The sequence below is a fragment of the Marinobacter litoralis genome, assembly GCF_016427555.1.
GTDB classification, from domain to species: Bacteria; Pseudomonadota; Gammaproteobacteria; order Pseudomonadales; family Oleiphilaceae; genus Marinobacter; species Marinobacter litoralis_A.
The window spans coordinates 57,672-115,342 of record NZ_JAELVS010000007.1 but is presented as its reverse complement, the minus strand read 5'-3'; the positions used below and the strand labels follow the sequence as shown (position 1 = coordinate 115,342).

At 54.9% G+C, this 57,671-nt stretch carries 48 protein-coding genes and 1 tRNA gene (2 of these 49 cut by a window edge); 33 read left to right on the top strand and 16 right to left on the bottom strand.

The window, feature by feature from the left end; all coding sequences use genetic code 11:
• On the top strand, positions 1-1,501 hold the 3' portion of the coding sequence (gene mltF / locus JAO79_RS15365) for a membrane-bound lytic murein transglycosylase MltF (protein WP_199008104.1). It extends 29 nt beyond the left edge of the window; 1,501 of the gene's 1,530 nt are visible here — the last part of the coding sequence; the start codon falls outside the window, past its left edge; the stop codon is at positions 1,499-1,501.
• Here mltF and JAO79_RS15360 read toward each other — a convergent pair.
• Positions 1,498-1,995 carry a regulatory protein RecX gene (locus JAO79_RS15360; RefSeq protein WP_199008103.1) on the bottom strand — a complete coding sequence of 166 codons (498 nt, stop codon included), beginning with the start codon at positions 1,993-1,995 and terminating at the stop codon, positions 1,498-1,500. The two genes, mltF and JAO79_RS15360, sit on opposite strands and share 4 nt — an antisense overlap.
• A 142-nt stretch (positions 1,996-2,137) precedes the next feature.
• On the opposite strand from JAO79_RS15360, the gene JAO79_RS15355 reads away from it, so the two are divergent.
• From JAO79_RS15355 to JAO79_RS15335, 5 genes are all read left to right on the top strand, one after another.
• Positions 2,138-4,603: a DUF349 domain-containing protein gene (locus JAO79_RS15355; RefSeq protein WP_199008102.1), complete on the top strand. Its 2,466-nt coding sequence runs from the start codon at positions 2,138-2,140 to the stop codon at positions 4,601-4,603.
• A 192-nt stretch (positions 4,604-4,795) separates the two neighbouring features.
• Complete coding sequence (locus tag JAO79_RS15350; RefSeq protein WP_199008101.1) at positions 4,796-6,004, top strand: acetyl-CoA C-acetyltransferase; 1,209 nt, start codon at positions 4,796-4,798, stop codon at positions 6,002-6,004.
• A gap of 27 nt (positions 6,005-6,031) precedes the next feature.
• Positions 6,032-8,182, top strand: a complete 2,151-nt coding sequence (locus JAO79_RS15345) for a 3-hydroxyacyl-CoA dehydrogenase NAD-binding domain-containing protein (protein WP_199008100.1) — start codon at positions 6,032-6,034, stop codon at positions 8,180-8,182.
• Between the two features lie 241 nt (positions 8,183-8,423).
• On the top strand, positions 8,424-10,598 hold the full coding sequence (locus JAO79_RS15340) for a carboxy terminal-processing peptidase (RefSeq protein WP_199008099.1): 2,175 nt from the start codon (positions 8,424-8,426) through the stop codon (positions 10,596-10,598).
• Positions 10,599-10,602: 4 nt separating this feature from the next.
• Positions 10,603-11,367 (top strand): helix-turn-helix domain-containing protein, encoded by a 765-nt coding sequence (locus JAO79_RS15335; protein WP_199008098.1) that lies wholly within the window; start codon positions 10,603-10,605, stop codon positions 11,365-11,367.
• Here JAO79_RS15335 and mtnA read toward each other — a convergent pair.
• Positions 11,356-12,414 carry an S-methyl-5-thioribose-1-phosphate isomerase gene (gene mtnA / locus JAO79_RS15330; RefSeq protein WP_199008097.1) on the bottom strand — a complete coding sequence of 353 codons (1,059 nt, stop codon included), beginning with the start codon at positions 12,412-12,414 and terminating at the stop codon, positions 11,356-11,358. The genes JAO79_RS15335 and mtnA overlap by 12 nt on opposite strands.
• Positions 12,415-12,584: 170 nt before the next feature.
• On the opposite strand from mtnA, the gene JAO79_RS15325 reads away from it, so the two are divergent.
• From JAO79_RS15325 to rdgC, 8 genes are all read left to right on the top strand, one after another.
• Positions 12,585-13,913, top strand: a complete 1,329-nt coding sequence (locus tag JAO79_RS15325) for a TRZ/ATZ family hydrolase (protein ID WP_199008096.1) — start codon at positions 12,585-12,587, stop codon at positions 13,911-13,913.
• A gap of 18 nt (positions 13,914-13,931) precedes the next feature.
• Positions 13,932-14,648 (top strand): bifunctional 2-polyprenyl-6-hydroxyphenol methylase/3-demethylubiquinol 3-O-methyltransferase UbiG, encoded by a 717-nt coding sequence (gene ubiG, locus JAO79_RS15320; RefSeq protein ID WP_199008095.1) that lies wholly within the window; start codon positions 13,932-13,934, stop codon positions 14,646-14,648.
• Complete coding sequence (locus JAO79_RS15315) at positions 14,638-15,303, top strand: HAD family hydrolase (protein ID WP_199008094.1); 666 nt, start codon at positions 14,638-14,640, stop codon at positions 15,301-15,303. Before ubiG ends, JAO79_RS15315 begins: the two co-directional genes overlap by 11 nt.
• A gap of 65 nt (positions 15,304-15,368) precedes the next feature.
• A complete protein-coding gene (locus JAO79_RS15310; protein WP_199008093.1) occupies positions 15,369-16,121 on the top strand; it encodes a YciK family oxidoreductase in 753 nt (250 codons plus the stop codon).
• Positions 16,121-16,354: a glutaredoxin family protein gene (locus tag JAO79_RS15305; RefSeq protein ID WP_114333934.1), complete on the top strand. Its 234-nt coding sequence runs from the start codon at positions 16,121-16,123 to the stop codon at positions 16,352-16,354. Before JAO79_RS15310 ends, JAO79_RS15305 begins: the two co-directional genes overlap by 1 nt.
• Before the next feature lie 13 nt (positions 16,355-16,367).
• Complete coding sequence (yaaA, locus tag JAO79_RS15300) at positions 16,368-17,141, top strand: peroxide stress protein YaaA (protein WP_199008092.1); 774 nt, start codon at positions 16,368-16,370, stop codon at positions 17,139-17,141.
• A gap of 44 nt (positions 17,142-17,185) precedes the next feature.
• The gene (locus JAO79_RS15295; RefSeq protein WP_199008091.1) at positions 17,186-17,386 is read left to right on the top strand and encodes a DUF2788 domain-containing protein; all 201 of its coding nucleotides are present in this window, start codon (positions 17,186-17,188) and stop codon (positions 17,384-17,386) included.
• 99 nt (positions 17,387-17,485) lie between these two features.
• On the top strand, positions 17,486-18,412 hold the full coding sequence (gene rdgC / locus JAO79_RS15290) for a recombination-associated protein RdgC (RefSeq protein ID WP_199008090.1): 927 nt from the start codon (positions 17,486-17,488) through the stop codon (positions 18,410-18,412).
• 27 nt (positions 18,413-18,439) lie between these two features.
• Here the strand turns inward: rdgC and JAO79_RS15285 are convergent, their stop codons facing one another.
• Positions 18,440-21,184, bottom strand: coding sequence for a bifunctional acetate--CoA ligase family protein/GNAT family N-acetyltransferase (locus tag JAO79_RS15285; protein WP_199008089.1), 2,745 nt, complete (start codon positions 21,182-21,184; stop codon positions 18,440-18,442).
• 220 nt (positions 21,185-21,404) lie between these two features.
• On the opposite strand from JAO79_RS15285, the gene JAO79_RS15280 reads away from it, so the two are divergent.
• Positions 21,405-22,331 carry a histone deacetylase family protein gene (locus JAO79_RS15280; RefSeq protein ID WP_199008088.1) on the top strand — a complete coding sequence of 309 codons (927 nt, stop codon included), beginning with the start codon at positions 21,405-21,407 and terminating at the stop codon, positions 22,329-22,331.
• A 12-nt stretch (positions 22,332-22,343) separates the two neighbouring features.
• Here the strand turns inward: JAO79_RS15280 and JAO79_RS15275 are convergent, their stop codons facing one another.
• A complete protein-coding gene (locus tag JAO79_RS15275; protein WP_199008087.1) occupies positions 22,344-23,270 on the bottom strand; it encodes a flagellar protein MotY in 927 nt (308 codons plus the stop codon).
• A gap of 154 nt (positions 23,271-23,424) precedes the next feature.
• On the opposite strand from JAO79_RS15275, the gene pyrC reads away from it, so the two are divergent.
• Positions 23,425-24,456: a dihydroorotase gene (gene pyrC / locus JAO79_RS15270; protein WP_199008086.1), complete on the top strand. Its 1,032-nt coding sequence runs from the start codon at positions 23,425-23,427 to the stop codon at positions 24,454-24,456.
• Between the two features lie 36 nt (positions 24,457-24,492).
• Complete coding sequence (gene rnt / locus JAO79_RS15265) at positions 24,493-25,149, top strand: ribonuclease T (protein ID WP_199008085.1); 657 nt, start codon at positions 24,493-24,495, stop codon at positions 25,147-25,149.
• A 73-nt stretch (positions 25,150-25,222) separates the two neighbouring features.
• Here the strand turns inward: rnt and JAO79_RS15260 are convergent, their stop codons facing one another.
• Complete coding sequence (locus JAO79_RS15260; protein ID WP_199008084.1) at positions 25,223-27,208, bottom strand: SDR family oxidoreductase; 1,986 nt, start codon at positions 27,206-27,208, stop codon at positions 25,223-25,225.
• A 387-nt stretch (positions 27,209-27,595) separates the two neighbouring features.
• On the opposite strand from JAO79_RS15260, the gene JAO79_RS15255 reads away from it, so the two are divergent.
• From JAO79_RS15255 to JAO79_RS15210, 10 genes are all read left to right on the top strand, one after another.
• Positions 27,596-27,895, top strand: coding sequence for a hypothetical protein (locus JAO79_RS15255; protein WP_199008083.1), 300 nt, complete (start codon positions 27,596-27,598; stop codon positions 27,893-27,895).
• A 35-nt stretch (positions 27,896-27,930) separates the two neighbouring features.
• The gene (locus JAO79_RS15250; RefSeq protein ID WP_199008082.1) at positions 27,931-30,768 is read left to right on the top strand and encodes an insulinase family protein; all 2,838 of its coding nucleotides are present in this window, start codon (positions 27,931-27,933) and stop codon (positions 30,766-30,768) included.
• Between the two features lie 42 nt (positions 30,769-30,810).
• Positions 30,811-30,887 (top strand) — tRNA-Arg (locus tag JAO79_RS15245).
• A gap of 337 nt (positions 30,888-31,224) precedes the next feature.
• A complete protein-coding gene (locus tag JAO79_RS15240; RefSeq protein ID WP_199008081.1) occupies positions 31,225-32,199 on the top strand; it encodes a TRAP transporter substrate-binding protein in 975 nt (324 codons plus the stop codon).
• A 69-nt stretch (positions 32,200-32,268) separates the two neighbouring features.
• Complete coding sequence (locus JAO79_RS15235) at positions 32,269-32,814, top strand: TRAP transporter small permease (RefSeq protein ID WP_199008080.1); 546 nt, start codon at positions 32,269-32,271, stop codon at positions 32,812-32,814.
• Positions 32,811-34,070: a TRAP transporter large permease gene (locus JAO79_RS15230; protein ID WP_199008079.1), complete on the top strand. Its 1,260-nt coding sequence runs from the start codon at positions 32,811-32,813 to the stop codon at positions 34,068-34,070. Before JAO79_RS15235 ends, JAO79_RS15230 begins: the two co-directional genes overlap by 4 nt.
• A 10-nt stretch (positions 34,071-34,080) precedes the next feature.
• Positions 34,081-35,049 (top strand): asparaginase, encoded by a 969-nt coding sequence (locus JAO79_RS15225; RefSeq protein ID WP_199008078.1) that lies wholly within the window; start codon positions 34,081-34,083, stop codon positions 35,047-35,049.
• Between the two features lie 40 nt (positions 35,050-35,089).
• Positions 35,090-36,139, top strand: a complete 1,050-nt coding sequence (locus tag JAO79_RS15220) for a tartrate dehydrogenase (protein ID WP_199008077.1) — start codon at positions 35,090-35,092, stop codon at positions 36,137-36,139.
• A gap of 87 nt (positions 36,140-36,226) precedes the next feature.
• Complete coding sequence (locus tag JAO79_RS15215) at positions 36,227-36,892, top strand: FadR/GntR family transcriptional regulator (protein ID WP_199008076.1); 666 nt, start codon at positions 36,227-36,229, stop codon at positions 36,890-36,892.
• A gap of 81 nt (positions 36,893-36,973) precedes the next feature.
• Complete coding sequence (locus JAO79_RS15210; RefSeq protein ID WP_199008075.1) at positions 36,974-37,474, top strand: ureidoglycolate lyase; 501 nt, start codon at positions 36,974-36,976, stop codon at positions 37,472-37,474.
• Between the two features lie 9 nt (positions 37,475-37,483).
• Here JAO79_RS15210 and JAO79_RS15205 read toward each other — a convergent pair whose 3' ends face one another.
• The 6 genes from JAO79_RS15205 to JAO79_RS15180 all read right to left on the bottom strand — a co-directional run bounded on the left by JAO79_RS15205 (position 37,484) and on the right by JAO79_RS15180 (position 44,586).
• Positions 37,484-37,786: a monooxygenase gene (locus tag JAO79_RS15205; RefSeq protein WP_199008074.1), complete on the bottom strand. Its 303-nt coding sequence runs from the start codon at positions 37,784-37,786 to the stop codon at positions 37,484-37,486.
• A 76-nt stretch (positions 37,787-37,862) separates the two neighbouring features.
• On the bottom strand, positions 37,863-38,858 hold the full coding sequence (locus tag JAO79_RS15200; RefSeq protein WP_199008073.1) for a hypothetical protein: 996 nt from the start codon (positions 38,856-38,858) through the stop codon (positions 37,863-37,865).
• Positions 38,845-39,450, bottom strand: a complete 606-nt coding sequence (locus JAO79_RS15195; RefSeq protein ID WP_199008072.1) for a condensin complex protein MksE — start codon at positions 39,448-39,450, stop codon at positions 38,845-38,847. Before JAO79_RS15195 ends, JAO79_RS15200 begins: the two co-directional genes overlap by 14 nt.
• On the bottom strand, positions 39,443-40,879 hold the full coding sequence (locus JAO79_RS15190) for a hypothetical protein (RefSeq protein ID WP_199008071.1): 1,437 nt from the start codon (positions 40,877-40,879) through the stop codon (positions 39,443-39,445). The genes JAO79_RS15195 and JAO79_RS15190 overlap by 8 nt, the downstream gene beginning before the upstream one ends.
• Positions 40,872-43,811, bottom strand: coding sequence for a hypothetical protein (locus JAO79_RS15185; RefSeq protein WP_199008070.1), 2,940 nt, complete (start codon positions 43,809-43,811; stop codon positions 40,872-40,874). The genes JAO79_RS15190 and JAO79_RS15185 overlap by 8 nt, the downstream gene beginning before the upstream one ends.
• Positions 43,804-44,586: a hypothetical protein gene (locus JAO79_RS15180; RefSeq protein WP_199008069.1), complete on the bottom strand. Its 783-nt coding sequence runs from the start codon at positions 44,584-44,586 to the stop codon at positions 43,804-43,806. Before JAO79_RS15180 ends, JAO79_RS15185 begins: the two co-directional genes overlap by 8 nt.
• 108 nt (positions 44,587-44,694) lie before the next feature.
• On the opposite strand from JAO79_RS15180, the gene JAO79_RS15175 reads away from it, so the two are divergent.
• Together JAO79_RS15175 and JAO79_RS15170 are read left to right on the top strand one after the other, a co-directional pair.
• Positions 44,695-45,342, top strand: coding sequence for an MBL fold metallo-hydrolase (locus JAO79_RS15175; protein WP_320158970.1), 648 nt, complete (start codon positions 44,695-44,697; stop codon positions 45,340-45,342).
• A 121-nt stretch (positions 45,343-45,463) separates the two neighbouring features.
• Positions 45,464-46,126: a hypothetical protein gene (locus JAO79_RS15170; protein WP_199008068.1), complete on the top strand. Its 663-nt coding sequence runs from the start codon at positions 45,464-45,466 to the stop codon at positions 46,124-46,126.
• 34 nt (positions 46,127-46,160) lie between these two features.
• On the opposite strand, the gene JAO79_RS15165 is transcribed toward JAO79_RS15170, so the two are convergent.
• On the bottom strand, positions 46,161-46,784 hold the full coding sequence (locus JAO79_RS15165; RefSeq protein WP_199008067.1) for an L-threonylcarbamoyladenylate synthase: 624 nt from the start codon (positions 46,782-46,784) through the stop codon (positions 46,161-46,163).
• A complete protein-coding gene (locus JAO79_RS15160) occupies positions 46,781-47,137 on the bottom strand; it encodes a BolA family protein (protein ID WP_199008119.1) in 357 nt (118 codons plus the stop codon). Before JAO79_RS15160 ends, JAO79_RS15165 begins: the two co-directional genes overlap by 4 nt.
• 120 nt (positions 47,138-47,257) lie before the next feature.
• On the opposite strand from JAO79_RS15160, the gene JAO79_RS15155 reads away from it, so the two are divergent.
• From JAO79_RS15155 to JAO79_RS15140, 4 genes are all read left to right on the top strand, one after another.
• Positions 47,258-49,429, top strand: a complete 2,172-nt coding sequence (locus JAO79_RS15155) for a DNA topoisomerase 3 (RefSeq protein ID WP_199008066.1) — start codon at positions 47,258-47,260, stop codon at positions 49,427-49,429.
• A gap of 103 nt (positions 49,430-49,532) precedes the next feature.
• Positions 49,533-50,261 (top strand): response regulator transcription factor, encoded by a 729-nt coding sequence (locus tag JAO79_RS15150; protein ID WP_199008065.1) that lies wholly within the window; start codon positions 49,533-49,535, stop codon positions 50,259-50,261.
• A complete protein-coding gene (locus JAO79_RS15145) occupies positions 50,254-51,897 on the top strand; it encodes a FecR domain-containing protein (RefSeq protein WP_199008064.1) in 1,644 nt (547 codons plus the stop codon). Before JAO79_RS15150 ends, JAO79_RS15145 begins: the two co-directional genes overlap by 8 nt.
• Before the next feature lie 32 nt (positions 51,898-51,929).
• Positions 51,930-53,813, top strand: coding sequence for a PAS domain-containing sensor histidine kinase (locus JAO79_RS15140; RefSeq protein WP_199008063.1), 1,884 nt, complete (start codon positions 51,930-51,932; stop codon positions 53,811-53,813).
• 16 nt (positions 53,814-53,829) lie between these two features.
• On the opposite strand, the gene JAO79_RS16345 is transcribed toward JAO79_RS15140, so the two are convergent.
• The 3 genes from JAO79_RS16345 to JAO79_RS15125 all read right to left on the bottom strand — a co-directional run.
• On the bottom strand, positions 53,830-54,297 hold the full coding sequence (locus tag JAO79_RS16345; protein ID WP_227664715.1) for a hypothetical protein: 468 nt from the start codon (positions 54,295-54,297) through the stop codon (positions 53,830-53,832).
• 157 nt (positions 54,298-54,454) lie between these two features.
• On the bottom strand, positions 54,455-55,924 hold the full coding sequence (gene astD / locus JAO79_RS15130) for a succinylglutamate-semialdehyde dehydrogenase (protein WP_199008062.1): 1,470 nt from the start codon (positions 55,922-55,924) through the stop codon (positions 54,455-54,457).
• Between the two features lie 71 nt (positions 55,925-55,995).
• Positions 55,996-57,671 carry the 3' portion of an AAA family ATPase gene (locus JAO79_RS15125; RefSeq protein ID WP_199008061.1) on the bottom strand. Its footprint extends 952 nt past the window's final position, so 1,676 of the gene's 2,628 nt are visible here — the last part of the coding sequence; its start codon lies off the right edge, out of view; its stop codon occupies positions 55,996-55,998.

Genomic DNA, 57,671 nt, shown 5'->3' with positions numbered 1-57,671 from the left:
TCAAGGTAGTCGTGCTGTATTCGCGCTGGCGCTGGCCACTCTTCTGGTCACTGGCGGATGCACTCAACCCAGCACACTGCAAGAAGTAAAGAACGAAGGGGTGTTGCACGTAATTACCCGTACTGCCCCATCTGTCTATTACGAAGACGAGGGTGGCGCTACCGGCTACGACTACGAACTTGCCCGTCGATTCGCCGATGAGTTGGGCGTTGAACTGCGGGTTCGTGTCGCGAAAGACAATTCCGAAATCCTCTCCGTACTAAAGCGCAACTACGCCCATATCGGTTTGGCGGGTTTGGTGAATCGACCCGATTTCGCTGCGGAATTTCACCCGGTCCCGACGGGCATTAATGCACAGTCCATTGTTGTTTATCATCGGGATCACCCGGCACCCGACTCGATTGCAGATTTGTCTGGCCAGACCTTACATCTGCTAGCCGACAGCAATCATGAACACGTTATCGATGTCGCCGCCGGCGACCTGAGGCCGGAAACCCGCGTACATCCTGGCTTGGATGCCGAAGGATTGCTGGAAAAGGTCAATAAAGGTGAGTTGCCTTACGCCGTTATCGCTTCGAACGAACTCGACCTCAACCACGTATTCTTCCCGATGGTAAAAGAAGCCTTTGCTTTGAACGAGCCACAAGAACTCGTCTGGCTGTTCCCACCGCAACAAGATGAAACGCTCGCCAATGCAGCCCGCCTGTTTATGGAGCGGGCAAACGAAGATGGCTCGAAAGCTCAACTGGCAGAACGTTTTTACGGGCATCTGGATCGGCTGAATTACGTGGGCGCTCGCACCTTCATGCACCACCTGGAAAATCGACTGCCTCGATATCAAGCCTTGTTTGAACGCCACGCCAGACAAATCGGCATGGACTGGCGGCTGCTGGCTGCCATCGGTTATCAGGAATCCCACTGGCGACCCAACGCGGTGTCACCCACCGGGGTTCGCGGGCTGATGATGCTTACCAGAACGACGGCCAAATACATCGGCATCAACAATCGTCTCGATGCTGAAGAAAGTATCAAAGGGGGCGCTCGCTATTTCAGCATGGTGCATGACCGGATTCCGGACCGCATCCCCGAACCCGATCGCACCTGGTTCGCCCTGGCCTCCTACAACGTAGGCTACGGCCACTTGGAGGATGCACGAAGACTGACCGAATCTGCCGGCCGCAACCCCGATCGCTGGTTGGATGTAAAAGAATTCCTGCCTCTGCTCGCCAAGAAAGAGTGGTATTCGAAGACCCGTTTCGGCTATGCCCGAGGGCACGAGCCGGTCACTTACGTCCAAAATATCCGCCGTTACTACGACGTGCTGGCAAGGGTTCCGGCGCTCGACAGCGAAAAGCCTGCTCTGCCGGAGCAACCCCCGACGCTGGACAACACCAATCAAATCGCAAACGCCGTGGATTCCGAGTCGGCCTCGCCGAATGCCGGACAAGATCTCAGGGCAGCCCTTCCCCCTGAACTCAGCGTGATACCGCCTACGCTTTAGAGCTCATCACCACCCCAAAGCTGCTCGGCATCGTCGAGCTGTAGCGCTCGCTCCACCTGAGCGGACGAAAAACCGCGACGGGCCAGAAATCTTGCCTGCCGCAGTTTCTCATCCAGGTCGTCGCTTAACCGAGTAAGCCCGAAACGCTTTTCGCGCAACTCCGCCGCAGCCCTCACCCAATCCGCATCACTCTTTTCCTCAAGGCTCGCCGGGCGAAAATAAACGCCTCGTTGCTGCAGTTCTGCGGTAATGCGTACCGGGCCATAGCCAGCATCCATGCGCTGACGACTGTAAACATCCGCAAAGCGGTAGTCATCCAACCAACCTTCCTCTTCGTACTCATCAAGCACTTGGTCAATCAGTGGCTGTTCGATTTGCCTTTGCCGCAACTTCAACGAAAGCTCCTGACGACTGTGCTCCCGGCGCGCCAACAAGCGCAACGCTGCCGAGCGGGCTTTATATTCCGGATCGTCGTGTTTTGAATCTTTTCCCATACAGCCCCTTCCCGCATGCGCCAGCTAAACGCTAGACTAGCGCCCAATGTTTCAACTATCCGGCATCTTAATCATGCCGATGGCCGGTGGTGGGCACTCTGCCGCCACCGCAGACTGGTCTCAATCCCGAAGGATACCTTTTATGGCTGCATTTATTCAGAAACTGTTCAAGTCCCGCAAGACAAAAGCGACCGCCAGTTCCAACCCTCAAGTTAAGCCTGAAGCAAAACAGCCGGCCGAGGTAGACCAACGCAACGAACTTCGGGAAGCTCAGCAACACCAGCTTGCAAGCAGCCCTGAGCAATCGGTTTTGGCAACGCTGGCCATAGAGGGTGTTACCGCGTCCATCAGGCTTGAAGCAGCCAAAGGGCTGCAAGACGAAGCATTGCTTCAACAGGTTCAGAAAAACTCGAAAGGCCGGGATAAAAGCGTGTATCAGACCGTTCGGCAATCGCTGCAGGGTTTACGTGAACGGCAAGCTCAGGAAGCGGCGAAGCGCCAGCGACTCAATGACCTGGTAGCACAAGCCAGGGATCAGGCTAACAGTGAAAACACCAAACTGTTCAAAGCCCGCCTCGACGCTTTACAAGACCAATGGCGGGCGGTCAAAGACGATGCCAGCTCTGAGCAATCGCAACTCTTTCTGGAAGCCGTGCACGAGTGCCAGAAGCGCTTGCAGCAAATTGAACAGGCCCAGCAGGAAGAAGCTCGCCAGCAAGAACAGGCGCGCCAGCGTGCCGAAACGCTCGAATTGCTCCAGAACACCCTCGCGGGTATGAAGCAGCAAGACGCGCATGATCTACCTTCCCCGTCTTCTCTTGATGCTCTCCAGAAAACACAAGAGAACCGTTGGCTGGAAGCAACACGAGACACTGCCGTTGAGAAAAGCGAGCAGAAAACCTACGAACAACTGATGCAGGCGCTCCGCAGCTATCTGAACGCCGTTCGTTGGCTGGCACAAGAAAAGGACACTTTGACCACCCTGGCCCAAGCGGCTGAATCCGGCGAAGCTACAAACGAACACCGAACACAAGCAACCGAATTGCTCCAGCAAATGGAATGGCCGGCGGATCTTCCTCAGCCGGCTTCCCTGGTTCAGGTACGGAAGCTCACGGGCAAACGGCAAGCACCCAAGCAAAACGAGGGTCAGCGCGAAAAACAGCTGGAGATCGCGAGCAATCTGAAAGCCGCGTTGCCAGAATTGGAAGCCGCCCTTGAAGCTCGCCAATTCAAAGAATCCAAACAGCTGTTCAAAACTGCGCAAAATCTTTACCAACAGCTGGACCACACCCACCGGAAAAACCTTCAAGCACGCATGCAGTTGTTGACTGGCCAATTCCGGGAGCTGAGCGACTGGCAAGGTTTTGCAACCGAACCCAAGCAAATCGCCCTGTGCGAGCAAATGGAGTATCTTGCTGAACAGCCGATGGACCCGGAAGCCAAGGCTGAGCGTATCAAGGAGCTGCAAGGCGAATGGCGCAACCTGGGCGGCTCTTCTGACCGAACTCTTTGGACCCGTTTCAAAGCCGCGTCCGATCAGGCGTACGAACCCTGTAAGGCCTATTTTGAAGCCAAGTCCGACCTGAAGCAGGCCAATCTGGATAAACGCCAGGCGATTTGCGATGAGCTGTCCAATTTCCTGGAAAACGCGGATTGGACAGCTATTGACTGGAAAGCCATCGAACGCATCTACCAAACTGCAAGACAGGAGTGGAAAGAAGCCTGGCCGGTAGACTTCCGGAACAACCGGTCTGTGCAGAAGCAATTCGATGAATTACTCAAACGACTGGAACAGCCATTGGATGAGGAACGCAAAAAAAACGAGGCCCTGAAGCAGTCGATTGTAGAGCGGGCCCTAGCGCTAATTGATCATGAGCCTCTGCAAGAAGCCATGGATCAAGCAAAATCCTTGCAATCGGAATGGACCAGCATTGGCATTACACGGCACCGCGAAGACCGAAAGATGTGGCAAGCATTCCGCAAGGCCTGCGACCAAATTTTCGCCCGCCGTGAGGCCCAGCGTACTGAGCAACAACAGGCCAGCCAGCGGGCCGATCAAAACGCTCAGGCAGTTTTAAACAAGTTTGAGAGCATTGGTGCCGATGCGGATGAGGCGCTTGTGGATGAAGCCCGCCAAGCCATCCAGCCGCTGTCAGGTGAACCTTTGTCCCCAGCGGTTAAAGAGCAAGTTCAGCAGCTTAAACAAAAGATCAACCAGGCAGCGGAGCTCAAGAAATTCCAGAAGACTATCGCAGCCTGGCAAGCTCTCATCAGCGACAAAGTTCAGCAGAAGCTATCGCACGAAGCCGCACCCAAGCACTGGTTTGATCTGACTAAAGCCTCCGGCCCGATCAACGGCCGAGACCTTGCTATCCGGGCAGAAATCCTGACCGGGGCACCAACCCCTGATCAAGACCAAGCGCGCCGGATGGAGATTCAGGTTCAACGCCTGAGCGATGGCATGGGCAGCACCGACAACGCCTCTCCCACCCAAGAGCTGGAGAAGCTGGTGGCACTCTGGTGCCTGCATCCGGAAGTCGAAGACACTTCGCACGAGAACGCAGAGCGCCTGAGCCAGGCTCTAACCAGCCTGACACAAGCCAGCTGACCTCAACTTTCTAGCTCCCTTCTAAATCCCTGAACGGCAATCCGGTCAGGGATTTTTTGTTTCTACGGCAAGGCTTTTCCTGAGCAAAAAGGTCAATCGGATTGGCAGCCGCTGTCATTACTCCTCACACACTATTACGGCTATGGTTAGATGACTGACGTATTCCATACAACAACGAACAGAGGAACGAGCATGTCCACCGAGGCGTATATCTTTGATGCAGTCCGAACCCCACGCGGACGCGGCAAGAAAGACGGTTCACTGCACAGCGTCAAACCCATCACTCTACTAGGTTCTGTGCTTGAAGCCCTGCGGGAGCGTAATCACCTCGATACCGCGCAGGTTGATGACATTGTGATGGGCTGTGTGACCGCCGTCGGTGATCAGGGCGCCGATATCGCCAAGACCGCCGCGCTTGCCATTGGTTGGGATGAGAAAGTAGCGGGTGTCACGCTCAACCGCTTCTGCGCGTCTGGGTTGGAAGCGGTGAACCTCGCAGCCATGAAAGTGCGTTCGGGCTGGGAAGATCTTGTTGTTGCCGGAGGCGTCGAGGCCATGTCCCGCGTACCGATGGGCTCTGACGGCGGCGCGTGGGCCACTGACCCCGCCACCAACCTCGAAACCGGGTTCATGCCGCAGGGCATCGGCGCCGATCTGATCGCCACCCTCGAGGGATTCAGTCGCGCAGATGTTGATAACTTTGCGGTGCGCTCCCAACAGAAAGCCGCCAATGCATGGGAGAACGGCTATTTCACAAAATCAATCGTACCGGTGACCGACCAAAACGGCGTCACCATTCTGGATCACGACGAATTCATTCGCAGCAACACCACAGTGGAGTCCTTATCCGGCCTCAAACCGTCTTTCCAGATGATGGGCGAGATGGGCTTCGATAGCGTTGCCCGCGAAAAATACCACTACGTCGAGAAGATCAACCACGTACACCACGCCGGTAACTCGTCAGGCATTGTAGATGGCGCAACAGCCCTGCTGATCGGCAGCGAAACCAAAGGAAAAGAACTCGGCCTTAAGCCGCGAGCCCGCATTGTCGCCACGGCCGTGACCAGCACCGACCCCACCATCATGCTGACCGGCCCTGCACCCGCTGCTCGCAAGGCTCTGGAAAAAGCCGGGTTGTCCATCGACGACATCGACCTGTTTGAAGTAAACGAAGCCTTTGCCTCCGTTGTAATGCGCTTCCAAAAAGAATTGTCCGTTCCGGACGAGAAAGTGAACGTAAACGGCGGCGCCATCGCCATGGGCCACCCTCTGGGGGCAACCGGCGCCATGATTCTCGGCACCCTCCTCGATGAACTTGAGCGCCGGGAACTCCGCTACGGCCTGGCCACGCTGTGTGTCGGCGGCGGCATGGGCATTGCCACCATCATCGAACGCGTTTGAACCCACTTTCACAATAAGGAACAGACCATGACAGCTATCAAGTACGACCTGGGTTCAGACCAGATTCTCACCCTGACCATCGACATGCCAGGCCAGTCTGCCAACACCATGAACAGTGAGTTCCGGACCGCTCTGACCGTGACGGCCCAAAAGGTGCAGGCGGATCTGGACAACATCAAAGGCATCATCATCGCGTCCGCCAAGAAAACCTTCTTTGCCGGCGGTGATCTGAACGAAATCCACCAGGTCACCCGCGAACAAGCCAAAGAATTCGAAGACATGGTTGATGGCCTGAAGGCCAACATGCGAATTCTCGAAACCTGCGGAAAACCCGTGGTTGCCGCCATTAATGGCTCAGCTCTGGGTGGCGGTTTCGAAATCGCTCTGGCCTGTCATCACCGGGTTGTTCTGGACAACGACAGCATTCAGTTAGGCCTGCCCGAAGTCAGCCTCGGCCTGCTTCCCGGCGGTGGCGGCACCCAGCGCCTGCCGCGAATGATCGGTTTGGAAGCCTCTTTCCCGCTGCTCATGGAAGGCAAAAAATTGGCTCCAAAGGCAGCTCTGAAGGCCGGCATTATTGATGACTTGGCGGCCTCGCACGAGGAACTGCTCAGCAAAGCACGAGCCTTTATCGAAGCCAACCCCAAGTGCGAGCAGCCGTGGGATAAAAAAGGCTTCAAAATGCCTGGCGGGGCGCCGAGCCACCCGGCAATGGCGCAGAAGCTGTCCATCGCGCCGGCGATGCTGCGTGAGAAAACCAAAGGTTGTTACCCGGCACCGGAGCGGATCCTGGCAGCGGCCGTAGAAGGTGCGCAAGTAGATTTCGACAACGGTAGTCTGATCGAAACCCGCTACTTTGCCGAACTGGTCACCGGCCAAGTCGCCAAGAACATGACAAACACCTTCTGGTTCCAGCTGAACGCCATCAAAGCCGGCGGTAGTCGTCCCGAGGGCGTTGACAAGGCATCCTTCAAGAAAGTGGGGGTTCTGGGTGCGGGCATGATGGGTGCCGGCATTGCTTATTCCACCGCCATCCGTGGCATCGAGGTAGTACTGAAAGATGTATCGGTTGAAAATGCCGAAAAAGGCAAAAGCTATTCCGAAAAGCTACTGGCTAAGAAAGTCAGCCGTGGCCGAATGACCGAAGCCGAAAAAGAAGCCATCTTGAGTCGCATCACTGCGACCGCATCAGCGGATGATCTGGAGAACTGTGACCTCATCATCGAGGCCGTTTTTGAAGACAGCGACCTGAAATCCAAGGTCACTCAGGAAGCCGAGCCGAAAATGGCCGCCAACGGCATCTTCGCGTCCAATACCTCGACCATCCCCATCACGCAGTTGGCAGAAGCCTCCGCCAAGCCCGATAATTTCATCGGCCTGCACTTCTTCTCACCGGTGGACAAGATGCAACTGGTGGAAATCATTGTGGGCGAAAAAACCTCCGATGAAACCCTGGCCCGTGCGTTTGACTACGTGCAACAGATCGGCAAAACCCCCATCGTCGTAAACGACAGCCGCGGTTTCTTTACCTCACGGGTGTTCGGCACCTTCGTTGATGAAGGTATCGGCATGCTGGCCGAAGGCATTCATCCCGCCAGCATCGAAAACGCAGGACTGTTGGCCGGCATGCCGGTTGGCCCTCTGACGATTTCTGACGAGGTGAGCCTGACGCTGTTACAACACGTGCGCGCCGAAGCACAGAAAGATGCGGCAGCTGCCGGCCGAACCTGGCAGCCACATCCGGCTGAAGCCATCGTCGATGCCATGGTTGATACCCACGGCCGCAAAGGCAAAGCCGCTGGTGCCGGCTTCTATGAATACCCTGAGAAAGGCAAGAAACACCTTTGGCCAGAACTTGAAAACCTGTATGTCGATCAAGACGAGGCACGCAAGGTTAAGCTGCAGGATCTGAAAGACCGCATTCTGTTCATCCAAGCGATTGAAACCATCCGCTGTCTGGAAGAAGGCGTTCTCCGCACGGTAGCAGACGCCAACATTGGCAGCATCTTCGGTATTGGATACGCCCCCTGGACCGGTGGCGCTATTCAGTTCGTGAACCAGTACGGTGTGCGTAAGTTCGCAGAACGCGCTCAGGAGCTGACAGTTCAATTCGGTGATCGGTTCACACCACCCGCCCTGTTACTGGAAAAAGCCGAGAAGAACGAAATATTCGCGTAAGCCCTTCCGACCGGAGGTTCTTCCTCCGGTCGTTTCCCTATCTTTCGATTGCCTGCCTTTTTTCAGCCCACGATTTTTTACCGCACTGCAACCTATATGGACATATTGTCACTAAGCTAAACCGCTAGCCTATGGCAACGAATGTAGCAGTTGCCTACAATAAATTGACTAATCACGGGTAATAACACTGCCAATTTACTCGGCAGTCATAAAACAACCCAGTATCGCCAGGTATGTTTATATGACCATTGCGGAAAATGCCGCCACGCGTAACCATCGGTCCTCCTTTCTGAAAGTTGCCGGACTAAGTGCCGCGTTAGGCCTTGCGCTGCTTGTTCCCGGTTTATCCGGACTACACGCAAAGATTGAAGAACCAGCAACCTATCAACCGGTGTCACCGACCATTGATCAGGCTCGGGCCAATATTCTTATTGCCCGCCAGTTGCAGTTCACTCATTTCCGCGACCTCGGCATCAGTGATGAACTCTCAGGGGACGTCTTCGACGCGTACCTCAACTACCTAGACAGCCAGCGTATTTATCTCACACAACAAGATATTGACGCACTCAGCAAGGTCAAAGGCCGTTTGGGCTCGGCACTCAAAACCGGACAGCTGCAACCCGGTTTCGATATCTATAACCTGGTCCAACAGCGCATTATAGAACGCCTGAAATTTGCCAAAGAAATCATCAAGGCGGGCGTATCGGAACTGGATTTCAGTACCGACGAGAAAATCCGCGTTGATCGATCAGAAGCTCCATGGGAGGCCGACAAAGCGGCCTTGGACACGCTCTGGATCAAACGCATTAAAAACGCGGTGCTGGCTCAGCGTTTGAATGGTGCCGATGACGACGCCATCGAAGAAACATTGATGCGCCGCTACGAAGGCCAGCTCAAACGCGCCTATCAAGCCCGCAGCGAGGACGCTTTTCAGGCCTACATGAACGCGTTTACCGGCATGTGGGATCCGCACACTTCGTACTTTTCTCCGCGCACCTCGGAGAATTTCAATATCAACATGAGCCTGTCTTTAGAAGGCATTGGCGCGGTTCTGCAATCCGATAACGAATACACCAAAGTGGTTCGGTTGGTTCCCGGAGGCCCCGCCTCCAAGCAAGGCCAATTGCAACCTGCAGACCGCATTGTTTCCGTCGCCCAGGAAGACGAGAAACCGGTGAACGTGATTGGCTGGCGCCTCGATGAGGTAGTTGACCTGATTCGCGGCCCTCGCAACTCCATCGTAACGCTGGAAGTTATCCCGGCGAACGCTTCGGATGAGACCATCACCCGCAGCATTGCCATCAGCCGCGATGAGGTGAAACTGGAAGAACAGAGCGCCAGCAAAGACATCATTCAACTGGATCGCAGTGGTGCCACCTACAACATTGGCGTCATCACCATTCCGACCTTCTATGCCGACTTTCAGGCCATGCAAGCCGGCGACCCGAACTACAAGAGCACCACCCGAGACGTTCGCAGACTGATTGAGGAACTGAAACAAGACGGTGTCGATGGCATTGTCATGGACTTGCGCAACAACGGCGGTGGCGCGCTGCATGAAGCCAACGACCTCGTGGGCCTGTTCATCGACAAAGGCCCAACGGTGCAAATTCGTAACGCCAACAACGACGTTCAGGTATTGGACGATAGAGATCCGACCGTTTCCTATGATGGTCCGTTGGTGGTCCTGGTTAACCGCATGAGCGCCTCAGCGTCTGAAATTTTTGCCGGTGCCATTCAGGACTACGGTCGCGGCCTGGTGGTAGGCTCGCAAACCTTCGGCAAGGGCACCGTTCAGGCTGTTCGGCCGCTGAACCACGGTCAGCTTAAAATCACCCAGTCCAAGTTCTACCGGGTGTCCGGCGGATCAACCCAACACAAAGGCGTGATTCCTGACATCGAAATACCGTCACGCATCGATAAATCGAGAATTGGTGAGGACGCCCTTGACCACGCCCTGCCCTGGGACCAGATCGAGGCCGTGCCACACACCCGATACTTCGATTTCAGCGGCATTATCGACGAGCTTCGGACACGGCACGACGACCGGTTCAATGCCAGCCCGGAGTTCAGCTTGCTGCAAAAGGAAATCGACTTCCTGACCCAGCAGCGTCAGATTGACTACGTTAGCCTCAATCTTGACGAGCGGACAGCACATCACAATCAAATCGAAAGCACACGCCTGACCATCGCCAACGCACGTCGTGAACTTCGCGGAGAAGCCCCGTTCGAAACGCTGGAAGAACTTGAAGACTGGCAGGACGCGCAAGTTGCAGATCCGGACAAAACCGACGACGAGCTGGATTTTGTCATCCGTGAGGGCGGCCACATCATGGCAGATCTACTGGAATTAGATCAGCGCATGGCCTCTATCCTCGCGCCCACGCAGTTTGCAGCCAAAACAGAGGTACCCTGAAGCCATGCCCGACAAGGCTCCTTCCGGAGGTCAGCGCGACAGTTATAAAAAGGCGCAGGTGTTCCAGAGCATGCTGCTGGATGCGCTGCACGCCATGCGTTCCATGGAAGAAGCCGAAAGCCTGACACCAGCGCCCGATGCACGGGCCAAGTCCTCTGACCGGATTCTGGATCGTATTGTCGGCTTCACCGGCTCGGCTCTTAAACTCGGTGCCCGTGCCACCGATACCTCGCTAAAAGTAGGTAAGGTTCTGGTCAATTCGCAGGATCAACTGAGGGCGATGCTGGCCACAGGCCAATCCCTTAAAGACATTCGGGAAGTCGCGGGCCTGACGCTGTCCGAAATGAGCGAGGCACTGAACCTTAAAGACAAATCGCTGCTGGAAGCCATCGAAAACGGCACCGCCACCCTCTCCTTCGAGCTGATCTTGCGGTTTGCGGCACTGGTTGCCCGCAACGACCCCATCCCTTTCATCATGCGCACTACCCGGAACTATAACCCCGAGGTCTGGCAAATATTGAACGATTGGGGCATCGGCCGCATTCCCTTGCAGTTCGAACGGGAGCGTGAATTCATCAACATCTTCCGCCGTCATGACAACGCTCGAAACCTGTCAGACGAAGGCTTCAAAAAGGTACTGGAATTCACCCGAAACAGCTTTGAAATGTCGATGCACTTTATCGAACAGCAAGAAATGGAAGTAGCGGAACTGAAAGCTGGCCTTCAATCCCGCGACTCTGACGGCTCCGATCGGTCGTCAGGCAAATAACGCTTTCATACCGGCGGCATCTGGCTTTCGAACTGCGCCTTTTTCCGTCACGATCGCGTCAATCAGGTTGGCGGGCGTCACATCAAAGACCGGGTTGAACACGTCCACGCCGGTGGGCGCCAGAGGAATCCCACGAATCTCCCGTACCTCTTTTCCTTCCCGTTCTTCAATGGGAATCTGCGCCCCCTCCGGCAACTCCATATCCACCGTGCTGGACGGCGCAACCACCATAAACCCAACACCGTGGTAGCGAGCCAGGACAGCCAAGCTATAGGTACCAATTTTGTTGGCCACATCACCGTTGGCGGTAATCCGGTCTGCCCCAACCACCACCCAACGCACTTTACCACTGGCCAGAATAGCAGCCGCCGCACCGTCGGCGTTCAGGGTGACCGGTATCTCGTCGCGGCTAAGTTCCCACGCGGTCAGGCGGCTGCCCTGTAACCAGGGCCGAGTTTCATCGGCATACACCTTCTCCAGCAGGTTGCGCTCGTGCAAGCGGCGAATAACACCCAGAGCAGTGCCGTACCCTCCGGTTGCCAGGGCGCCGGTGTTACAGTGAGTCAAAACCCCTATGGCCTGCTGGGGATTCATGACCTCGAGCGCATGATCTGCCATGGCCAAATTCGCAGCAATGTCTTCTCGATGGATCAGAACCGCCTCGGCAGCCAATCGCTCGACCGCCTCGTCCAACGCCGAACAATCCCGAAAGACCTTTTCCATTCGCTGGAGCGCCCAAAACAGATTCACCGCTGTCGGCCGCGATTGCGCTAACTCATCAATCGCCTTCTTCACTTCCGCTTGCCAATTCTCGCTGCCACCGGCATGACGCGCCGCCAAAGCAACGCCGTAAGCCGCACTGATTCCGATAGCCGGTGCGCCCCGAACCACCATATCCGTAATACATTGAGCAACCGCAGATGCGCCTTGTGCCGTAATCCAATGCTCCTCGGTCGGCAGTAGCCGTTGATCCAAAAGCTCTAATCTGTCGCCGTGCCAGCGTACCGGTTGCGTACCCAAAGATCGTTGGGGGGAGGAATCTGTCATCGTTTACTCCAGTTGCGCGCCTGAAAAGCGCAGTATAACGCGTTAGTTGTGGGTTTATACCTTCATTGGCACCACAAGCGGGGTAGTTCTGCAGGTAGCGGCTCGCTATACTTCCCAGTTGAATTTCCCGGCATACAGACTCTGTGCCCCCGACCCTCCAAGGCAGGTTAATGACGGCAAATACCATCATCGCAGCCGATACCCGGATCAACGCTCGCTGGCTGATTCCGATTGAACCTTTTGGCGTTGTACTGGAACACCAGGCCGTCATACTTCAAGGGAGTCGGATTGCCGCCGTGCTACCCCAAGCGGATGCAGACCAGAAATTTCGCACACGGGAGACTATTGATCTTCCGAATCACGTCGTCCTTCCCGGCTTGATCAACCTGCATGGCCACACCGCGATGTCACTGTTCCGCGGCATGGCCGACGACCTGCCTCTGATGACCTGGCTGAACGAACACATCTGGCCCGCCGAAGGACAGTTTGTCTGCGAGCAGTTTGTTCTGGATGGCAGCCGACTGGCGATGGCGGAGATGCTACGCACCGGCACCACCACCTTTTCCGACATGTACTTTTTCCCGGAAGCCACCGCCCAGGCTGCTCATGACACGGGCATGCGCGCGCAGGTGTGTTTCCCGTTGATGGACATGCCCACAATGTGGGGTTCCGGCCCGGACGAGTATCTGGCAAAAGGCGCCGACCTGATTGCTCAGTGGCGTGAAGATGAATTTGTTATGCCTGCCATTGGCCCCCATGCCCCCTACACGGTTTCGGATCAGCCTTTAACGGCGGCGGTGGAGCTGTCTCAGCAAACCGGCGCAGCCATTCAGATGCACCTGCACGAAACCGCGTTTGAAGTAGACGAGGCTTTAAAGTTAACAGGCAAACGGCCGGTTGCTCGCATGGCGGAGCTCGGCGTGCTCAGTCAGAACAGCCAATACGTACACATGACCCAGCTCAATGAAGCGGACCTCGAACTGCTGGCGAACACTGGTGGCCACATCGTTCACTGCCCCGAGTCTAATTTGAAGCTCGCCAGTGGCATGTGCCCGGTTCAAACCTTGATCAACCAAGGCCTGAACGTCACCATCGGCACCGATGGCGCAGCCAGCAACAACGACCTGGACCTGTTTGGTGAACTGAAAACTGCCGCCATGTTGGCCAAAGCCGTTGCCGACGATGCCACCGCCTTATCAGCTCATAAGGCTTTGGAAATGGCGACCCTGAACGGCGCCCGGGCTCTTGGCCGTGACCAGGAACTCGGTTCACTGGTCGCCGGCAAACTGGCTGACCTGATCGCCGTTGACCTTAGTGACCCGTTCATCCAACCCGTTTACGACCCGGCTTCGCATCTTGTTTACAGCAACCACGGCCGGGCCGTAAGCCACAGCTGGATTCACGGCGTGCCTCAATTGCAGGATGGCCGCTTAACCCGAATTGATGTCCCGGACCTGATGCTGCGGGTTCGCGATTGGCAAAAACATATTCTCAGTTAATCTTTCTCAGGGGCAAGCATGAGCAACCAGAACGTAGATCAAAACGAGATCGCCAAGTTTGAGGCCCTCGCCAGTCGTTGGTGGGACCCAACCAGCGAATTCAAACCACTGCATGACATCAATCCCTTGCGCCTGAACTTCATCGACGAGCGCGTGTCGCTCGCCGGTAAACGCGTACTCGACGTCGGCTGCGGTGGCGGTTTATTGTCCGAAGGCATGGCTCTTCGTGGCGCACACGTAACCGGAATTGATATGGGCGAGGCTCCGCTACAGGTGGCCAAACTGCATGGTTTGGAATCCGGCGTAAAAGTTGACTACCGCCAGACCACCATCGAGACTCTGGCCAACGATCCTGAACATGCCGGCCAGTACGACGCAGTAACCTGCCTCGAAATGCTCGAGCACGTACCGAACCCCGCTTCGGTGATCAAATCCTGCGCCGCCATGTTACGCCCGGGTGGCCATTTGTTTGTGTCTACCATCAACCGGAACCCCAAATCGTTCCTGTTCGCCATTGTTGGCGCCGAATACATCATGAACATGCTGCCCCGGGGCACCCACGAATGGAGCAAGTTCATCCGTCCTTCGGAGATGTCCGATTATTTGCGCCAGGCCGGCTTGGACATCCGTGAGCTCACCGGCATGACCTACAACCCCATCACCAAGAGTTACAAGCTTGGCCGTGATGTGGACGTTAATTACCTGATGCACGCCAAGGATATTCGTGAAGACTGAGCAAAAACCGTCTGCGGTACTTTTCGATCTGGACGGCACGCTGATTGACACCGCGCCAGACTTCATTCGCTGCCTGAACCAATTGCGGCAGCAACACGATTTGGAGCCATTACCGCCCGAGTATATTCGGCGATCCGTCTCAAACGGCGCCCGGGCCATGGTGCGCCTTGGCTTTAATCTGGAGCCTGAACACGAGGGCTATCTGGATAAGCACACCGCTTTCCTGGATCTCTACGAAGCAGGAGTCGCGGTAGAAACCACGTTGTTTGCCGGCATGAACGAACTGCTTCTGGAGCTTGAAGCCAAAGGCATTCCCTGGGGCATTGTTACCAATAAGCCGGTACGATTTGCGGCTCCGCTGATCGAGGCACTGGGTTTGCAGGAGCGTTGCGCGACCCTGATCTGCCCGGATCACGTCAACGAGCGCAAACCCCATCCGGAACCCATGTTCCTTGCCTGCAAAGAAATCAACGCTGATCCGGGTCAGGCTATCTACGTTGGCGATCACGTGCGCGATATAGAGGCCGGTCGCAACGCAGGCATGTACACCATCGCCGTGCGATACGGCTACATTGAAGAACCGGAAACGGTTGATCTGTGGCAAGCCGATGCCATCGCCGACACCGTCAGCGACTTGGCAAAGCTGTTACAATAGCGCTCAAATTAGCTCATTAGCCGGCCCATGCGTGGCCGGTAATTGCCCGATATCGGAGACAGCTTATGCATGATTACCAGGCACCCGCCGATCTGTTAAAAGACCGCATTGTCATGGTTACCGGAGCTGGCAGCGGCATCGGCCGCGCGGCGGCAAAAGCCTACGCAGCTCACGGTGCCACCGTCATTCTGGTTGGCCGCACTCTGTCCCGACTGGAAGAAGTGTACGATGAGATCGAAGCCGCCGGGCACCCTCAGCCCGCGCTAGTGCCGATGAACTTCGAAGGCGCTGCCATGAAAGACTATGAAGAACTGGCGATGACCATCGAAGAAAACTTCGGGCGGCTCGACGGTTTGCTCCATAATGCCGGCATTCTGGGGGCTCGCAGTCCCGTCGAGCTTTACGATCCGGAAACGTGGAACAAAGTCATGCAGGTTAACGCCACCGCACCGTTTATGCTCAGCCGGGCCATGATCCCTCTGCTCAGGCAATCCGATGCCGCCTCCATGATCTTTACCTCATCCGGGGTTGGCCGCCAGGCACGCGCTTACTGGGGAGCCTACGCGGTTTCCAAGTTCGCCATTGAGGGGCTTTCGCAATTGCTGGCGGATGAGCTGGACGATGAACGCAATAACATTCGCGTGAACAGCCTGAATCCGGGTGCAACCCGCACAGGGATGAGGGTGCTTGCCTACCCGGCGGAAGATCCGAAGAAGAACCCGGAGCCAGAGCAACTCATGCCTATCTACCTCTACCTGATGGGTAAAGACAGCGAAGGTGTGAATGGCCAGCAAATTGACGCGCAGCCGAAAAACTGATGGAACTGATTTTCTACACCACGTCTAACTGCCACCTGTGCGAACTGGCCGAAGCACTTCTGGTGAATACCCCAATGCCGGAACCCATTCCCGTGGACGTGGTGGATATCGCACAATCCGAAGCTTTGGTTGAACGCTACGGCACGCGCATTCCGGTTCTGCGCCGACAAGACACGGGTACGGAACTTGGCTGGCCCTTCACTCAAGCCCAGCTACTCACGTTTTTGCAATAAAGGATCCACGATTATGTTGATGGTCATCTCTCCTGCCAAAACTCTGGACTACGAAAGCCCTCTGGCTACGGAAACCTATTCCCAGCCAGATTACCTGGACGATGCGTGCGAGCTGATTGATCAACTGAAGGAACTCGAGCCGCATCAGGTCAGCAACCTGATGAGCATCAGCGATAAACTGGGCCAGCTCAACGCTGACCGTTTCCGTAATTGGCACACCCCCTTTTCACCAGAGAACGCGCGCCAGGCCATTCTGGCGTTTAAAGGTGATGTTTACACTGGTCTGGACGCGGAAAGCTTCAGCGAAGACGACTTCATCTTTGCGCAAAAGCACCTGCGCATGCTGTCTGGCCTCTATGGGTTGCTCAAACCGCTGGACCTGATGCAGCCGTACCGTCTTGAAATGGGCACCAAGTTTGAGAACCAACGCGGCAAAGATCTCTATGCCTTCTGGGGAGACAAGCTAACCTCAGCCCTGAACATACTGCTGGAGAAAGACGATCAGGTGCTCGTAAATCTCGCATCCAATGAATACTTCAAGAGTATTCAAAAGAAGAATCTGCAGGGCCAGCTGATCACCCCTCAGTTTAAAGACTTCAAAAACGGCAAGTACAAGATCATCAGTTTTTATGCCAAAAAAGCGCGCGGCCTGATGTGCCGCTACGCCATTCAAAACCGCATCACGCAGGCCGAAGACCTCAAAGGCTTTGACCTGGATGGCTATTTTTTCAGTGAAGAACAATCCGATAAAAACAACTGGGTTTTCCTGCGTGACGAACAAAGTTAAACCAAGATTTTCACTCGTACATTTCTGTTGATATCGGAGCAAACATGAACGAAGCTGTTTTTTCCCAGATCGCCATGGCGGTGCTTCTGACGGGCCTTATTGGCTGGATGGGTTTTATCGTCTGGGATCTCGCCAAAAAATCCCAGGCTGGCAAGTTCGGCACCATCGCACTATTCACCGTGTTGGGCGCGGGCGTGGTTGGCTTTATCGTAAAAACCGTACTGGTTGAAATCCTGCAAATCTAAACATGCGTTGCCAGTAACTTTACGGCTGCCCGCCGGTAGCCGTATCATCCCTTCCCTTTTCCAGAAACGCCTTTATCAATTAGCAAGGATATAAACCCCATGTGGTTTCGTAACGCCCGAGTTTTCCGTTTTACCAAACCCTTCGACATTACGGCCGAAGCCTTGGAAGAAAAGCTGCAAGCCGATGCGTTCAAGCCCTGCGGCCCACAAGAAACCACGCGTCAGGGGTGGGTGCCGCCGCTTGGCAAGCACGGCGAGCTAATGGTCCACAGCGCCAACGGCTATCACCTGATCGCCCTTCGCAAAGAAGAAAAGATTTTACCCGGCCCGGTCGTTAAAGAGGCCGTAGAAGAGCGTGCCGAGGCTATTGAATTGGAGCAGAGCCGGAAGGTTCGCCGCAAAGAAAAGGACGAAATCAAAGAACAAGTGATGCTGGAAATGCTGCCGCAGGCCTTTTCCCGCAATCGCCGCTGCTACGCCTATCTGGCGCCAAAAGACGGCGTGTTGGTGGTCGATGCCGGTTCCGCTAAACAGGCGGAAGACCTCGCCTCGACCCTCAGAAAAACGCTGGGATCCCTACCTGTACGGCCGCCTGTGGTTGAGCAAGCACCAGCGTTTACCTTTACCGGCTGGCTTACCGAAACAATCGATCTTCCCGCCACGATTGAATTAGGTAATGAATGCGAACTCAAAGACCCGTCCGAAGACGGCGGTGTTGTGCGTTGCAAAGGCCTGGACCTAAAGGCCGACGAGATCCGCAATCACCTGGAAACCGGCATGCAAGTCACCAAACTGGCACTTACCTGGGACAACAACGTGCATCTGGTTCTTGACGAAGAGTTAGGCATTCGCCGTTTGAAGTTTGGGGAAACACTGCAGGAGCAGCTGGACGACGTTGACGTAGACGATGCCGTGGCCAAGTTCGATGCGGCGTTTACCATCATGACACTGGAACTGTCGCGCATGATTCCGGGCCTGCTGGAAGCCCTTGGCGGTGAAGACCGCTCCGCCATTGTCGAAGACTGATCAACAAACACCCGAAACCGGCGGGGGTCAGCCCCCGCGCTTGTTCAGTCTTTCTTTCTGCCAGTCTTTTTCGGGCTCATTCAGCACCAACCTCAAGTCCATCACCTCTTCCACGGGGTTGAACTTGATATCAAACCCAAGATGTTCAGCCAGCTGGAGCATCGGCCGGTTTTCGGGCAACACGTCCCCGACCATCTCCATGGTGCCCCGGCTTCGGCAGTATTCAATCATTTTCTGCATCAATGCTACGCCCAATCCCTCGCCTTTCATTCGGTCATCAACCATGACCGCGAACTCGCTGCGAAGGTTATCGGCATCGGTCCATACGCGCACCGTGCCAAGGGTTTCCTCGTCCTCTCCGTTTTCTTTTTTGGCATTTGCAATAAACACCATCTCCCGGTCGTAATCGATTTGCACCATCTGGGCGACGTCTTCTCGGGAGAAATGTTTGCGATACTGGAAGAAACGGTAGCGGATCGATTCTGGTGACTGGTATTCGTGGAACGCCCGATGCGCCGGCTCATCCTGAGCCAGAACGGGGCGAATAATCACACGCCGGCCCGACTTGGGTAGCACAATCCACTCTTCAAGCTCCCGTGGGTACGCCTGAATAATCGGCCGACTTGGCTTGTCATCCAGATCCACCGCGATACTGACGGCAACGGCGCCTTGCTCATTGAACAATAGCGGTGAAATTTCCAACCCTCTAATTTCCGGAATATCGATGACGATCTGTGACAGCTTCACCAGCGTTTCGGACACTGCCCGAATGTCTTCCTGGGGCCGCAAGCTGTGCTCTTTCAACAACTTGTACATATAGGTACGGCGCAGGAGCTCTCGAGCCAGCACCATGTTCAGGGGCGGCAATGCAATTTGCCGGTCGGTCGTAATATTGATCTGCGCGCCCGCCGCTCCACACACCACGAGAGGGCCGAACACTTCATCCCGGGTGATGCCGACACTGAACTCTATGCCCCCCACGTGTTGATAGGAATGCTGCATCGCAAATCCCAAGAATCCACTATTGGGAAAATGCTCTTCATACTCATCAATCAGGAACCGGCTGCCATCAATGATGGCCTGCTCGCTGTTCAGATTTTTGATGGTGCCTTTATAGCGGCGCTGGGTCGGCGTCAGATCGAGAAACGGATAGCAGACTTGCTCGTGCACAATGGTCAAATCAATGGGCCGCCGCTCCACCGCGAAAATTTCCAGCACCTCTTCAACGTCATCGCAGTACACGGTTTCTATTGCATTGATGCCATAGTCCCGAATCACCTGGCGCGCTTCGCGACTGGATAGATGTTTACGGCCATCACGGAGCGCCTTGGCCACCAGCGAACGCGTGTTCGCCCTGTCCGCGAAATGATCGGTGAACGATTCCGGTGTTTCGCTCAACAGCCGCTGCACCCGCTGATGCTTCACATGCTGCATAAACGCGTTGACGGCTTTCTCGGGATTGAAGAACGATGGCAAGCCTGCACGATAAAACTCATCTCGAGCATCCATCACCGTGCTTTGGCCTAACCAACAGGTAAAAATATTAAGCCGCGTACCTTTTGATGCCTGAACCACAGCATCGGCAATCTGAAGGCTGTCCTGAACCAGAGTGGGAGCGTACATCACCAGTACGTTGGCAATGTTCGGGTCTTTCGCAAGGATTTTGACTGCTTGGGCGTACAACTCCGGCGTGGCATCGTAGTTCAAATCGATGGGATTTTTGCGAGTCCAATAGGGAGGCAACAACTTCCCTAACTCTTCAATCGTTGTCTCGGACAATTCAGCTAATTCGCCCCCCAAATGGGACAGCCGGTCAACCGCCAATACGCCAGGGCCAACACCATTGGCAATAATCGCCAGGGACTCCCGCCTTAAAGGCCGCATGCGGGTGAGCGTTTCCAATGCATCAAACATCTGCCCGAGCCCGTCAACCCGGAGCACACCGCCCCGCTGCAGCATGGCATCGTAGATCGGATCGCTATGAGACACGCCGGCCGGAAGATCATGAGGAATCCATTCCGATTCCGGTACCCGGCCGGATTTAACCGCAATCACTGGTTTGGTGCGGGATGCGACTCGCACGGCAGACATAAACCGGCGGGGATTCGGTATGCTTTCGATGTGCAACAGAATGGCCCGGGTTTGGCTGTCCTGTGCGAGATAATCAATCAGGTCGTCATGGTCGATGTCCATACCATCGCCCAGCGTCAGGAAGTACGAGAAGCCCACACCGCGAGCGAATGCCCAATCAAGAACGGAGCTGGCGATCGTGCCTGACTGGCCGATAAAAGCCACTCGGCCGGGAATGGCGCCCATGTGAGCATAGGTGGCGTTCAAGTGCCTGGCCGGCACCATCAGGCCAATGGTGTTTGGCCCCAACACTCGAATGCCGGTTTCTCTTGCCGCATCACGCACCGAATACATCAACGGCTGACCGGTTTTACTGTGGGTACGAGACATACCACCGGTCATCACGATGGCTGTGCGCACCCCGCTTTCGCCCAGCTTACGAATCATCTTGGGAACTGTGTGAGGCGGAGTACACACAATGGCCAGGTCTGGAATGAAATCCAGCTGCGAGACCTTGGCAACACAAGGCACACCATGAACGTTGTCGTAATCGTTCTGGTTGACCACTACCATACGGCCCGGGAAGCCGCCACCTAACATGTTCCGCAGTACCATACCGCCCAGGTTGTCCGCCCGCTCGGAGGCACCGATCACAGCGATCGATTCAGGGTTGAACAGACTTTCCAGATAACGGGTACTCAATAGAATTCTCCCTGAACCAGATGATGGCAACGTGGATAAGATTCTCAATAAAACAGGTTACTTATCAATGTATACCTTATCTTAGATCGGTATTTCCTGATGTAAATCGTGTATATGCACCAACAAGCCACGACTTATTAGACGAAAGTAGCCCACATCCGCCACACATCCTTGTTAACATGACACAAATAGTAACCAGACTCAGGCTCAGACCCTCAGTATGACCACCGCATTTTTTTCCCACGATGATTGCCTGAAACACAACATGGGCCCCGAGCACCCGGAAAGCCCTGAGCGTATTCAAAGCATTTTGGCACACATTGCCGAGACCGAACTTCAACAGAAGCTCGATTGGGTTCGGCCGGAAGAAATCACTCGTGATCAGCTGTTGTTGGTCCATCCCGAGTCTTACTTGCAACAACTTGACCTGATGGCACCCACTCGGGGCCGGGTATTTACCGACCCGGATACCTCGTTAATGCCAGACACCTTGAGAGCTGCCAGACTAGCCGCCGGCGGAAACGTGCAAGCCGTTGATATGGTCATGAGCAGTCAGGTGACCAACGCATTTATTTGTGCAAGACCCCCGGGGCATCATGCCGAACGCACGAAATCCATGGGTTTTTGCTTCTACAACAACATTGCGCTGGCGGCGTTGAGGGCACTGAATTTTCATCAGCTGGAACGGGTTGCCATCATCGATTTTGATGTTCATCAAGGAAACGGCACCGCCGACATCGTTGGTGGCGACGAACGCATTATGATGTGTTCCAGTTTTCAGCACCCGCTCTACCCCCATAGCCATGTGCACCGCCAACCCGACAACATCATCAATGCGCCGATCGAAGCCAATTGTTCGTCCGTCGAATATCGCAAACGAGTAGAGTCAACCTGGCTGAAAAAGCTGCAGGATTTTCGGCCGCAGCTGGTGCTGGTATCCGCAGGCTTCGACGGCCACAGGCTGGACCCGATGGCCGAAATGAATCTGGAAACCGAAGATTACCGCTGGCTGACGGAAATGATTGTAAGTGTCGCCAGTGACCACGCGAATGATCGGGTGATTTCAACGCTGGAAGGCGGCTACCATCTGAAGGCGCTCGGTGAAAGCGTAACGGCTCACCTGGACGTACTGGACGCTGTCTACTGAGGGAATCCGAGTTTAGCTCGAATAACGATCGCCGCTTCCACTGGCTTGTTGAAGTTCAGGGCGTTCGCCCTGCCTTTGCAACCGGATCGTGACCCTGCGATTGTCCCGGTGCCGGCGCGATACCGGAAACTGGTCGCCGTGACTGCGAACAACCAGTAACTCTTCATCAATGCCCCGGGCTTTCAAATACTCTGCTACTACGTTCGCTCGCTCTTCGGACAGCGCGCGGTTGTCAATCCGGCTGCCGATGCTATCGGAGTGACCGTCCACCAAGATACGCTCAATGGTGGAGTCTGCCCTCACGTAGGACACGATGTTGTCGAGCAGCGTTCGATCTGCCTCAGACAACTTGGCGCCTCCACTTGCAAAGGGCACGCGGGAGCGTCGAATCTGGTCATAATTGACCGGCAACAATCCGGAAACACACTGTAAATAACCCGAATAAGGGGCCGAAAAATTCACGTTCGATAGCGAGACTCTCACCGGCCGCTGATCAAAACGGGACGCTCGGGTAAGCGTTGGCTGCATCCCCTGAAGCAGGCCTTGAGCCATGATGCTCGCCTCTCTGGCGCCGACACTGACAGAGCGCTGACCGTCCGAAACGCTCACAGCGCCAACCGGCCTAGGCGCCACACCTGGCCGCCAAACCGGAGCCTCTACTACAAGCTGGCCCCTACCCGGTTTCATCAGCGCAAGCGTGGACTCAAGGTGAAACGCAAGATCCTCCCCGGCCCGATGGCTGAAAACCGCTCGTCCAAAGCCCGGGATCTCCTGTACCAGGGAGCATTCGAACACTGACTCCGACAGGTACCACTGGCTGTTCTCGATGCCGGCGCCAAAACTGGCCGCGGCAGTCGGGAACGCAGATGCCCACAACAAGATCGCGCCCGCAATACCAGCGACTCCCTCATTTGCAGACCTGCGTTTTAACTTCATCATAGAAATGCCCCGACACACCTAAACTCGTTTGCTGATTGCGTATCGGCCGGTTTACACAATACTTGAGCCCCAGAAACACTTTCACATCGAAAACATTCGTGCTGGCCTTCTGATATAATTTGCGAAATTTTCAGAGCTGCCTGGCGAATACCTCATGACCAAACAACTGACCATCACCCGCCCGGACGACTGGCATTTGCACGTTCGCGATGGAGACGTATTGAACAGTGTTGTACCGGCGACAGCCGCCTGTTTCGGCCGCGCCATCATCATGCCCAACCTGGTACCCCCGGTCACCGATGCGGCAGCGGCAACCGCCTATAAACAAAGGATCCTGTCCGCGGCTAAGGGCACAAACTTTCAGCCGTTGATGGTGCTTTATCTGACCGAGAGCACAACACCGGAAACCATCCGGGAAGCCAAAGCCTCAGGCGTGGTAGCGGCGAAGCTCTACCCGGCTGGCGCCACCACAAACTCCGCCTCCGGTGTTACTGATATTCGTAACATTTATCCCGTTCTGGAAGCCATGGCCGAGTGCGGTATGCTGCTGCTGGTTCACGGCGAAGTCACCGATGCGGATATCGACATTTTCGATCGGGAAAAAGTGTTTTTGGAGCGTGTACTGGCGCCCACACTCGAGGCTTTTCCAACCTTGAAAGTGGTACTGGAACACATCACCACCGCCGATTCCGCAGAGTTTGTGCGCCGCCATACCGGTGACAACCTGGCCGCAACACTCACACCGCAGCATCTGATGTATAACCGCAACCACATGCTGGTTGGCGGCATTCGACCGCATTTGTACTGCCTGCCCATCCTGAAACGTAACAAACACCAGGAAGCCCTGCGGGAAGCCGTGGCCAGCGGCGACTCACGATTCTTCCTTGGCACCGACTCGGCGCCTCACGCCCGGGACAAAAAGGAAGCGGCGTGCGGTTGTGCGGGCTGTTATTCCGCCTACGGAGCAATCGGCTTGTATGCGGAAATCTTCGAAGAGCTGGGCATTCTGGACAAACTGGAAGCATTCGCCAGCTTCAACGGTGCGGACTTCTACGGCTTACCAAGGAATACCGACACCATTACTCTGGTGCGCGAGCCTTGGACCATGCCAGAACAGTTGCCCCTGGCAGACGGAACCATCGTGCCGCTCAAAGCTGGTGAGACCGTTCACTGGCGCATGGCCTGATCACCTTTTAATTTAAACACGAACATTGGAGTTCGCGTGTCTGACGAAAACAAACCGCTTCACCCCATGTCCCAGCGTTTCCGCGGCTTCCTGCCGGTTGTGGTGGATGTCGAAACTGCGGGTTTCAATCCCGAAAGAGACGCTTTGCTGGAAATCGCAGCGGTCATGCTGACCATGGATGAAGACGGCAAACTACACCGTGGCGAGACCCACCTTCAGCAAATCGACCCGTTCGAGGGCGCCAATCTGGAGCAATCTGCTTTAGACTTCACGGGCATTGACCCGTGGGACCCTGAGCGCGAAGCCGTTCCGGAGCGCGAAGGCATGAGCGAGATCTTCTCGCCGATCCGCAAGGCGGTGAAAGCGTTCGACTGCAAACGCGCCGTGCTGGTCGGCCACAACGCCACCTTCGACCACAATTTTGTGTTTGCCGCCGCAATGCGCGCTGACATCAAACGCAACCCTTTCCACCCGTTTTCAACGTTTGATACCGCCACGCTCGCCGGGCTGGCCTATGGCCATACCGTGCTGGCGCAAGCGTGCAAACTGGCCGGAATTCCGTTCGATAACAAAGAAGCGCACTCCGCCGCTTACGATGCCGAGAAAACGGCAGATCTGTTCTGCGGCATCGTGAATCGCTGGCAAGAGCTGGGCGGCTTTCCGCCACCTCCTGTTCCCGGCAGCGACGATTAAGTGCGCCAGCGCATTATCTAAAGCCAACAAAAAACCCGCACAAGGCGGGTTTTTTGTTGCACTGCCATTCACCTTACCAGTGAATACCGCGCATGATCGCCGCGAATGCTACCTGCTCGGTAGACACTTTCGGCTTTTCGGTTGTCTTGGTGCCCGCAGCCGAGGCTGAGTCCGGGAACATCCGATAACCGGTGTTCATAACAATCTCACCCACTTTCGGCGCCAGAGAGTGCAGTACCGAGGCGAAGATACCCAAACGCGTCGCGATGCGCTTCGGACGATGCACAATCGCATCTGCCACCATGTCTGCCGCTTCTTCCGGTGTCAGAGTCGGTACCGAATCGTAGATCTTGGTCGGGGCAATCATCGGCGTTTTCACCAACGGCATATTGATGGTGGTAAACGTCACGTTACGATCCGACCATTCAGCAGCCGCGCAGCGACTGAACGCATCCAGAGCAGATTTGGAGGCAACGTAGGCCGAGAAGCGTGGCGCGTTAGTCAGCACACCGATGGATGAAATGTTCACCACGTGGCCACGACGACGCTCCAACATGGCGGGCGCAAAGCCCATGATCAGACGCACAGAACCAAAGTAGTTCAATTGCATGGTACGTTCGAAATCGTGGAAGCGGTCGAACGCAAGCGACAAAGAGCGACGAATCGAACGGCCAGCGTTGTTGACCAGCACGTCTACGTGCCCGTGGTTGTCCAGAACCGTTTTTACAAAACGGTCACAGTCTTCCATATCGGAAAAATCGCACTGATACGCGTGGACATTACCGCCTCTAGCTTCGAGCTGAGCCGCGACTTCGTCCAGGGTTTCTTTGGTTCGCGCACCAATAACCAAAATCGCGCCCGCATCTGCCAATTTCTCAGCGGTCGCCAGACCGATGCCAGAGGTTGCACCAGTGACCACACAAACCTTGCCTTCTACCGTACCCTTCAGGGTGCGATCCTTGAACAGATCTGGGTCAAGGTTACGCTCCCAGAAATCCCAGATCACGGCCGCGTAGCTGGGCAGACGCGGAACTTCAATGTCGGTGCCTTTGAGCACTCGCTCCAGCTCACGGGTATCAAACCGGGTCGGATAATTAACAAAGGACATCACAGAAGCCGGAATGCCCAGATCATCCAGAAGTGCTCCGGTAATGCGTTTAACCGGCGGCAGATTTTTCACACTCTGACGGATGAACGGAGGAATGAATCCAAACATCCGGGAGTCGATGCGCATGCCCATACGAGGCGCATGACCCGCTTCGGAGAAAATGTTAAGAATCTCGCCCACTTTGTACGGATCCGAATCCACCAGGTGGAAACAGTTACCGTCTTCTCCGTCCAGATGTGCAATGTGATCCATGGCATCGACCACGAAATCTACCGGCACAATATTAAGCCGGCCACCTTCCAAACCAATGGTCGGAACCCACTGCGGTAAAGCGTGACGGATCTTCTGAATCATCTTGAAGAAGTAGTAAGGGCCGTCGATCTTATCCATTTCACCGGTTTTGGAGTGACCAATGACCATGCCCGGGCGGTAAATACGGAACGGCACTTTGCACTCTTCACGCACCACCTTTTCAGATTCGTGTTTGGTGCGCAGGTACGGATGGTCGAGTTTTTCCGCTTCCTCGAACATATCTTCACGGAAGATACCTTTAAACAAACCAGCGGCGGCAATAGACGAAACGTGATGGAAACGCTTGGCACCCATTGCTTCAGCGGCCTGAACTGCTGCACGGGTACCTTCAATATTGGTGGCAGCCTGTGCTTCTTCGTCTGCACCCATGTCGTACACGGCAGCAAGGTGGAAGAAGTGGTCAACGTTTCCTTCCAGTGCTTCCATGGCAGCGCTATCGATACCTAAACTGTTACTGGTCAGATCGCCAATAACCGCCTTGATCCGGCTATCGTCCACACCCAGTCGCTCGCGGAGTTCCTCCAGCTTGCCCTGGGACTGCTCTCTCACCAGAACATGCACCGTACCACCACGGGCCAACAGCTTTTCTACCAAAAAACGACCGATGAAACCGGTGCCACCTGTAAGGAAATAATTCATAGAAGATCCGTCCTACGTGTTACTTATTTGTTGTCATATCGTCACACCTGAAACTACGACCAAAGTCGTAGTCCGGTTATGGAACGCACGCATTCTACTTAATTGCAGCTTACATGTATCGAACTTTATTAGAGCTTTTGCTCTTTAACCCATTGTTTTTACTAGAGCTTTTACTCTAGTTTAGCGAAAACCCGAATAAAATCATGCCTGATTTTTCGACACACAGTCATTGAGACTAGCACAGGAATTCGACGCCGACGGGCCGAAATTCATAATTTACTACGGAGCAATGCAACCAACCTCCGGCAATGCGATAATCGGGAACTTCCGGCGCCTTTGCGCGTCTCTAACACTCACTCATTCACCTCAAGGCTACCCAAACCAATCATGCCGAAAGACAATCCAAACACCGAACGTTACATCGCCATTGCCCGAGCCTGCCTGAAGGCAATCAACGACACCGCCGCCGATAAAGGCTCAAGAGAAGAAAAGATTGAGGCCGTTTACAAAGCCATCGACAAAGCATTCCAGAAAGAATTTGCAGACTATCGCCAGTCCGTGGCGATTATGGCGACCGTTCTGGAGCGCATTGCATCCGGCGAACTCGATGCCGACCAAGCTGCCGATCTGGCCCGAAAGACACTGTCACAAAAGTCCGACAACACCAACACCGGCCAGGTGCACTGAACCCCAGCAAGCGAACTCCGACTAGATGAGGCCCCATGACCGTTAAACGCCCCCTGTTCCGACGTTTGTATCGATTGCCCCCGATGCTGCTTTTACTGGCCAGCCTATTCCCGGGCTCATACGCCTTTGCGGATAGCGAGCCCCGTAAAAGCCCCAACGATCCCAATAGTTATCGATATCTGGAGTTGGGCAACGGGTTGCGCGTTATCCTGGTGTCGGACGCAGAGGCGGATAAAGCCGCTGCGTCACTCAACGTGGCGGTAGGTAGCGGTAACGATCCAAGTGACCGCGAAGGCATGGCCCATTTCCTCGAGCATATGCTGTTCCTGGGCACCGAAAAGTACCCCGAAGCGGGCGAGTATCAGCAATTTATTCGTAGTCATGGCGGCAGCCACAATGCTTTCACGGCATTTGAAAACACCAACTATTTCTTCGATGTTGAAAGCCAGTTCCTGGAAGACGCTCTCGACCGCTTTGCTCAGCAGTTCTCCCACCCGCTCTTCACACCCGAACTGGTGGATCGTGAACGGAACGCCGTGCATTCGGAATTCAGCGCCAAGCTGAAAGAGGATGGACGGCGCTTGCTGTCGGTCAGAAAAGCCGCCGGCAACCCGGATCATGCGTTCAGCAAATTCTCTGTTGGTAACCTGACCACGCTGGAGAATACCGAAGAAAACCCCTTGCGCCCGGATCTCATCCGGTTCTGGGAGCAAAACTATTCGGCCAACGTCATGTCGTTGGCGGTATACGGCCCACAGTCTCTGGATGAACTGGAGCGCATGGTGGCGCAGCGTTTCAATGCCATAGCGAACCGAAAGCTGGAGGTGATCAAACATCCGGAGCCCCTGCACAGCCCGGAGCAGTTGCCAAAACGCATCATGGCCGAAACGCTCAAAGACACCCGAAGCCTGTCACTTTCGTTTCCGATCCCTTCACAACGGGCCAACTACACCACTAAACCGGCTTCTTACGTGGCCAACCTGTTGGGTCACGAGGGCCCGGGCAGCCTATTCGACGTTCTCAAACGCGCCGGCCTGGTAGAAACCCTGTCAGCCGGGCTTGGCATGGACACCGGTAGCCACGCCACGTTCAACATCAGCATGTCGCTTACCCGTGAAGGACTTGAACATCAAGATGACATTCTGGCTTTGGTGTTCCGCCACATCGAATTGATTAAAGCCCATGGCATCAGCAAAGAGCGTTTTGACGAGATGAAGCAACTGGCGCTCATCGACTTTCGCTTTCATGAACGCGGGGAACCCGTGCGCGAAGCCATGCGCTTATCCAGCTTGCTGCGCGACTATCCGGCACAAGACATCTTGAGTGCGCCCTACTTAATGGAGCGCTACGCACCCGAGCAGTATCAGGCCATTCTGGAACGTCTGACCCCCAATAATCTGGTGGTGATGGTGTCGGCGCCTGATCAAAACCTGGAAGACCCTAATCTGACCCAGTGGTATGAAACGCCCTGGAAGCAGGAGCCCTTGCAGGTTCCGACTGCCATCAATCAAACGCTGGCCGATCAGCTCGCTTTGCCGCCCGCCAACCCGCTTGTGCCGAAGAACCTGGACATGGTAACGGGGGATAGCATGCCTCACCCCGTCCTGCTCAGCGGCTCTGACGACATGCGTGTATGGTATGCCCGTGATACCCGATTCAACACCCCTAAAGCCAATGTATTCATCAGCCTGCGCAGCCCCATTGCCCGCGCCTCCGCCCGCAACACGGTGCTGACCCAACTGCTGGTCGATGCCATTAAAACCAACCTCAATGCCTGGGCTTACTCCGCGCAACTCGCAGGCCTTAATTACAGCGTGTACCCTCACCTGCGCGGCGTCACCATCCGGGTGGGCGGTTACAACGACAAACTACACGAGTTGCTGAATCGCATTCTGCTGGAATTCGCGGGCCCGATGATCACCGAACAACGTTTCCGCATTGCCCGCCAACGGTTGATCGATGGCCTTGAGAACAAATCGAAAAATCGTCCGGTTCAGCAAACCTCCGAGTTTATTCAAACCGCTTTGTTGAACGGTACTTTCCCTGTCCGCGAAAAACTCGCGGCCGCTAAAGCCGTCACCCTCGATGAACTGATGCAGTTTGGATCAGATTTCACCAAAGCAATGGATCCTGTGATGCTGGCACACGGCAACCTGACCGAAGCGACGGCCCTGAATCTGGCGAAACAGGTGCATGCGGTTGTACTTCACAGCAGCGACCATGTTCAAGTTCCACGTTCCCGTGTCAGGCAATTGCCTGCAGGCGAAACCGAAGCGGTGCTCAACGTAGAGCACCCAGACACGGGCTATACCTTGTACCTCCAAGGCAAGAATAGATCCTACGAAGAACGCGCCCGCTACCGGCTATTGGCCCAAATCATCAGCAGCCCGTTCTATGAAGACATAAGAACCACCAAACAACTCGGCTACATTGTGTACGCCACCGCATTCGAGATTCTGGAAACCCCGGCTCTGGGGCTGGTTGTCCAATCCCCCGAAGCCAGTGGCGCTGAGATCGACGGTGCAGTAAACGAGTTTGCTGACCGCTTTAAAGCCAGACTCGTCGAGCTGTCGCCCGAGCAACTGAGCCGTGAAAAACAGGCCGTGATCAGCAAGATGATGACGCGCGACCGGCAGCTGGGCGATGTATCGGGCCGATACTGGCGAGAGATCGACCGGGAAAACGACGAATTCAATAGCCGCGAAAAACTGGCGGCCGCAATTCGGGAGGTTTCACTGGACGAGCTGGTTAGCACCTTTGAAGAAGCAATGATTGAGCGGCAGCGCGCGTTTAAGGTGCTGACAGGAAAAGGAGAATCCAATCAGCAAGTCATTCTGAACCAGCTGCGCGAGCGTCAGCCTGTGGCCCCTTGAGCCACGGGCTGATGCCCGTTATTATACCGCCTCTTCTGAAATGCCTCCGTAGCTCATCTGGATAGAGCGTCCCCCTCCTAAGGGGAAGGTAGCAGGTTCGAGTCCTGCCGGGGGTACCATTTTACCTTTACCTTAACACCATACGCCGCCACTCCACACGCACTTTCCCTGTCGCATTTCGAGCAAGAAGCCACTCTCGTGTACGACGCCCCCTACGACTTATGTCGCAGAAAATTTTTCAAAGACCTCTTGTTCGGCATTATTTGTTGTTCTAACATTCAACTGGTCTGACCGGTTTGACCAGAACATTCCAAAACAGCAAACCGGCACGTAACTCGGTGGCCATAGCGCTTCGGCGACCGTTTTTTTACACAAAACAAAAAGTCAGCGTCAGCCTTCACGTTCACAATCCCGGGGCTTTCGGCAGATGACAAGACAATCGAATAGGAGCTCCCAATGAAAAACGCCTTCACTCCATTAATTTCTACACTCGCAGTTTCCATGGCGCTGTCATCTGGCATGGCATACGCCGCAGACTACACGCTTCGCCTAAGTCATACCGGTGCTCCTGGCCACCACTACCAAACCATTACCGAACAATTTGCTGACGAAATCGCAGAGAAAACGAATGGTGCGGTCGAGATTCAAATTTTCCCGGCTGATCAGTTGGGCAATCAGCTGGAATCCGTGGAAGGCACCATGATCGGCACACTGGAAATGACCCTGGCATCGGATACCGTGCTTTCCAACTGGGTTCCGGATATGGGGGCATTGAACTTGCCTTTCCTGTTCGCGGATATGGATGAGTACCTTGAGGTAGTCGAAGGTCCGGTTGGCGAAATGCTGAGCGAGAAAGTGGAACAGCAAGGCGCAGTAATTCTCGGCTGGTGGGGCAACGGCATGCGCCATGTCACGAACTCGGTTCGCCCGATTAATCATCCCGAAGATCTTAAAGGGCTTAAAATCCGGGTTCCTGAAGGCAAAGTGTTTGTCGACACATTCAATACACTTGGCGCTGGCGCGACGGTTATGTCCTTCGGAGAACTATATTCCGCCCTGCAACTAGGCGTTGTAGACGGCCAGGAAAACCCGCCGGCACACATCCTGACTCAAAACTTCAACGAGGTTCAGGATTATGTATCGCGGACCGGTCACATCCACATGGGATCTCCGCTGATCATGAGTGCTTATTTGTTCAACAGCATGCCGGAAGACATCCAGAAAACTCTGCTGGAAGTTGGCCATGAGTACAACCGCAAACACATTGATTTGATTGCAGAACTGGAAGCCCAACAATGGCAGCTTGTTGAAGAGCGCGGCATGAAAATCAATGACGTAGACAAGGCAGAATTCCGTAAGGCTGTTCAGCCGGTGTACGACGATGCCAAGGGCCGGTTCAGTCCAGAGATTCTCAACCAGCTCACCCAGTAACTCTCTCAGCACCCAGACCCCGCTGAAACCAATAATCGTAAGTTTCGGCGGTGGTCAAAGGACCGGTTTATGAACAGAAAAGATCACCCTTCCTCATCAGGCTTTCGAAAATCACTCATCTCGCTGTGTGACAAGATCGCGGCGGCTTGCCATGTGATTGCCGCAGTTGCCGTCTGCGTGATGCTGTCTCTGGTAGTGATTCAAGTGGTGTTTCGATATTTGCTCAACACGCCAATCGGGTGGACGCAGGAAATCTCCGTCTTCTCAATGATGCTCGCCGTTATGTCAGGCATGGCTGTGGCGTTCTGGCGTGGTGAACATTTCAAGGTCTCGGTTATCGCCGACAAGCTGCCGACAATCGTCGGCAAGATTTTCGGTTTTGTCTCACAACTGATCACGATCGCCTTTCTCACCGTGGTGGTTTGGTTCAGCTATAAGCTTGCGCTCCGAGCCATGATGCAAGTTTCACCAACCACGGGGATCCCTGTTGGCTATGTCCAGTTTTTCCTAACCGGAGGCTGCTTCATTGCTGCGTTCCTCCTTACAGTCAAAACCGTGCTGCGCCACGACACCATCAGTGACGAAAATGCTGTCCTCGCGGAACAAGTATCATGATTGAAATTCTTATCTTCACATTTATCGCTTTTTTGTTAATCGGTGTCCCGGTAGCCATTGCGTTGGGTGCCGCCAGTACTCTTGCCATCTATTTCGGAAGCCACATTCCGCTGCTGGTCGTCGCGCAAAAGATGTTCCAAGGTTTGAATAATTTTTCATTCCTTGCGATCCCCTTGTTCCTGCTGGCCGGCGCTCTCATGTATGAAGCCAAGTTGTCAGAACGCTTGGTTGGCATGGCCAGCCGTCTGGTAGGCAGACGCCCCGGCGGATTGGCTAATGTTGCGACAACGTCCTCCGCTTTCTTTGGTGCAATCTCAGGTTCAGCGCCGGCAACCACTGCCGCCGTGGGCACTGTCTTGATCCCTTCCATGAAGAAAACCAGTTATACCGCTGCGGGTTCTGGTGCCGTTGTGGCTGCATCGGGTGCGCTTGGGCTGATCATTCCTCCGAGTATCACCATGGTGATTTACGGCGTAATTTCCGGTGTCTCCATTGGTGAATTGTTCATCAACGGCATTATTCCCGGAATCCTGTTGACGCTCGCCATTTGTTTGCTGAACTGGTGGCGCGGCAGAAGGAACGTCGATAGCGTCAATCTTGATTCCGAGATGCCCTCTCCTGGCGAGCGCTTTAAAAATCTGGCGGCACTGCTGATGCCTGTCATTATTATTGTCGGAATTTATTCAGGCGCCTTTACGCCAACCGAGTCGGCAGCCGTGGCCTGTGTTTATGGCCTGATAATCGGGGTCTTCCTATACAAAAGCCTGGGATTGACCGAAATCAAACGCGCCTTTATGAACACAGCCGCCACAACTGCCGTCATTATGTTTCTGATGGTCTGTGCCAATGTCTTCGCTTTCGTGATAACCACGGAGCGTGTTCCTCAACTCTTCTCAGCATGGGTGATGAGCATCACCACTGACCCAACAATGGTCATGCTCATGATGCTGGGTCTGCTGATCGTGGTTGGTACGTTCCTGGACAACGTTTCCGCTTTGGTTCTTTTGGTGCCAACGCTCGTGGCTATCACCTCAGCGGTCGGCATCGATCCCATGTATTTCGGCGTATTCACCATCATCGCCTTGGCGGTCGGTCAGTTTACCCCTCCAGTTGGGCTAAACCTGTACATTGCCGCCAATATTGCGAACGAATCCGTGGAAAAAATCAGCCTGGCCGTGCTTCCGTTCGTTGCTGTATACGTGACCGCACTGCTGATTTTCGTCGCGTTCCCGAATCTCTTAACTCTGTTCTCTTAACGATATGACTATGAAAGATACCGTTGTACTCATTTCTCTGGGCGGCACTATTGCCAGTCTTCCCGACAGCTCCGGGCGTGCCATCGCTGGTGCTCTTTCGGGTAAAGAGCTATTGGACACCCTAAAGATCGAGAGCGATGGCCCGGTTGAAGTCATTACGCTCTTACAGAAACCCAGTAATGCCCTTACCACGGCTGATCTGCTGCAGCTACGAACTTTATGTTTAGAGCAGGCAGAGCGCCCTGAGGTTGCGGGATTAGTGGTCTCGCAAGGCACTGATACGCTGGAAGATACGGCTTATTTTTTGGACACCACTTTGGCGCTGACAGACACTGCATTGGTCGTGACCGGCGCCCAACGCGTACCTTATGCGCCCGGTTCCGATGCCGGTCCCAACCTTCGCGATGCAATCAAAGTAGCGGGCGCCACCGAAGCCCGGGGCGCGGGTACAGTGGTTGTATTCAATGAAGAAATCCATTCTGCAGCCTCTGTACGCAAAGTCAGCAGCTATCAGCTTAACGGCTTTGCTTCCCCCGGCGTTGGTCCTCTGGGATTCGTCGACGGCGATGAAGTCCGCCTGAATCATCGTCTGCAGCGTTCGTCCACGATTGTCCCGGGTGAGCAACTGCCCCGGGTTGATATTTTACCGGTCGCAATCGACGCATCTCCGGCTCTGCTTGAAGCCTCGGTGACCAGTGGTACGCAAGGCCTTGTGCTTGACGCTATCGGCCGAGGCCATATTCCGCCCAGCTGGATTGAGCCGCTGCGCAAAGCAATCAGCAGAGGCATCCCGGTAGTGGTTGCATCATCAACTCACTGGGGCCGCATTGCCGAGGTCTATGAATACCCTGGATCGCTGGCAGAGCAGGTTTCTCTGGGTGCCCTAAAAGCAAATCACCTGAACGCTCGAAAGGCCCGCCTGAGGTTGATGTGCGCCTTATCTGGGAACACCCCTATCGAGCAATCCATCTTTGCCTAACGACCCCGCAGTCGCAAAAAGTTAATACGCAGGAGCCAAAATGAATTCTTATAATATTGCTGTCATACCCGGTGACGGTGTTGGTGTTGAAGTCACCGAAGCCACCCTTAAAGTTCTTCTGGCCGCGGCCGAAAAATTTGGTTTCAATCTGGCACCGACCCAATACGAGTGGGGTTGCGAGTATTACGTTGAGCACGGCGAGATGATGCCTGCAGACGGTTTGTCACAACTGAAAAAAAGCGATGCCATATACTTAGGCGCCGTAGGCTGGCCCGAAAAGGTCTGTGACAGTGTGTCCCTGCACGGGCTTTTATTACCAATTCGCAAGCAGTTCGATCAGTTTGTAAATATGCGCCCTCACCGTCTGCTGACGGGCACCTCTGGACCGCTGAAGAAAACCAAGTTCGATATTCTGTGCATTCGCGAAAACACCGAAGGCGAATACTCCGGCGCTGGCGGTCGTGTGCATATGGGCAACCCGCATGAGGTGGCGGTAGAAACGTCGGTCTTTACGCGCCACGGTGTGGAACGTCTGCTGCGATTTGGTTTTGAACAAGCTAGACAGCGCTCCGGGAAGCTGGCCTCTATCACCAAATCCAACGCGCAAAAATACTCAATGGTGTTCTGGGATGAAATCACGGAAGAACTGTCTGCCGAATATCCCGACGTTACGGTGGAGCGCTACCACGTGGATGCCGCGGCTGCCCGTATGATTACCCACCCTGAAAGCTTTGACGTGATCGTTGCCTCTAACCTATTTGGTGACATTCTCAGTGACATCGGCGCGGCCATTCAAGGCGGCCTCGGATTCGCAGCATCTGCCAACATCAATCCAAGCCGTGAATTGCCATCAATGTTCGAACCCGTGCACGGCTCTGCGCCTGATATTGCAGGCCAGGGTAAAGCCAACCCCGTGGCCGCCGTATGGTCTGGCGCGATGATGCTGGAGCACCTTGGCGAAGCGAAAGCGGCACAGGCGATCATGGCAGCACTGAACGACGTTCTGGCCTCGCCAGACAACTGCACGCCAGATATGGGCGGCAAGGCGACAACCTCAGAATTGGCCGATGCAATTGTGAAGGCTATCTAGTCAATCGCCTCCCGGAATTGCTCTTTGATAAACTTCCGCCAATAACAATCACCCTCAAAGCATGTTCGAGAGGCGCATAGACAGAAAATGCTCAACAATGCGATAGCAAAAACGCTTCAGACCAAGATACTGAATGGCGAATACGCCCCGGGAGAGGCCCTCCCCGGGCAGCGTGCACTGGCAGCCGAGCTGGGCGTTAGTCGCCCAGCTCTCAGAGAAGCGCTGAGCATTCTCGAGACTCTGGGTCTAATTGACATTCGTCAGGCGCGAGGTGTGTTTGTTCCTGATCCGAAACACAGCACCAGCAACAGCGATAACCGAACGAATCGTCGAAACAAAGAGGTGTTTCAGTTTCGTTTAGCAGCAGAACCCTATGCGGCAGCCATGGCCAGCCGCCTGCGCACGGACGAAGATCTGGAACGTTTGAAGGGCACTGTTTATCGCATGCGCTATGCGCTCGATGAAGGGCAGTTGATCGATGCGGTTCAGGAAGATTTTAACTTTCACCACATCATCTTCTCGATTCTTCAGAACTCCATTTTTACCGACACGCGTCGGCGCCTGGCCACCGACATTCATACGGCACAGTGCAAACCGCTGCGCAACAAGGAAGAACTGATGAAGCCACTGGAAGAGCATCAGGAGATCATTGCAGCGATCGAGGCTCAATCGCCGGAACGTGCAAGCGCCGCCATGGCCTATCACATCCGTGCGGCGGCCCTCAGAGGCGGCTTACAGGACAACGATCTTTAATAGCGCACCTGACTTAATCTAGAAAACGTTCAAACATTTCGGCCAAACCACCGCCGAGTAACAATATAGCGGAGAATGGAGATGAGTGAATCTGCCCTGCAACTGATTGCCGAGCCTTTAACGGCAGAGGCATTTGCTGATTTCGGTGACGTGATTGATCACCGTGGCAGCGAGTACTTCATGATTAACGGAGGGCTAACCCAGCGTCATCATGATTTAGCCAAGGTCGAAACTCTCGGCGCAGAGGCTCGCGCTCTGATCAGCATTTTCATTACTCAGCCAGTTCGAATACCTTTGGAGCTCAGCTTCCTTGAACGTCACCCGCTAGGTAGCCAGGCATTTATGCCTCTGCAGGGTGAACGCTTTGTGATTGTCGTCGCCCCGGCAGGTGACGTTATCGACCCAGCTCAAGTGCGCGCATTCGTGACCGATGGAAACCAAGGCATTAACTACCGGGCGGGCACTTGGCATGCTATTCAATCGGTACTGTACTCCGAGGGCCGTTTTCTGGTTGTCGATCGCGGTGGTGAAGGCCACAACTGCGAAGAGTACCCCATTAACTTACAGGTAACGCTCGGCTAGACGCTAACGTTACACCGGCCCGTGATCAATCTTCGTGAGCGCTTCATTCACTTGAAACACTTTGGCATTCACCACAGGAACACCGAAACTCTTGAGCCTCGCGGTGTGCATGTCCAGGTACTTATCGGCGCTGTCTGAATCTTCAAACAGATAAATCCCCCCGGCCTCCTTCGTGGCCGGATTCTCGGTCCAGACTTTCCAGATAAGCCCGGGCTCTTCGGCAATGGATTCGGCCAGTTCTTTCATCGCATCTGTCATTTCCTGCCCGAAAGGCCCGTCGAACGGGAAATCAACCTGCAATAATGTTTTCATAAAGAACACTCCTCTTGAGCAGACAAAATCGTCTGATTTCTCTTGTTTCTATCAATAATGAGATAGCGCCATTATCCTAGGATCGTCGAACCGGAATAAGCCCATGCACCGTTCTGGCCAGCCAACTTATCCCCACAAGTAAGGGAAGAAGAACGAGAAACCAGCCCGGCAGCTGAATCATCCACGCAGGACCCCCCAATACCGACGCCGCACCCGCGAACACATCATTGAGAATAGAAGGGTGCGTCACAACCACATAAGCCAACGCCATGAAAGCGGGCCATTTGGCGTTGCTCACTATCGCCGATGCCATTTGACCGGCACGCGCCAGTCGAGTGGAATAGCTGGCCGTTCGTGTCGATACAGATGCGGTCCGAGCAGTATTCGCAGCCACTCTGCCCGCTTTGAGGAACTTCACCGCGCTGCCAATGATCACGGCATCTACCGCCGCCCAGCCAAAATCGCTGGCACGGAGTTCTTGATCCGTTCGGTATCGGGTTTCCAGCGTACGAATGCCGCTGGTGAAGAACCGGGTAACCCCTTCGGTGATTCGCTCGGTCCAGATCCATTCAATACTACCGTCCGGTGCCACTCGAAACTGGCCGGTGAAATCATCGCCTTCTTTATTGGCAAATTTCACGGCGTACCACGCCCGTTGTTCAGGACTCAACGCAGCGTCGCCGCCGGTAATGCGATTTAATACTTCAATGCTGGTCACCGGGTTTCGGTAGAAGTGAATAACCGGCGGAATGAGCTTTTCACCCTGCGCTCTCAATGCCAGCCTGAATTCAGGCTCTTCACCAAAAAGCTCAAGCACCATGGACGTCTGATCAGGATACACATGCAAGGCAGAGAGTGTTTTTAGCCATAGCAAGGAATCTGTTTGGTAATCCAGCAACAGTGCCTGTATCGGCAGCGGCTGCTCAAGTAATTGGGGATGGTGTCCGAAATGGTCATGGGCAGCAATAGAAATTAACCGCTCCTCTACCATCATGGGTTTGGCGAAGGCGGCAATCAAGCCTGCTACCAGCAAAGCCAGCACTGCAGGCCCAACAAGCCTATGCTTGCTCATATTCCCGGACCAACTCTTCGAGAAAATGCATTCCGGCAGAACTTAAAAAATACCGGTTTGCACCACCGCTGAACATCAGGTTGCGCTTAACCAAGTAGTCCAGCGCTTCCGACAACCCTTTTTCAAAGCGGGCCGCACGCAGGATTTCCAGATATTCGTCATCGGCGCCCATCGCGATCAAATCCTGCTCCCCTAGCCCCGCATCAGGGCGCGCCAGATACTCAAGATCACGGCCACTGCGGGCGAAATATCGACCAATCAACAGAAGAACCACTTGTACCCGAAAGGCGTTTTCATCGTGTTCTTCGGCTTCATCGTCACTGCTTTCTTTCAGGAAGAAAAAGGCGCCGTCATCGTTAAACACCAGCTCGCATCCGAGGTGTTCGTAAAACGTCCGGAAATGAGACAGGTGGTTGTAAAGCAGGTTATACAAAGGGTTCGCCACCAGTTCGGAGCGATTGTTGTCCCAAAGCTCCCGAACAATGACACGTCCAGCCTGAAATTCCCGGTATAGAGCGGCACTGTGGGCCGGCAGGACTTCATCGAAGCTACTAGGGTGCTGGTCCGTTTGCAGGCTGTTCAGGTCAGTCATGATGTTTCTCTGCTTGTAATTCCAATCGACGCTTACGATAAACAAACTGTTCAGAGGCCGGTTCTGTCTTATCCACTGCTTCTTGCGATGTTTCCAGTGCACGGAACCGGTTGGTGGTGACCACCTGAAAACCATCAGGCGGGGTATTCACCATGCGATTCAGAGCGGCCAATAAATCCGGGAACCGATACCCCGGAATAAACCCTTCCAGCCGACCATGAAGCTCTCGCACCAAATCATTGGTTGGCCGAAGCTCCAGCGTTTCCAGCCATTGATAGAGCTGATTGATACGGTGAACATCCACTCGGGCCGCACGGCCACTGCCCTCCACTTGCTGCAACTCAGGGACTTCTGCCTTGCGTCGCAAATCCGCCAAGCGTAAATCCAGCTCACTGAACAACAACTGGTAATAGCTGGGCGAACTACCAAAGGCGTAATGCTTCGGGCGCTGTTGCGCTCTTAACCCCACCAGAAAACCGGTGCTTCGGGCGAAATCGCTGCCTTCGAGCCATTTGCGCCGCAGGCTCAAGGTTTCGGTTTCTCCCTTGAGTTCCCGCAGCTTGCCATAGAAATGCTCCATGGCGTTGTATTGCACCATGCCCCGGCGGGTTTTGCGCAGGAAGTGCTCCACCTCGTGGGCCACCGCTTGAATCGGCTTGTAGAGTGCATTCAGGCTGAGGGATGAACGAAACAGCTGGTCGGCCAGATTGTGGTCGCCGTGGGTTTCCAGCAAGCGAACCATGGCTTCCAGAGTTTCGAACAGATTGCTGCCATCGGGAAGCCGCGTATCGGGATTCAAAAACACCAAGGTAGGTTTGATGTGACGTTCATACAACGTCACGATCTGTTCCAACAGGTTCTGCCGGAACTCAAGAAACTTCTCCGGTGCCCGGCTGGCATCACCGGACAGCTCCGCAAATTGCGCGCTGATGGTTTGCATGCGCAGAACATTCTGGCGTAACAGGCCGATCAGCTGACTGACTCGCTCGTTCAGGTCATCCCGCAGTTCGGTAAAATCCGGGTCGGCTTCACTAAAGCTGCTGATTTCCAGCCGGTTGCGAACGTCCCGTAAAGTCACCAAATGGCCTCGCAGGCGTGCGTCGGTCAACTCCTGATACAGAGAGGCGTTGCAGGCGCGCATCAGGTTAATTAGCGCATCCTGAAACACCAACCGACGTTCGCCTTCGGCTTTGATGATGTCGATCACCAAGCCCGATCGAAACAGGTTGTCGGTGTTCATCGCCAGCCGCACCCGATCACGATCGGCACCGGACAGGCTGCGGGTGTATTCCATCACCTCGGCAACCAGGTCACTTTCACGAACATAACGGGCTTCGTGCCGGTCCATACGTTCAATCAACCGAAACAGAATCTTCGGGTGATCAAACAACAACCGGGTGGTATCCAGCGTGCTGAAACGCTTACTCATCCGCCAGCTCCAACAGACTGTTCTGGGTATGATCCGCCCAGTGACTGACGGGTTCACCACCGGTGAAACCTTCAGCGCCGCCCCAGAACACCAATGTTCGTTGCGGGCTATAAGGGCGCGACGTACGCATCTGCCCCACTTCCAAATGGCGGCCAATGAGATAAATCACTTCGGCACTGGCACTGTGCGTGGCGGCGGAGAACAGGTTAAAGCCCTGCTGACTGAGCCGGTCAAGCAGTCCCGGCATCTGGCTGACATCCACGCTGGCCAACTCATCCAGTACCATCGGGAACGACAGTTGCACGCCCGGGTACAACACTCGCTTGAGCAATCGGTACACCAACTCCAGGTTAATAAGGGCCGTCGTGGACGTTGACTGGCCCTTCTTATCCAGGCTGGTGGCATTTTCTTTTCGGGTTCGGTAAGAAATGCCGGTGATCACCTTATCCATCGTCAGGCGTTTGCTGCCCTGCTCATCAAAGAAATCCGCCACGAACACCCGCAGCCTGTCATAAAAAGCCTCGGACTGAAGCTGATTGCCGTAAGGGTCGATGTTGTTGGCTTCTTCCACCAGATTGCGGAATTTCGGATCGGTGTGAATATCCACCCGAATTTCCACCAGATCGTTAATCTGTACCCCTTCCAGTTCCCGGTTGAGCTGGGCTTCGAAACGGCTGATGAATTCGTGGTTGGAGGTCAGCGCCTGTACGTAGCTGGCCACGGTTTCGTTATGAACCGAGATCTGCTCGTTCAGAACGCGCCAGCGCTCAGTCAGCGCAGCAAACAGGTCTGACAACCCTTTAAAGGTGTCACGGATAACCGCCGACGAAGGGCTGTCTTTTTGCAGTTCACCGGCGGTGTCTTCATACACGCCCAGATACACGAATTGGCGCAAGTGATCGAGAATGTTCCGGCGCAGGGCCTCAAGCTCATCCAGCTGGTTTTGCAGGTCATCAAAGGCGGCCACGGACACCTTTTCCACCGCTAATGGCTGCTCAGCCTGAACCGCTTTCAGGTGCTGGAACCGGTGCTCTGCCGTACCCACGCTTCGGCTCAGTTGCGCCAGTTCCCGCTCCCGTTCCTCGATGCGTTCTTTCTCGGCCCGGGCTTTTGCAGCTTTTTGCTGCACCGCGTCCATTTTCTCCTGCTCCAGCCGGGCTTGCTCATTCAGCTTGGCCAGCGTCTCTTCCGCGGCTTTACGCTCTTCTGTCGCATCTCTCAGGGTGGTTTCTGCGGCCGGGTAGCGGGCTAGCGTCTCCAGATCTTTATCGATGGCCCGAAGTTCTTTTTCTGTGCGCTCAATCAACCGGGGTCGGTCCTGCTCGTTATCCGCGGTGTCGGCCAGCTCCGAACGCTCTTTCTCCAAGCCGTTCAGCTCCCCTTCCAGGCGACGGCGCTGTTCTGCATAGTCTTCCTGCCGCGCTGGTTGCCCCGGGTACTCGATATCAAACCAGTCGTACCCCTTGCCGTTAGGGGCAAACAAACTGGCAAAGGCCTCGATAATGGATTTACTCGCGGAGTCCAGCGTTTGCCCGGGACTGGCCAGCATCAGCTTCGGGTCTACGGCACGCAAGGGGGCTGCAACCGCCTCATCCAGCTGGTTCTGCAACTGCCACTGCTGCTTGCTTTCCCGTTCCGTGAGCGCGGTCAGTTTGCTTTCCAGATTGCGCTTCTGGGTGTCAATCTTAGCCAAGCGTATTTCCGCCTGCGCGGCGCTTTTCAAAGCGTTCAGATGGCTCTGTTTGTTTTCCCTGTCTTCTTTTAAGACCTCATCGATTTCCTGCAGCGTCATGGAGCCGTATTGGGCAATTAGCAACTCGCCATTTTGCTTGTCCTGCTCGGCACGTTTCAGGTTTCGTTCAGCCGCACGCACCTCCCCTTTCAAGCTATTGGTTTCCTGTTCCAGCTTTTTCAGGGTTTGCACAACATGCTTCAGGGTTTCATTCTGCTCGTTATAAGCCTCCACGGCGGTTCGCCGCTGTGCGCCTACTTGCTCCAATGCAGCCGTGAGCCCCTCCCGGAAAGCCGCAAAGTCATGCTGGCTTCGCAGTAGCGTCCGATACTTCTGATAATCACCGTTCAGTTTTTCATAACGCGGGCGTTCTTTCTCAATACGGTTAAGCTGGGTTTGCTGCTGCTTTAGATGGTCGTGATGGTTCAGGAATTCATCGATATTGAAATCAAAGGCATCGTCTGAAAACTTCTTATCAGCCTCGACAATACTGGCCACCGCGTTGGCCATGGCTCGATCATCCGCCTTCATTTCAAACAGCAGAAGAATCAGTGTGCGCAGCGATTGCACTTTGCGTTCATCTGATTCACCCAAAGGCAAAACGGAGTAGCGCACTGCGTCTGCGTTCATAAGCTCACTGCTATAAAGCATCGACTTCAGACGCGCCGGGTCATTCACAAAACGAGTGTCTTTCGACAGCTTTTTCAGAGATTCAGATAGCCGGCTGAAGGATAATTCCGGAACTGCCTGACCAATGCCGTCCGGGTCATCGCCATTCCAGAAAAGGGGTCGTAACTGCTCATAAGGCACTGGCACAAAGGCCCGACCATAACTCAGCTGACTGCTGTTATCCCGGTACAAAATCTGGCAATGGGTACCGGCGGGGTTCTCAGCTTCCATAATCAGGAAACTGAACTTACCCGGGAAATAATGCTGATAGCTTTCTTCGTTGCTGTAGAAGCTACCGGCGCTGGCGTTTCGAAAAGCAAATTTCTTCCGGCTGTTCTTGAAGTTGTTTTCAGGCAACAGGAACAAACGCAGGGAATTCAATAAACTGGATTTACCCAAGTTTCCCGGCCCCAAAATCAAGCCGTGGTGCGTCACGGGAATCTCCACGTAACAGAAGCCGGCCGAATCCACCAACACCAAGCGGCGAACGCCAAAGGTGAACGCGCTGGGGCTCGCCTGTGAATCAGTCATCCAGAATCATCTCCTGTTCCATAAATTTACCCGTGCTGCGAAACGCTCGCGCCAAACCAATAAACCCCAGATCTTCCGCCAGCGAGACGGCTTTTGTAAACCGTTCCGTGTTTTTCGGGAGCATCCGAAAACGCCTCAACCAAGGCGACCACTCTGACGGTTGCACAAAGCAGGCTTTGTCGCCCAGTACGCGAGCCATGGTAGCGAACATCTGCAAACCGCCCATATCGTAATCAAAGGCGCAGTACACCTTTCGATACCCCGCCAGCCATTGCAGGCTGGAAGCCTGAGTAATCCGGTTGCCTCCACCCAGTACTACATCACAGTTGGCGAGCGCTAACGGAATACCCAGTGCCTCGCTGGAAAATTTGAGCATGTGCCGGTAACGATAAAAGTTTTCCTCATTTTCGATCACCAATACATCGGTGGCTGACACGAAACCCATATCCACCTCGCCGCCGACAACGACGACTGTATCGGGCCGAGGGCCGGGTTGTCTCTGGTGGTACGCAAGCACAAAGCTCACTGCCGTTACATGGCGGTGAGAGTCGCCCTGTTTGGCCGCTTCCAAGCGATTGACAGGCGCCTCTGCAGTCTCAACTAGTTTAGAAAAAGCTGCATCATCGATCACCGTCACTAACCACCGGTTCACCGAAACCTTCCGAGTCTCGAAGAGGTCCCGGTGCACCCGACGCGCTCGTTCAGGTAGCTTTTTCAAAAACGCGGGATAATTAACCGGCTCACCTCTCCGTATCTTCTCTAGGTAAGTTTTCAAGTTTGCACCTACTATCGAAGTTAACGCAGCCACGGCTTCAACTTGAAAACTCGAGCCAGCGGCCAAATACCATTACCATAACGCCAAAATGACAAGTTGAGGCCGATTATGTCCCTGAAGTACCGCATTGTGCCGGTAACGCCGTTCGAACAAAACTGCACACTGATCTGGTGCGAAGACACTCTGAAAGCTGCCGTAGTCGATCCCGGTGGGGATCTTGACCGCATTCAGGCGGCCATTGAGGCCGAGGGTGTCACCGTTGACAAGATTCTGCTAACCCACGCTCATATTGATCATGCCGGCGGCACGGCCGAGTTAGCCAAGATCGCCGACATTCCCATTGTGGGGCCTCAGAAAGAAGATAATTTCTGGATTCAAGGGCTGCCCATGCAAGCCCAGATGTTCGGGTTCGCAACGCCGGAAGTGTTCACGCCTGACCGTTGGCTGGAGGATGGCGACACGGCCACCGTTGGCAACCAGACATTAGAAGTTCTGCACTGCCCCGGCCATACCCCGGGTCATGTCGTATTCTACCACCGGAATTCTGACCTCGCGCTGGTAGGCGATGTGTTGTTCAACGGCTCCATCGGGCGAACCGACTTCCCCAAAGGGGACCACGGAACCCTGATCCGTTCGATTCGCGAAAAACTGTTCCCGCTGGGCGACGATGTCACGTTCATTTCGGGCCATGGTCCGATGTCCACGTTTGGCCATGAGAAGGCCACCAACCCGTTTGTCTCGGATCACCGGGGTTAATCCACCCCGGCAACTTCCTCCTGCGGCAACCTGGATTGGCACGAAAACTGCTCAACCCCTTACCAGGACTGCTTAGCAACAAAATTCCGGCAGATGTTTGCCGCTCAGGAGGAAATTCACCATGTCTTTGCTGACATCATTAATACAAGCCAGCACCCGCTTTCAGCAAGCCATGGACACCCGTCAGGCACCCTCGGGCAAGCCGGACGATGGTGTGACCACCCAATCCCCAAAGCTAGAGGCAACCGGCAGCCCGGGCGAGGATCGCTTCACGCCATCCGAACAAGCTGCACAGGACCCTGCAGATGTAAAAGTTCAGAAAATCCCGCTGAATCAATACAAGCAGACGGTAGCTCAGGATCTCTCATACATCCGAGACACCTTGCGGCACAAACTTGCCGAGTACAACGTGCACCCGGCTACAGCCCTGAACGTCAGTAAGGGCGAAGACGGGAAAATGATGGTCGAAGGTAAAGTATCTGACGAGATTCGCGGGAAAATCGAAAAAGACCTGAACAACAATCGCGACTTTGCAGATGCATTCAGCCGGCTGAGTGTCAGCGAACCGACGCTGCACTTTATGGATAATGCTCTGAAGTTGAATCAGGCTTATGGCGTTCGCAACTCGTTATTAAGCGCTCTGGTGAGTGAAAATCAGCAGTTTAACGGCCTTCAGGATGTACTCCACCGCTACGACAGTCTTCGCCGAAACACCAGCGCCCATCAGCCTATGTCCGCAGGCGACTCACAACGCTACGCCTTCAATCTGAACGCCCGGGCCTGATTCCGGGCCGGGCGTTCACACACAGATCTGAGGGTTACCCCTCAAACGGTGCCGGGTCGCCTTTACCAACCCGAGTCACTTCCGGTACATCTCCGGTAAAGTTAACCACCGTTGTGGCTTCCATACCGCAGAAACCACCGTCAATAATCAGATCCAGCTCCTTCTCCAATACGTCACGGATCTCTTCGGGATCCGTCATGGGATCGGTTTCATCCGGCAGCATCAAGGTACTGCTCATGATCGGCTCACCCAGCTCTCCCAGCAGCTCCCGAACGATAGCGTTGTCTGGAACACGAACACCAATGGTACGACGCTTCGGATGCAGCAAACGGCGAGGCACTTCACTGGTAGCATCCAAAATGAAGGTATAAGCCCCGGGCGTAAAGGTCTTCAGCAATCGATATTGGGTGTTATCCACCTTGGCGTACACGCCGATATCAGAGAGGTCACGACACACCAATGTAAAGTTGTGCTTGTCATCCAATTTACGAATGCGCTTGATTCGGTCGGCGGCTTGCTTGTCGCCCAAGTGACACCCCAGCGCATAGCCGGAGTCGGTTGGGTACGCAATCACACCACCGTTACGAATAATATCCACTGCCTGCTTGATCAAACGCTTTTGTGGGTTCTCGGGATGAATTTGAAAAAACTGGCTCATGAATTAACTCCCTGTTTCAACTTGGCGGCCATTGCGGCATCGCCCTTGGAACCGCCCATACAATTTGGCGAATCGGGTGCTGCCTGCCCGGTTTTCGCCCACTCCTCTGGCGTATACAAATGCAACGCCAAAGCATGTACTGGCCCGGCAAGCTCTTCGGCCAGCACTTTGTAAATCATCTGGTGCCGCTTCACTTTCATAACCCCGTCAAACCCGTCTGAAACGAGGGTCACCTTAAAATGCGTTTCGGAATTCGGCGGTACCGAATGCATATGACTCTCGTTCTCCACCGCCAGATGTTTCACTTCAAATGCATTGGCAAGTTTGGTTTCGATGGCGCTCTGAACTTGCATAATCATTTATCCTCCAATCTATATAAGCCCAGTCTACTACACAAAGCGCAGTAGCTCAGAACCTTGACACCAACGCACGAAAGCGCCACATTCCGGTGCCATTTATAGAACCCGAATGCCATGCACCTGTATATAGCTGAAAAACCCAGTTTGGCACGCGCCATTGCCGCAGCCCTTCCCGGCCCCTATCAAAAGGGTCAGGGCTGGATTCGCTGTGGCGAAGGGCGTAACGCCGTCACTGTCAGTTGGTGTATTGGCCACTTGCTGGAACCTGCGGAACCAGCCAGTTACAACCCGGCCTGGAAACGCTGGCGGCTTGAGGATCTGCCGCTTTTTCCGGATCAATGGCGGCTGATTCCCAAGGACAGCGTCAAAAAGCAGTTCAAGGTTCTCGAATCGCTTATTCGCCAGGCAAATCTGATTACCCACGCCGGCGACCCTGACCGTGAAGGCCAGTTACTGGTGGATGAAGTCATTCGCTTTGTGGGCTCAAAAGCACCGGTTAAACGGGTGTTGATTAATGACCTTACGCCGAATGCAGTCGCCCGCGCCATTGCCAGTCCTAAAGAAAACAGTGAATTCCGGAGCTTGTCGCACTCTGCCTTGGCTCGGCAGAGAGCGGATTGGCTTTACGGTATCAACCTCACTCGGTTCTATACGCTGACCTATCAACAACAAGGCGAGCAAGGGGTCTATTCGGTTGGCCGCGTTCAAACACCGGTACTGGGGTTGGTGGTCGAGCGGGACAACACCATCGAACACTTCGAGCCTAAACCGTGGTTCCGCATTGAGGGTGTCTTCCAGGCATCGGAGGAAGAGTCTGACCCGCGCCCGTTTACTGCTCGTTGGCTGCCGGATGAGCAGTTCCAGGACCACTTGGATGAAGAAGGCCGCCTGCTCAATCGGGATATTGCCAATGAGATCGCGAATACTGTGCACGGCCGGCCCGGGCGTATTACCGAATCCCGCTTCCGGGACAGACCTGAACCACCACCGCTTCCATTGTCACTCTCTGCGCTGCAAATTGAGGCCGGTCGATTGTTCCGGATGGGCGCCAAAGAAGTGCTGGATACCGCTCAGAACCTCTATGAACGTCATCAGCTCATCACATACCCGCGATCAGATTCCCGTTACTTACCGGAGGAGCATTTCCACCAGCGTGAGCAAGTGATCCGGGCCATCGGACGAGCTGCGCCGGACCTGGCGGCCTATGCCGAACAGCTCGACAGCAGCCGCCGTTCCGCCGCTTGGAACGATAAGAAAGTCGACGCACACCACGCGATCATCCCCACGGTGCGGCCTTCTGCAAACGGCAAACTCTCCTCTGCGGAGCAGAAGGTCTACGGCTTGGTCAGCCGTTACTACCTGATGCAGTTCAGTGAAGATGCTGTCCACCGGGAAGGCAAATTGACGGTGCAGGTGCAGGAACACAAATTCCGCGCTACAGAAACCGCGCTGTTCAGCCCGGGCTGGAAAGCGTTGGAGTTGAAGCTCAAAGACAAATCCAATGAACCCCAGAAGCCGCCTCTGCCACGACTCGAGCGCGACGAACCGGCCATCTGCAATCAGGCCGAGATGAAGGAAAGAAAAACTCAGCCACCTCAGCATTTCACCGATGCCACGCTGCTCTCTGCAATGACCAACATTGCACGCTTTGTAGCGGATGCCGAGCTCCGCAAAACCCTGAGAGAAACCGATGGCCTTGGCACCGAGGCAACCCGCGCGGCCATTATCGATACGCTGTTCCGGCGAGATTATCTGATACGGGAAAAGCGGTTCATTCGCGCCACCGACAAAGGCAAAGCGTTGATCGCCGCCTTGCCCGATTCGGCACGCGTGCCCGATCGCACGGCAGTATGGGAAGCCACTCTGGAAGGTATTCGCCGGGGCGAAAACGACCCCAGAGCGTTCATTGATACCCTGAAAAAGGAAATACAGGGCTTCATCCACCAGCGAGAAGCGCAAAAAGAGTCGTCTCCGTCTGAAACCAGCATCCACTGCCCTAAGTGCCGGACACCTATGGTGCAACGAGAGGGTAAGTTCGGTGCATTCTACGCCTGCACCCGGTACCCGAAGTGCACCGGCACGCGCCCGCTGGAGGACACGCAACCCCAGGACGGCACATGCCAGAAACCGGTACCTTGCCCACATTGTTTTTCGCCGCTGGTTCGCCGTCAAAGCAAAAAAGGCTGGTTCTGGGGCTGCAGTAATTTCCCTTCGTGCCGACAAACAGTTAATGACGACAACGGGAAACCCGCTTTAGTGTTACGGAATAGTACATATCGAAACTGAAACACCGTGCGTTTTCTGGAATAATTGGCACTGCTGCAGAGAGCTTCCTTGCTTCATTCTGCAAAAGCGACCCGCATCAAGTATCACCTAGAGGCCAGGCTCAATGCGCATTGCTCTGCTTGAAGATGAATTTGAACAAGCGCAAAACATTCAAGCAATACTGTCCGACAAAGGGCATGAATGTGACAGCTTTGCCACTGGCCAATCGTTTCTGAGCGCTGTCTTGCACCGCAGTTACGACCTGATCATTCTGGACTGGCAGATACCGGACATGACGGGCATCGACGTTCTAAAAAGTGTTCGCACCCATCTGGACTGGGCTATCCCGGCGATATTTCTGACCCAGCACGATAGCGAAAGCGACATTGTCTGTGCGCTTGATGCCGGTGCAGACGATTTCCTCGCCAAACCAGCACGCGCTGCAGAACTGATCGCCCGGCTGAATGCTCTGGCACGCCGCAGCAATCCGGAGAGCGACAAAGAACTGCTGGTATACGGACCTTTCGAAGTCAATATGAATCAGCGCAGCATTCACCTTCACGGCGAACCGCTTACCCTGACCGACAAAGACTTCGACCTCACTCTGTTCCTGTTTCAGAACCAGGGCCGCTTGCTCACTCGTGATGTGCTGCTCGAACGCGTCTGGGGAGTCGCAAGAGACATTAACACTCGCACGGTAGATACCCATATCAGCCGCCTACGCCGCCGCATGGGGCTGAATCCGGATAACGGTTTCCGGATAAAAACAATCTACCAGCGAGGTTACCGTTTGGAAGCCGTTCAACCAACGGTAGCAACTGAATCTGCCAGTGACCAGGCCTCCCATGCTTGAGTCGATTCGTTTTACCTTGCGAAAATTCTCGACCTACCTGTTCGGGCTGGCTATAGCCCTGATGCCCGGCCTCGCCTTGGCGGAATGGTCCATTACTCAAGGCTCGGCATCGGCCTCTTCCTATTCTGCAGAGACAAGGTCGGAATGGATCTACACTCTGCAAAACAAAGATTCGCTGGCCAGCATTGCCGAATCCCTGCTGCAAAACTCAGGTGACGGCCACCGACTGCTGGCGCACAACGGATTACCCGGCAACACACACCTAAAAGCGGGACAGTCACTGCGCATCCCGGTTGCCTGGCTGAAGCGCCAACCCGAACCGGCCAAAGTCTCCTCTGTCAGTGGCAACGTTCAGCACATCTCGGGGGCTGATGGCCGAAAAACCTCGCTGACCGAGCAATCCTTGATTCGAGTCGGTGATGAACTGTTGCTCGGCGCCGGTTCCGCCACTCTGACGTTGGCCGACGGCTCTGAAATTCGCGTTTCGCCAAACTCCCGCCTGATGTTTAACCGACTCACCCAGTACGGCAAAACCGGCATGGTTGACACCCGGCTTCGGCTGCACAGAGGCGAAGTGCATTCCCGTGTAAAAGCCCTTCAGGACACGGGCTCCCGGTTCCAGATCACCACGCCGTCAGCGGTAGTCGCCGTGCGCGGCACCGCATTCACGTTGCAGACCAATAGTAACGGCAGCAGCATTCAGGTACAGCAGGGCGCTGTCGATTTTGGTCGCCCCGGTAAATCACAACGAATTCCGACGGGTTATGGCGCGAGTGTCTCTACGTCGGGCCCTGAGCACCTCCGAATCCGGAAGCTGCCACCCGCGCCAGAGATGGACCCGGTTGAACCTTTGGTCAGCCAGCTACCGAAGGAGCTGACCTGGCTCCCCTCGCCTGCCTCTGCGCATCGAATTGATATCTTTGAAACGGCATCCGGGGGCTGGGTACAGAGCCGGAGTGTCACGGGCAACCAGTTCCCCATCGATCAACTCGACAACGGACAGTACGAAGTGCATGTCGCGGCACTCGATCAGCGCGGCATCGCGGGATTGCCGTCTGTTATTCCTATCGAAGTGGAGCTGCAAGCCAAAACACCCGAACTCATCAGCCCGGAGAACGGCGCCAGTGTTGACGACGATATGCCGGAGTTTCGTTGGCAGCTAAACGGGGCAAATGAAATTGCGCGTATCGAGGTTTCACAAGACGACAGTTTCGAGAATCTGGTCAGCACCAGCGAATGGGCACCGGAAAGTCGCGCTCTGCCCTCCCGGGCTTTGAGCCCCGGCACCTATTTCTGGCGGGTAACCACCGAAGCGGGCGGAACATCGTTCGCGGCCTCCGAACCACGAAAATTGACCATCAACGGCACACTGCCACCGGTTCGTATCATCAATATCAATTATCTGGACAGTCAGGTTCGGGTCTTTTGGGAGCAGGCGGATTCCGCCAAAAAATACCGGTTACAGCTTTCTGAAGAGCCAGGGTTCCAGAACATCATCAAAGAAGCGGACGTTCCGGACACGGCCGCCTCATTGCGTCTGATTCCCGGACGACGTTATTTTGTGCGCGTAAAAGCGGTCGCGGACGGCCCGATAGCCAGCCGCTGGGGCCCAGGCCGCGAGCTCTATCTCGACTAATCACTTACTGAACCATCGATAGCATAAGGCCCATGACCAAGGACTGGCTTACCATCAAAAACGCGCCGTGGGCTTTGGGCCTTCTGCTTATCCTGAGTTTGTTTATTTTCCAGATCGAAGGGCTACCCGACCGCCTCGCGCCCTGGCTTTTCCATCAGGCAGTCGCGGTTTGGCCAGCTGCGTCAAGCGACCAGGTTGCCGTGATCGCCCCCGACCATTGGGCCAGCCTCTCCCTTAGCGTTCTGGTGCTGGTCGTCCTCGCTACGCTACTACCACGACTCACCCCGACTTTTATTTTGATCGCTTGTCTGGCCACAATTAGCGTGATCGTTTCCGGCTACCTGCTGCTGCTGATTTACCTGCAGATACAGCTACCCATCATCAGCACCCTGTTGCTGACCGTCATTGCTGTGCCACTTGCCATCGGATTTCGGCTGGCCATGACGAACCGCTTCCTGAATACACACCTGGACGACATGACCAGCACACCCAGCTTGTCTCTGCCTCAACAGGCAAAACGACAACCGGCTCAACTTCTGGAGCACTTTCAAGCGCTTCTGGAACCGGAAGGCTGGTTACTTTCGGAAAACGGAGAACTGTTACAAATCCATGGCATGACCATGGCTCAATCTCCCCATTTACCGGAAACCGGCCAATGGGTTCATCAACTGAACCAAAGCTGGGTAAAACTTGAACGGGGTAGCTCTACCTATGTGTTGGGACTGACACTGAGAAATGACCTGAGCCGCGAGTTAACCCAACAGTATCTGCGCCGACTCAAGCTAGAGGCCGATACCCCCATCGGTTCCAATCAATACTCCGCTCAGGCGTTCTCACCTCGGCTGGAGAAAATCCAGCTGGCAAACAAACGCCTTAGCCAGATGCAATCGTTCATTGAGCACAGCTTCGAACACATGCCGGATGGCATTATCGTGACCGATGAGCTGGCCGTGATCCGGTTTGCCAACCGCCACATTGAAGACTGGTTCCGTGAACCTATGCCAAGCCTCAGCGGCATGCCATTGATCAAACTCCTACAAGGACACGACCCGAAAGAGACTCCGCCCTGGCATGAAATAGTGTCCGAAACGCTGGCGCTGAACGAAAGCCGCACGGTCAATTTAAAAGTGCACGGTAGAGATTTCATCCTTCATCTGGCGCCCGTTTCGCTTCCCGGTGACGGTCAATCGGGCATTATTGCCAATCTTTCTGACATTTCGGAACTCCGGGAACAACAACGCCAGCATCGCCAGGTGATCGACTTCATCTCCCACGATGTACGTTCACCTCTGGTGTCACAACTGGCGCTGATTGAGCAGTTGAAGCGGGACCCATCGAACATCAACGAGCACCAGATCGATCAACTTGGCAAACTAGCACGCCGCAGCTATTCGTTGGCGGAAGAGTTCGTCAACCTAGCTCGAGCAGAACAGCTATCCGAAACCCGATTTTACGATTGCGACCTGCTGGCCATTGTCGAAAACGCACGCGACAGCGTAATTGAACAAGCCCATGAGAAGCACATTCGGCTGGAATTGAATGACACTGAAGACCTGTGGTTACAGGGCAATGCAGAGCTGCTGGAGCGGGCCGTCATTAACCTGCTCACCAATGCCATTCAGTACAGTCCGGCCCACACCACGATCACCATCCAGGTTTACCAGGCGGGCCACATTGCCGGGCTGGCGATTGCCGATGAAGGCTCAGGGATTGAGGAGAGCGAACTGCCCTACCTGTTCGACCGGTACCATCGTCAGCGCCACAACGAAATTGCGGGCAACCACGGAACAGGTCTGGGCCTGGCGTTCGTGAAAACCGTCGTTGAAAAACACAAAGGGAAGATTTACGTTGATTCGCTGCCGGGTGAAGGCACCACCTTCACCCTTAAGCTGCCGATTGCGGACCCAATGGGGTAATGGGGCAACCGGATTTTCAAGACTGGATCGTTTTACTCACCGGCTCTGAAGGCTCGCTGATCAATCCTTGCTTGTCCTGCACCTGAATCGTGAAGTACCAGGTACCTGTATCGAGATTTTCTACGGTGTGGGACATTTCCGGATAGGACTCGGCCTCATCCAGCACGATTTCCTGTTTCAGATCGTCAAGGTCCTGGCCGTAGCGGATCACGTACTTATCCAGCTCGCCCATCGCTATGCCATCACCATTGACTCGGGTAGACGGAGCCGACCAGCTCAACACCGCTGAGCGTTGCTCGTCTGCTGATTCTGACTCGGTCGTCTCATCTGTGTTTGCTGACGAGCCTTTCCCCGTCTCCGCCGACGCTGAACCATTTGAGGACGCTGAATCGGAGGCTGGCGAGTCTGATCCGCCTGAACCACCGCCGCCACATCCCGACAGCAACAATCCCAACGTAAACGCGGCAATCCATGCCTTTGACATTCCAATGACGCGCTTATTAAACATTCTGCACCAGTTTTTCGTCGAATTTGTGAAATTCTATAAAATCGACGGGGTAACGAGTACAGAGAATCGTCGGTCTTTTTGTTGCTAATTCGTCAAGTTTTCGCCGCTTTGGTTACAAAAACTGGCAATTCTTTCAGTTCAGTTTCAAACCCGGGGCAAATGTTTCCGGCAGTAAAAGGCTGGCGGATTCCATACCTGCGACAGGGTATGAGCAATAATCAGCGGCATACCACGCGCTGGCACGATGATTACCACTGGCACCTACTCCACCAAAGGGAGCCGAACTGGACGCCCCGGTGAGCTGCTTGTTCCAGTTCACAATGCCGGCACGGATACGCTGATAGAAATACTCGAAACGTTCTTCACTGTCACTGAACAACCCTGCCGACAACCCGAAACGGGTATCGTTGGCCCGCTCAATGGCCTCATCAAAATCCGAGTAACGAATAACTTGCAGCAGCGGCCCGAAGACTTCTTCATCATCAACGTCGGCTACCGCGGTCACATCAATCAGAGCCGGCGACAGCAAACCGGTTCCCGGCTGGAGCTTCTTGCCCGAAACCAGAGCGACAGCACCACGATTCACCAGCTGCGACTGGGCCGCCAACACACCGTCGGCGGCCGCCTCGGAGATCACGCTCCCCATGAACGGCGCGGGGTCATCAAAAGCCCCGCCCACCTTGATCGCTTTCACCGCTTTTGTCAGCGCAGCCAAGAAGCTGTCACCCCAATCTCCTTGCGGAACCAATAACCGCCGTGCACAGGTGCACCGCTGCCCCGAGGTAATGTAAGCGGACTGGATGGTTTCATAGACGGCCGCCGGCATATCCGCCGGTTCGTCAACAATGAGCGGATTGTTACCGCCCATTTCGAGCGCAAGAATTTTCCCGGGACTGCCCGCAAACTGCTTGTGCAGAATTTGTCCGGTGGCGGAGCTGCCGGTGAAAAACAACCCGTCAATGTCCCGGTGATTGGCGAGCGCAATGCCGGTTTCTTTAGCGCCTTGTACCAGACCTAACACCCCTGAGGGCAATCCGGCTTCCAGCCACAGCTGCACCATTTTCCCGGCTACGGCTGGTGTTAATTCGCTGGGTTTGAATACCACGGTATTGCCCGCAATCAACGCCGGCACAATGTGTCCGTTCGGAAGGTGACCAGGAAAATTGTAGGGGCCAAACACGGCCACGACGCCATGGGGTTTATGACGCAGCACCGCTCGCGCACCCGCCACCTCGCTGCTACGCTGGCCAGTTCGCTCGTTATAGGCTTTGACAGAAATCTCGATTTTTCCGATCATCGCCGCCACTTCCGTTCGCGCCTCCCAAAGCGGTTTGCCAGTTTCGGTGGCGATACACATGGCAAGCGCCTCTTTGTGCTCACCCAGCAATTCGGCAAACCGCCGGGCGATAGCCACGCGCTGATCAAACCCCAGGCTGATCCATTCGCCACTGGCATTTCTTGCCGCCGCCACCGCCGACGAAACCTGAGCGTCGTCAGCCGCTTTCCCCTGCCAAAACTCCTCACCGGTGGCCGGATTCAGCGACGAAAACGCTGCGCCATGTCCTTCGAACCATTCACCATTAATCATCACCGGAAGCGTCATCGGAAACTCCTTTCTAACTGAAGGAAAATGGATAGCAGGCAGTGCTGCGCACATTGGTTAAGCGTAGCAGGCTATTTGAGGGCCTGAATATCAACCGGTGGTACGCCAAGGTCCTGCCACTTTTCCGGGTGACAGGTGAACAACAGTATCTGATGCCGTGTGGCTGCATCGAACAGAATACGTTTCATGTCGTCCAGACGCTCCTGATCGCTGTGAACAAGCGTGTCATCCAGAATGATCAAGGTAGGACGGCCCGCTTCACGCAGCAGATCCGCGTAGGCCAAGCGGCTGATTAAGCCCATCTGCTCACGGGCACCAAAACTCAACTCCGTCACCTGGCCGAGCTCATTGCCCCGCGTGAAGGCTCCGGGACGCAACTGCTCATCAACTTCCAGGGTGGCCTGGGGAAACAGCACCGACAGATAATGGTCAAGATGCTTCTGCAGCGGTGCTTGTAGCCGACGCGTTAACGCTTGCCGTTTCTCGGTCAGCAGTTTCAGCAGCAGATCCAGCGCTTGGGCTCGACGGTGCAACTCCAGATATCGGCGATTACAACGCTCAAGTTCTGCCTCTTGCTCATTGAGCTGTTCGTCCAATCCTTCTGCGCCCCAGGCTTCCAAACGGACTTTGATATCTCGCAGCTCTCGGCCCCGAGCCTCGTGGGTCTGGCGCAGGTTGTTGATGGTACTTTGATACCGTTCAATGTCTTGCTTCAGCAGGTCCGGGCGAGCCTCAAGGATTTCTCGGGAACGGCGCTCGATGCTGTCTTCCAGCGATTTGGCTTTTTGTGCAATGCCAAGCATTTCATCGGCAATTTGCTTGAGTTGCTGTTGGCGTTCCGGGCTTTGCTCTTCATCGGCCAGCCGCTGCCACTCCGCTTGCGCGGTGTCTTGGGCCTGCTGCGCCGACATCATTGCGGTCCGATGCTTCTGGTCTTGCGCTTCCGCCGTGGTTAGAGCAGCCGCCGCTCTATCCAGCGCGGCTTCCGCCTCGGCCAACTCCAGCCCCTGTGCAGCGGCATCAGGCTCGGGCGTAGCGGACAGTTTGATCTTGGCGTTTTCCAGCTCACTTTCTGCCTCTCGCTGTTCGATCTCAAGCGGGTCAATGCCCGCCGGAGCGACCGACCTGAGCAATTCTTCGGCATGTTGCTGTGCCCGCCCGGCTTTCTCGAAAGCCGACAATTTAGCCTCGGCGGCTACTACCGAATCCACACCCAACGTGCCTCGAAGTTCGGCCACACTCTGTTGCAAGGCATCGAGTTTACGACGGGTGCTGGCCAGTGATTCCCCGCCGGGCGTAATTCCCAACGTTCCCACACCCGGAATTTCTACGCTGGATTCTTCCAACAGCTGCTGCTCGCCCTGGCCTTGCAGGACGTCACCGTTTAAAGCGACAGAGCACGCGGGTTCAAGATTCCAACTCAAGCGAGTGGCGATCGCGCTTGAACGGATCGTCTCTTCATCCAACTGACGCTCGGCGATCTTCAGGCGCTGCACGGCGGCCGCATCGATCCGGTTGTCCCGTGCCTGCTGGCGTGCCTGTTCAAGCTGCTGCTGATAGTCGCGGGCCTTGGCCAGGTTCTGTGTCAGCTGCTGAAACCGCAACTCCAGACGCTGTACGTCTTGCGCCAGTCGAGTGCGGGCCTCAATCAGGCGGGCTTGTTTGACCTGCTGATCGGCCTTTTCATAGGAAGCCTTGGCTTCGCGTATGCGCTCCGCTTGGGCGGGCGCTTGCAATTCCAGCCGCT

Coding starts and splice junctions, on each gene's coding strand:
- JAO79_RS15200 (WP_199008073.1), bottom strand. CDS start 38,858: ATGAGCAAGCATAGGCTTGTTGGGCCTGCAGTGCTGGCTTTGCTGGTA.
- JAO79_RS15165 (WP_199008067.1), bottom strand. CDS start 46,784: ATGAGCCAGTTTTTTCAAATTCATCCCGAGAACCCACAAAAGCGTTTG.
- JAO79_RS15210 (WP_199008075.1), top strand. CDS start 36,974: ATGAGTGAATCTGCCCTGCAACTGATTGCCGAGCCTTTAACGGCAGAG.
- rdgC (WP_199008090.1), top strand. CDS start 17,486: ATGTGGTTTCGTAACGCCCGAGTTTTCCGTTTTACCAAACCCTTCGAC.
- ubiG (WP_199008095.1), top strand. CDS start 13,932: ATGAGCAACCAGAACGTAGATCAAAACGAGATCGCCAAGTTTGAGGCC.
- JAO79_RS16345 (WP_227664715.1), bottom strand. CDS start 54,297: ATGTCAAAGGCATGGATTGCCGCGTTTACGTTGGGATTGTTGCTGTCG.
- JAO79_RS15295 (WP_199008091.1), top strand. CDS start 17,186: ATGAACGAAGCTGTTTTTTCCCAGATCGCCATGGCGGTGCTTCTGACG.
- JAO79_RS15360 (WP_199008103.1), bottom strand. CDS start 1,995: ATGGGAAAAGATTCAAAACACGACGATCCGGAATATAAAGCCCGCTCG.
- JAO79_RS15255 (WP_199008083.1), top strand. CDS start 27,596: ATGCCGAAAGACAATCCAAACACCGAACGTTACATCGCCATTGCCCGA.
- JAO79_RS15250 (WP_199008082.1), top strand. CDS start 27,931: ATGACCGTTAAACGCCCCCTGTTCCGACGTTTGTATCGATTGCCCCCG.
- astD (WP_199008062.1), bottom strand. CDS start 55,924: ATGACGCTTCCGGTGATGATTAATGGTGAATGGTTCGAAGGACATGGC.
- JAO79_RS15155 (WP_199008066.1), top strand. CDS start 47,258: ATGCACCTGTATATAGCTGAAAAACCCAGTTTGGCACGCGCCATTGCC.
- JAO79_RS15215 (WP_199008076.1), top strand. CDS start 36,227: ATGCTCAACAATGCGATAGCAAAAACGCTTCAGACCAAGATACTGAAT.
- JAO79_RS15225 (WP_199008078.1), top strand. CDS start 34,081: ATGAAAGATACCGTTGTACTCATTTCTCTGGGCGGCACTATTGCCAGT.
- JAO79_RS15310 (WP_199008093.1), top strand. CDS start 15,369: ATGCATGATTACCAGGCACCCGCCGATCTGTTAAAAGACCGCATTGTC.
- JAO79_RS15185 (WP_199008070.1), bottom strand. CDS start 43,811: ATGACTGATTCACAGGCGAGCCCCAGCGCGTTCACCTTTGGCGTTCGC.
- JAO79_RS15170 (WP_199008068.1), top strand. CDS start 45,464: ATGTCTTTGCTGACATCATTAATACAAGCCAGCACCCGCTTTCAGCAA.
- yaaA (WP_199008092.1), top strand. CDS start 16,368: ATGTTGATGGTCATCTCTCCTGCCAAAACTCTGGACTACGAAAGCCCT.
- JAO79_RS15325 (WP_199008096.1), top strand. CDS start 12,585: ATGACGGCAAATACCATCATCGCAGCCGATACCCGGATCAACGCTCGC.
- JAO79_RS15140 (WP_199008063.1), top strand. CDS start 51,930: ATGACCAAGGACTGGCTTACCATCAAAAACGCGCCGTGGGCTTTGGGC.
- JAO79_RS15345 (WP_199008100.1), top strand. CDS start 6,032: ATGACAGCTATCAAGTACGACCTGGGTTCAGACCAGATTCTCACCCTG.
- JAO79_RS15340 (WP_199008099.1), top strand. CDS start 8,424: ATGACCATTGCGGAAAATGCCGCCACGCGTAACCATCGGTCCTCCTTT.
- pyrC (WP_199008086.1), top strand. CDS start 23,425: ATGACCAAACAACTGACCATCACCCGCCCGGACGACTGGCATTTGCAC.
- JAO79_RS15240 (WP_199008081.1), top strand. CDS start 31,225: ATGAAAAACGCCTTCACTCCATTAATTTCTACACTCGCAGTTTCCATG.
- JAO79_RS15275 (WP_199008087.1), bottom strand. CDS start 23,270: ATGATGAAGTTAAAACGCAGGTCTGCAAATGAGGGAGTCGCTGGTATT.
- JAO79_RS15235 (WP_199008080.1), top strand. CDS start 32,269: ATGAACAGAAAAGATCACCCTTCCTCATCAGGCTTTCGAAAATCACTC.
- JAO79_RS15260 (WP_199008084.1), bottom strand. CDS start 27,208: ATGAATTATTTCCTTACAGGTGGCACCGGTTTCATCGGTCGTTTTTTG.
- JAO79_RS15190 (WP_199008071.1), bottom strand. CDS start 40,879: ATGAGTAAGCGTTTCAGCACGCTGGATACCACCCGGTTGTTGTTTGAT.
- JAO79_RS15145 (WP_199008064.1), top strand. CDS start 50,254: ATGCTTGAGTCGATTCGTTTTACCTTGCGAAAATTCTCGACCTACCTG.
- JAO79_RS15160 (WP_199008119.1), bottom strand. CDS start 47,137: ATGCAAGTTCAGAGCGCCATCGAAACCAAACTTGCCAATGCATTTGAA.
- JAO79_RS15355 (WP_199008102.1), top strand. CDS start 2,138: ATGGCTGCATTTATTCAGAAACTGTTCAAGTCCCGCAAGACAAAAGCG.
- JAO79_RS15305 (WP_114333934.1), top strand. CDS start 16,121: ATGGAACTGATTTTCTACACCACGTCTAACTGCCACCTGTGCGAACTG.
- mtnA (WP_199008097.1), bottom strand. CDS start 12,414: ATGACAGATTCCTCCCCCCAACGATCTTTGGGTACGCAACCGGTACGC.
- JAO79_RS15220 (WP_199008077.1), top strand. CDS start 35,090: ATGAATTCTTATAATATTGCTGTCATACCCGGTGACGGTGTTGGTGTT.
- JAO79_RS15195 (WP_199008072.1), bottom strand. CDS start 39,450: ATGACTGACCTGAACAGCCTGCAAACGGACCAGCACCCTAGTAGCTTC.
- JAO79_RS15230 (WP_199008079.1), top strand. CDS start 32,811: ATGATTGAAATTCTTATCTTCACATTTATCGCTTTTTTGTTAATCGGT.
- JAO79_RS15150 (WP_199008065.1), top strand. CDS start 49,533: ATGCGCATTGCTCTGCTTGAAGATGAATTTGAACAAGCGCAAAACATT.
- JAO79_RS15350 (WP_199008101.1), top strand. CDS start 4,796: ATGTCCACCGAGGCGTATATCTTTGATGCAGTCCGAACCCCACGCGGA.
- JAO79_RS15205 (WP_199008074.1), bottom strand. CDS start 37,786: ATGAAAACATTATTGCAGGTTGATTTCCCGTTCGACGGGCCTTTCGGG.
- JAO79_RS15280 (WP_199008088.1), top strand. CDS start 21,405: ATGACCACCGCATTTTTTTCCCACGATGATTGCCTGAAACACAACATG.
- JAO79_RS15335 (WP_199008098.1), top strand. CDS start 10,603: ATGCCCGACAAGGCTCCTTCCGGAGGTCAGCGCGACAGTTATAAAAAG.
- JAO79_RS15175 (WP_320158970.1), top strand. CDS start 44,695: ATGTCCCTGAAGTACCGCATTGTGCCGGTAACGCCGTTCGAACAAAAC.